This is a genomic window from Klebsiella sp. 141240, from assembly GCF_050600805.1.
GTDB lineage: Bacteria > Pseudomonadota > Gammaproteobacteria > Enterobacterales > Enterobacteriaceae > Klebsiella > Klebsiella aerogenes.
Map to the genome: position 1 here is coordinate 115,344 of NZ_JAQIRK010000006.1, position 56,346 is coordinate 171,689.

A 56,346-nucleotide genomic window follows, 5' to 3' on the forward strand; every position below is an offset into this window, starting at 1 on the left:
GCGCGCAGCGATAACGTCATCTTCTCCGCCACCGGGATTACCAAAGGCGATCTACTGGACGGCATTACCCGCAAGGGCAATATGGCGACCACCGAAACGCTGCTGATCCGCGGTAAATCGCGGACTATCCGCCGTATTCAGTCGATTCATTACCTCGACCGAAAAGACCCGGACGTCCAGCAACACATCCTGTAAAACATTTGATCAATCGAGCTTTCCAGCCTTTTCGGGCTGGAAATCTTCTCCCGTCGCGGTGAAGATAGACTGACGAGATTGAAAGGAGAGACGCAATGGCAAACTGGGTTACAGGTAAAGTTGTAAAAGTGCAAAACTGGACCGATGCACTGTTTAGCCTCACCATTCACGCGCCCGTTGAGCCGTTCACCGCAGGGCAGTTTGCTAAATTGGGCCTGGATGTTGACGGCGAGCGCGTGCAGCGCGCCTACTCCTATGTCAACGCCCCCAGCAATCCCGATCTCGAGTTCTACCTGGTCACCGTTCCGGAGGGTAAACTCAGCCCGCGACTGGCCGCGCTGAAACCCGGCGACGACGTTCAGATTGTCAGCGAAGCCGCCGGTTTCTTCGTGCTGGAAGAGGTGCCAGACTGCGACACGTTGTGGATGCTCGCCACCGGCACAGCCATCGGCCCCTATCTGTCGATTCTGGAAGAAGGAAAAGACCTGGATCGCTTCAAGAACCTGGTGCTGGTGCATGCGGCGCGCTACGCCGCCGACCTCAGCTATTTACCGCAAATGCGCGAACTGGAGCAGCGCTACGCCGGCAAATTACGTATCCAGACCGTGGTTAGCCGCGAGACAGCGGAAGGTTCGCTGACGGGCCGGGTGCCGTTTCTGATTGAAACCGGCGCGCTGGAAGAGGCGGTCGGCCTGGCTATGACCGCCGATACCAGCCACGTGATGCTGTGCGGTAACCCGCAGATGGTGCGTGATACCCAGCAGTTGCTGAAAGAGACCCGGCAGATGACCAAACATCTGCGTCGCCGACCGGGCCATATGACGGCAGAGCACTACTGGTAATCAGGCGTCCGCTTTCCAGCGGACATCCTGCGTCTCTTTGCCAAACTTATTTTCGCCCTGGGTGCCGACGAACGCGCCCAGGTCGATCAACATCATGACGATAATCAGCGTCGGTACAAAGCGCCCAACGCCCCACTGCCAGACCTGCGGCAACATCGCCCAGTTGCCCGCCAGCAGCATCCACGCCAGAATCATCAGCAGCGCCCAGAGGCCGGATCTCCCGCGATCGTGCAGACGCTTCACCACGACTGCCGCCGTCGGCCAGAGCAGGCAGACGAGAATAAACGCCGCGGTCTGTAAACTCAGCAAATTGCTGCCCGCGAGGGTAAACAGCGCGCTCATGGTCAACACCCAGATAACGATCCAAATCCAGAAATCCCGGCGGCCAATACGGCCTTTAATTGAGAATAACCACTGCTGTAGGGTCATGTTTTATTCCTTATCATCATCATTCGCGTAGTTTACCCTGAAGGCGTCACTTTTTGACAAGCGTGACGGTTCCCGTTTTAATCGTCGGCAGGCAAAAAAAGGAAAGATGGGCATGAAGAAGTGGGCAATCTTAAGTTTAATTGGGCTGACAGCGTTATCTGTCGGCCCGATGGCGTTGTCCGCAGAAACGGAATCCGCCGCCACCGCCCCTTATTTGCTACCCAGCGCGCCGATTTTTGATGTCAGCATCAGCGAGTTCCGCGAGAAATTTAATGCCGATAATCCGAAATTGCCGCTAAACGAGTTCCGTTCTATCGCCTCCAGCCGCGATAAAGCCAACCTGACCCGCGCCGCCACCAAGATTAACGAGAATCTGTATGCCTCTACCGCGCTGGAGCGCGGCACGCTGAAGATTAAATCAATGCAGATAACCTGGCTGCCGATTCAGGGGCCGGAACAAAAGGCGGCGAAAGCGAAAGCGCAGGAGTATATGAGCGCCATTCTTCGCGCCTTTGTGCCGACCCTAAGCCCACTGCAGAGCCAGCAAAAGCTGCAAAAACTGCTGACCGCCGGCAAAGGCAAACGCTACTACACCGAAACCGAAGGCGCGGTGCGCTATGTGGTGGCAGATCACGGGGAAAAGGGGCTAACTTTCGCCATTGAACCGATTAAGCTGGCGCTATCTGAAACGCTGGAAGACAACAATAAATGACAAAAAGCAAAGCCTTTCCAGTGACGAGTCTCTATACTGTTTCACAGACCATGCTGCCCTCTGGGGCGGCTATATTCCTTAATTCGCTTAGTAGCGTGGAGAATTAAAATGCGACATCCTTTAGTGATGGGTAACTGGAAACTGAACGGCAGCCGCCACATGGTAAACGAACTGGTTGCTAACCTGCGTACTGAACTGGCCGGCGTAAGCGGCTGTGCAGTGGCAATCGCGCCGCCGGAAATGTATCTCGACCTGGCTAAGCGTGCGGCAGAAGGCAGCCACATCCACCTGGGCGCGCAGAACGTTGACGTGAACCTGTCCGGCGCATTCACCGGTGAAACCTCCGCTGAAATGCTGAAAGATATCGGCGCGCAGTACATCATCATCGGCCACTCCGAACGCCGTACCTACCACAAAGAATCCGACGAGCTGATCGCGAAGAAATTCGCTGTACTGAAAGAGCAGGGTCTGACGCCGGTTCTGTGCATCGGTGAAACCGAAGCTGAAAACGAAGCGGGCAAAACTGAAGAAGTTTGCGCGCGTCAGATCGACGCCGTGCTGAAAACTCAGGGCGCAGCCGCTTTTGAAGGCGTGGTTATCGCTTACGAACCCGTATGGGCCATCGGTACCGGTAAATCCGCTACCCCAGCGCAGGCTCAGGCGGTGCACAAATTTATCCGTGACCACATTGCTAAAGCTGACGCTAAAATCGCTGAGCAGGTCATCATCCAGTACGGCGGTTCCGTTAACGCCGGCAACGCCGCAGAGCTGTTCACCCAGCCGGACATCGACGGCGCGCTGGTTGGCGGCGCATCCCTGAAAGCAGACGCTTTCGCGGTGATCGTTAAAGCTGCAGAAGCGGCGAAAAAAGCGTAATTCGCTTTCCCGGTGGTGAAACGCCGCCGGGGTTGCTGACAAATTCGCACGAGTAATAACCCGGCTTAGCGCAGCGCGAGCCGGGTTTTATATTATCGCTACAATTTCCCCAATAGCTGATACCACGCGTAATCCAACGGCAGCAAAATCAAATAGCTCACCGCCGCCAGCGCCAGACATAGCAACATCCCCGCTCTCGCCGGGACTTTACCTAATCCCATCGCCACCACGATCGGCGACGCCTGGTACGGCAGCAGCGGCGTGGAATAACCCAGCACCTGAATCATAATCACGCTCAGCAGCGGAAAGCCGGTCGCGTCGGCAAAGCTCTGCGCAAAAGTCGTATACAGCGCCGGGACGCCGTTAGCGGTCATAATAAAGTTCAGCGCGCTGGTAATTCCGGTCAGCGCCAGGAAGCTGGTGAACGGATTATCTTTATCCAGCGGCATCACCTGCAGCAGCGCGTTACCCACCGCGCCGCCAATCCCGGTTTGGGTCACGGTAATCGCCAGTCCCAAAATGCCGGCAACATAAATGCAGGTGCGCATATTCACCCCGCTGGCGAACTCCTCGCCGCTGATAAATCCCACTCGTGGCAGCAGCGTGACCACCGCTGCCGCCAGGCCGGTCCACGCCGGGCCGACGCCGTGCCAGCTCTCTGTCACCCATAACGTCAGTACCACCACCAGCAGCCACGCCAGACGCTTTTCATCGCGGCTCATTGGCGCCAGCGACGCCAGCTCGCGCGGCGGATGCGGCTTGCCGGGAAACAGCCAGCAGATCAACGCCACCAGCACCGCCCCTTTCAGCCAGCCAAGCACCGGCGTATGCAGCAGTAAATAGGGAACGTAATTCAGATGGATCCTGTAAGAGCCTTCCGCCGCCCCGCTCATCACCAGATTCGGCACGTTAGCGGGCAAAATGGTCGCAGAAAGCTGGAAGGTGCCAAAGCCCACCGCCAGCGCCAGGCCGTACCAGCCGCGCGTGCCGTCGGCGATCCCCGCGCGCCGGGCCATCGCCGCCACGATCGGCATCAACAGCGCGATGCGCCCCATGTTTGACGGCATCACGAACGCCAACGCATAACTCAGTAATACGACGCTGCCGACCATCCGCGGCCAGGAGTCGGTGAGCCGCGCCGATAGCGCCTGCGCCGCTCTATCCGCCAGTCCGGTCTTACGGATGGCGATCCCCAACACAAAGCCGCTGAACACTAGCCAGAACGCCGAGGAAGCAAAACCGCCGAAGATCACCTCCGGCGGAGCGATTTTGGTCATCATCGCCGCCGCGAAGAACAGCAGCGCGGTGATAAATTCCGGTAACAGCGAAGTCGCCCAGAGCACAATGGTGATGCCGACGATCAGCGAAGGGAGGAACAGCGGGTGGGTTAGCCAGAGCGACATGCCTGTCTCCTGTCGTTTTTTTCAGCAAGAATACGACGACAGGAAAGACAGGTAAACGCCAGAACTAGTGGTTTGCGTTAAGAATTGCGCAGCTATGATCCTGAATTTCTTCCGCCGAAGCACGGTTGAAAGTCAGCAGGTTACGTTCTGTCGCCAACAGCACCAGCGAGCCGTCGCTTTGACGCGCCATCGCTAACGCATAACGCCCCATATGTTCGCGCGCTTCCGGTACCTCTTCCGCCAGCATCAGGAACGGGCTGCGCTGAGCCAGCTCGGTTTCCGTTACCCGACGCGCCAGATATTGATGGCCCTGCAGACCGCCCGGCAAGGGTAGCCAGCGGCTGCTAATTGTCGCCGCATCATTATCTAACTGCGCGCGGACATCGGGACGCAGGCAGGAGATATGAATATGGAAGTGGTTTTGCGTGCGCCCGCTGCGCGAGTTAATCGCCAGCGATACCGCGTTATCATCAATTGGCGCGCCGCGGCGCTGGCTCATAATTTCGCGCCCCTGCCACGCCTGCCAGAAGAAATTCGGCGTCAGCGGATCCAACAGCAGCGGACTTTCGGTACCGTTAATACGGTAGGTCGGCATCAGCAGATATTGCAGCGGGCCGTTGCGATCTTTAAACAACACGTAGCCGCCTTTCAGGTTCACTTCCGCGCACGGCGACGGATTTTGATGTTGCTGCTGATTGGGTACGCACTGCTGCAGGACAATATGACGTAACGCGTTCGGGTTGCCGGAATGCAGCCAATAGTAGCCGCCAGCCAGCGCCGCCAGAATAACCACCAGCAGCGCCCATAAAAGGTATCTTACTCTTCTCATTATTGTTCCCTGTTAAGCCTGAACCGGAAGAGTAACGTAATTTGATGACTAAATAAAAACAGATGGCGGGCGGGGAGTTACCCCGGGTGGCGGCTGTCGCCTTACCCGGGATACCAAATGGCGCAGAACTGTATCCCTGCTAAGCGTAGCGCCAGCAGGGACAAGAGGATTAACGCTGGCTAATCTGGTCGAAGGTACCACCGTTGGAGAAGTGCTCCTTCTGCGCTTTCGTCCAGCCGCCGAACTCCTGATCGATGGTAAACAGCTTCAATTTCGGGAACTCGTTGGCATATTTCTTCGCCACATCAGGATCGCGCGGACGATAGAAGTTCTTCGCCGCAATCTCCTGGCCTTCCGGCGAGTAGAGATACTTCAGGTACGCTTCCGCCACCTGACGAGTGCCTTTCTTATCCACCACTTTATCGACGACGGAAACCGTCGGCTCGGCCAGAATAGACTCGCTCGGCGTCACGATTTCAAACTTGTCCTTGCCCAGCTCTTTCGTCGCCAGCAGCGCTTCGTTCTCCCAGGCAATCAGCACGTCGCCGATCCCGCGTTCGACGAAGGTGTTGGTAGAACCGCGCGCGCCGGAATCCAGCACTTCCACGTTTTTATACAGCGCCTTCACGAACTCCTGCGCTTTAGCTTGATCGCCGTGATTCTGATGCAGGGCGTAGCCCCATGCCGCCAGGTAGTTCCAGCGGGCGCCGCCGGAGCTTTTCGGGTTCGGGGTGATGACCGACACGCCAGGTTTAATCAGGTCGTTCCAGTCATGGATCTGTTTTGGGTTGCCCTTACGGACGAGGAACACGATGGTTGAGGTATACGGCGCGGAGTTATCCGGCAGGCGCTTCAGCCAGTTTTTATCGATACGGCCACGTTCAGCAATGGCGTCTACGTCGTAGGCCAGCGCCAGAGTGACGACATCCGCTTCAATCCCGTTGATAACTGACGTCGCCTGTTTGCCGGAGCCGCCGTGCGACTGACGAATCACCACGTTATCGCCGGTTTCCTGCTTCCAGTGCGCGCTAAACGCTTTATTGTACTGTTCGTACAGCTCGCGCGTCGGATCGTACGATACGTTTAACAGCTGATAATCTTTTGCCAGCACGCTGGCGGATGCCAGCAACAGAGTTAACCCTACGCCCCACTTATTCATCGCACCGCTCTCTTTATGTCGTGTTGTGATGAACTAAGCGTGCCAGAAAGCGAATCAATGATTAAAGAATAAAAAAAGATTGGCTATAACCTGGAGATATAAAGCGGGGGATAGAGAAAACCCCTTCCCGGGCGGGAAGGGGCGGGAAGCGATTAGACTTCTTCCATGCGGCCCAGCAGCGCCTGCAGACGATCCTGCCAGCCTTGCTGTTGTTCTCTCAGCTGGCTATTTTCACGCTCCAGCTCTTCACGGCCGTGCTGCGCGCTCTGCACTTCCTGCGCCAGCGTGGTGTTCTTTTCTTTCAGCTCTTCGATTTCCATCTGCAACAGAGTGATGGTATCAATCGCCTGCTGAACTTTAGATTCTAATTTCTCAAACACTTCTAATGACATCGTCATACCTCTCCTGATCTTGCAAGGCGTTGATAGAAACTCGTGTTTCGTATACGCGGTCCCGCCTTAACGAATTAGCGCACAATAGCGGTGTTGTCGTCGATTGTATGAATCCCCGCCTCACCTGTCCAGCGACAACCCGCGCAGATTGCGGTTTGCAACACTTTTCAGTCTTTACCTGGTGCGTTCGCGGCAATTGCCCCGAACTTCTCTGGCGATTGTTAATCAATGAGATAACAAAATACGCAGAAAAAGGTGGGTAAATGTGCCGCAACACGCGTTTATGGCGCGAAAACGCTCATTTTCTTGACGAGGGACACAAATTTAAATTTCGATATTTCTCGTTTATGCTCGTTAACGATAAATTAACACTATGCCTACAAGGCACCGTGGTCGTCCACGACCAACATACTTACAATAATCACTTCGCTTCAGGATCCGATTATGAGCCAGACATCAACATTAAAAGGCCAGTGCATCGCAGAGTTTCTCGGTACCGGGTTGTTGATCTTTTTCGGCGTTGGGTGCGTAGCTGCGCTCAAAGTCGCAGGAGCCAGCTTCGGTCAGTGGGAAATCAGCATCATCTGGGGTCTGGGGGTGGCTATGGCTATCTACCTGACCGCGGGCGTATCCGGTGCGCACCTTAATCCGGCGGTCACCATCGCCTTATGGTTATTCGCCTGCTTTGATGGGCGCAAAGTTGTTCCTTTTATTATTTCGCAATTCGCTGGCGCCTTTTGCGCTGCGGCATTAGTTTACGGGCTTTATTACAATCTTTTCTTCGATTTCGAACACACCCACAATATGGTACGCGGCAGCGTGGAAAGCCTTGAGCTCGCCGGTATCTTCTCGACCTACCCTAACCCGCATATCAATTTTGTGCAGGCCTTCGCGGTAGAAATGGTGATTACCGCTATCCTGATGGGCGTGATTTTAGCGCTGACCGACGACGGCAACGGCGTGCCGCGCGGCCCGCTGGCGCCGCTGCTGATTGGCCTGCTGATTGCCGTTATCGGCGCCTCCATGGGCCCGCTGACCGGCTTCGCGATGAACCCGGCGCGTGATATCGGACCGAAAGCCTTCGCCTGGCTGGCAGGCTGGGGCAACGTCGCCTTCACCGGCGGCAAAGATATTCCTTATTTCCTGGTACCGCTGTGCGCACCGGTGGTCGGCGCGGCGCTGGGCGCATTCAGCTACCGCAAATTCATTGGCCGCCATCTGCCTTGCGACACCTGCGTCGAGGAAGAAAAAGAATCCGCTTCTTCCGCGTCGCAACAAAAAGCTTCGCTGTAATCTGACTACGGGACACCAATTATGACCGAGAAAAAATATATCGTTGCGCTCGACCAGGGCACTACCAGCTCCCGCGCCGTCGTGATGGATCACGACGCCAATATCGTCAGCGTGTCACAGCGTGAATTCGAACAAATTTATCCGAAGCCAGGCTGGGTTGAGCACGACCCGATGGAGATTTGGGCCTCGCAGAGCTCTACGCTGGTCGAAGTGTTGGCAAAAGCCGATATCAACTCCGACGAAATTGCCGCCATCGGCATCACCAACCAGCGTGAAACCGCCATCGTATGGGAGCGTGAGACCGGCAAGCCTATTTACAACGCTATCGTCTGGCAGTGCCGCCGCACCGCGGATATTTGCGAGCAGCTCAAGCGCGACGGCATGGAAGAGTACATCCGCAAAGCCACCGGCCTGGTGGTGGACCCGTACTTCTCCGGTACCAAAGTGAAGTGGATCCTTGACCATGTCGAAGGCGCCCGCGAGCGCGCCAAGCGCGGCGAGCTGCTGTTCGGTACCGTTGATACCTGGCTTATCTGGAAAATGACCCAGGGGCGCGTGCACGTCACCGACTACACCAACGCCTCGCGTACCATGTTGTTCAACATCCATGAACTGGACTGGGACGACAAAATGCTCGACGCGCTGGATATCCCGCGCGCCATGCTACCGGAAGTACGTAAGTCTTCTGAAGTGTACGGCCAGACCAACATCGGCGGTAAAGGCGGTACCCGTATTCCTATCTCCGGCATCGCCGGCGACCAGCAGGCGGCGCTGTTTGGCCAGCTGTGTGTGAAAGAAGGGATGGCGAAAAACACCTACGGTACCGGCTGCTTCATGTTGATGAACACCGGTGAAAAGGCGGTGACCTCAACCCACGGCCTGCTGACCACCATCGCCTGCGGCCCGACCGGCGAAGTGAACTACGCGCTGGAAGGCGCGGTGTTTATGGCCGGAGCGTCGATTCAGTGGCTGCGTGATGAAATGAAACTCATCAACGATGCCTTCGATTCTGAATACTTCGCCACTAAGGTGAAAGACACCAACGGCGTGTATGTGGTGCCGGCCTTTACCGGTCTTGGCGCGCCGTACTGGGATCCGTATGCGCGCGGCGCGATTTTCGGCCTGACCCGCGGGGTGAACGCCAACCATATTATCCGCGCCACGCTGGAATCTATCGCCTATCAGACGCGTGACGTTCTGGAAGCGATGCAGGCCGACTCCGGTATCCGTCTGCACGCCCTGCGCGTGGACGGCGGCGCGGTCGCCAACAACTTCCTGATGCAGTTCCAGTCCGATATTCTCGGCACCCGCGTGGAACGCCCGGAAGTGCGTGAAGTCACGGCGCTAGGCGCCGCCTATCTGGCAGGTCTGGCGGTCGGCTTCTGGCAAAACCTCGACGAGCTGCAGGAGAAAGCGGTGATTGAACGTGAGTTCCGCCCGGGTATTGAAACCACCGAGCGTAATTTCCGCTACAGCGGCTGGAAGAAAGCGGTGAAACGCGCGTTAGCGTGGGAAGAGCACGACGAGTAAACCTCGGTATCGCGCCGGATGACGATGCCAGGGCGTTGCCCGTAGGCCTGATAAGCGCAGCGCCATCAGGCAAAAAAATGCCGGAGATTAACTCCGGCATTTTTGTATCAGCCAAATATCGGCAACAGCAGGTACAGCTTAATCACCAGCGCGTTGACGATGTCGATAAAGAACGCCCCCACCATCGGCACCACCAGGAAAGCCATATGCGATGGGCCAAAACGGTCGGTAATCGCCTGCATATTGGCAATCGCCGTCGGCGTCGCGCCAAGCCCGAACCCGCAATGACCGGCTGCCAGCACGGCGGCATCATAGTTCTTGCCCATCATCCGGTAAGTCACAAACACCGCATACAGCGCCATCGCCACCGCCTGTACCGCCAGAATAATAATCATCGGCAGCGCCAGCGACGCCAGTTCCCACAGCTTGAGGCTCATCAGCGCCATCGCGAGGAACAGCGACAGACTGACGTTGCCGAGTACCGATACCGCGCGATCAAACACGCGATACAGCCCTGCCAGCGCCAGGCCGTTGCTGAGGATCACGCCGATAAACAGCACGCAGACGAAGGTCGGCAATTCAAACACGGTGCCTGCCAGCAGTTGCGCAACCACCTTACCTACGGTCAGGCAGATAGCGATTAACGCAATGCTTTCAATCAGCACCAGCGAGGTGATCATGCGGCCCATATCCGGCTTCTCAAACGCCGTCGGCGCCAGTTGGTCGTCCGGCGTACCGTCCGGCGAGGAAGAGTGCTTCACCAGATAACGCGCCACCGGCCCGCCGATTAGGCCGCCGAGCACCAGGCCGAAGGTTGCGCAAGCCATGGCGACCTCGGTGGCATTCGCAAAACCGTAGCGCTCAACGAACAATTTACTCCACGCCGCCCCGGTGCCGTGACCGCCGGAAAGTGTGATAGAACCGGCCAGCAGACCCATCAGCGGATCCAGCCCCAGCAGCTTCGCCATGCCGATACCGAGAGCGTTCTGCAGCAGCAGCAGGCCCACCACCACAATCAGGAAAGTGCCAAGCACTTTGCCGCCCGCCCGCAGGCTGGCAAGGTTAGCGTTAAGGCCGATAGTGGCGAAGAATGCCAGCATCAGCGGGTCCTTCAGGCTCATATCGAAATCAATTTCGATATCCATGCTTTTTTTCAAAACCAGCAGCGCCAGCGCCACCAGCAGGCCGCCGGCGACGGGTTCAGGAATGGTATATTTTTTGAGGAATGGGACGTTCTGAACGAGCTTTCGCCCTAAAAGCAACACCATGGTTGCGGCAACGAGCGTCGATAAGGTATCGAGATGCAACATAAAAAAGAGCTCCTTATGGGCGCATGATTCATTCACACGCGACGGTATTCCCGGTGTCGATTACTTCTCATCTTGAGGAGTTGGAGAGCGATTTTAAGCAGAAGCGCGCAAAAAATGACAGAAAAAGATATTTTGTATTAGCGTTGATGCGATCAAGCATACAAAATGTTAATTAATTTGTTACATCTATTCAGTGAGGATATTTTTTGCGCCAAATCGTGGCAAACGTTTGCTTTTGGTCTACAGTCCGATAAAATTCCCGCTTTGCCACCTTGGGATTGTTTGTGATGTCCGTTACGACCGCAGAGTCAGAAAATGCGCAACCGGTTGCGCATAAACCAGCCAGCGAATTAATCTATCGCCTCGAAGACCGTCCGCCGCTTCCGCAAACGCTGTTTGCCGCATTCCAGCACCTGCTGGCGATGTTTGTCGCGGTCATCACCCCGGCGCTGCTCATCTGTCAGGCGCTCGGCCTCCCGGCCGAAGATACGCAACACATCATCAGCATGTCGCTGTTCGCCTCCGGCGTGGCATCCATTATCCAGATTAAAGCCTGGGGACCAGTTGGCTCCGGCCTGCTCTCCATCCAGGGCACCAGCTTCAACTTCGTCGCCCCGTTGATTATGGGCGGCACCGCGCTGAAAACCGGCGGCGCCGACGTGCCGACGATGATGGCCGCGCTGTTCGGCACCCTGATGCTGGCGAGCTGCACCGAAATGGTCCTCTCGCGGGTTCTGCATCTGGCGCGCCGCATTATTACGCCGCTGGTCTCCGGCGTGGTGGTGATGATTATCGGCCTGTCGCTGATTCAGGTTGGCCTGACTTCTATCGGCGGCGGCTATGCGGCGATGGCCGACCATACCTTCGGCGCGCCGAAAAACCTGCTGTTGGCGGGCATCGTGCTGGCGCTGATTATTATCCTCAACCGCCAGCGCAACCCGTACCTGCGCATCGCCTCGCTGGTGATCGCGATGGCTGCCGGTTATCTGGCGGCGTGGTTCCTCGATATGCTGCCGGCTAACACCGCGCCCACCAACAGCAGCCTGATCACTATCCCTACGCCGCTCTATTACGGCCTGGGCATCGACTGGAGCCTGCTGCTGCCGCTGATGCTGGTCTTTATGATTACCTCGCTGGAAACGATCGGCGATATCACCGCCACCTCCGACGTTTCTGAGCAACCGGTCTCCGGCCCGCTGTATATGAAACGTCTGAAAGGCGGCGTACTGGCGAACGGCCTGAACTCATTTGTTTCCGCAGTTTTCAATACCTTCCCGAACTCCTGCTTCGGCCAGAACAACGGCGTGATCCAGCTGACCGGCGTCGCCAGCCGCTATGTGGGCTTTGTGGTGGCGCTGATGCTGATTGTGCTCGGCCTGTTCCCGGCGGTAAGCGGCTTTGTGCAGCATATTCCTGAGCCGGTACTTGGCGGCGCGACGCTGGTGATGTTCGGCACCATTGCCGCATCCGGCGTGCGCATCGTCTCCCGCGAGCCGCTGAATCGCCGCGCCATTCTGATTATCGCCCTCTCTCTGGCGGTGGGTCTCGGCGTATCGCAGCAGCCGCTGATCCTGCAGTTCGCGCCGGACTGGCTGAAAAACCTGCTCTCTTCCGGTATTGCCGCTGGCGGTATCACGGCGATTGTTCTGAATTTAATCTTCCCGCCTGAGAAGAACTAAAGCATTGAAGTTGCGCTCCCCGGTATCGCCACGGCGACCAGGGAGCGCGCCGGCTGTAACATCTCTTCACCTCACTTCATCTCATTTCACTATTCCCGCCTTGAGGATTGCGCATAAATCGTGCATAACACGGTGATGTGTACTTATCAGGATGGAAGATCATGAAATTTCTTGGAAAGCTGGTTCTCTGGCTGCTGATCGCCCTGCTGGTCGTTATCGTCGCCGCTTACTTTGCGCTGCAGACCCGCTGGGGGGCGCGCCAGGCGAGCAGTTGGTTAAGCGAAAGCACCGGCTGGAAAATCGCCTTCGATAAGATGGCGCATGACTTCTCTTCTCCGCTACATCTGCAGTTGCAAAATGTCACCTTTGGCCGCGACGGCAAGCCGCCGACGCTGGTTGCCAGAACGGTGGATATCGGTTTTAGTACCCGCCAGTTCAGCGACCCGCTGCACGCTGATGAAATCGTCCTCAGCGACGGCACGCTGAATCTCTCTCCGGCTTCCGCGGCAATGCCATTTGCCGCCGACCGCCTGCAGCTACGCGATATGGCCTTTAACAGCCCGGACAGCGAGTGGAACCTGAGCGCCCAGCGGGTGACCGGCGGCGTGATGCCGTGGCAGCCGGAAGCGGGCGATGTGCTGGGCAGGAAAGCGCAAATTCAGATGAGCGCGGGCTCGATGAATCTTAACGGCGTCGAAGCCAGCAACGTCCTGATCCAGGGTGCGATTGATAACGGCGAGGTGACCCTGAGCACCCTTGGCGCCGATATCGCGCGCGGCACGCTGACCGGCAACGCCAAACGCCGCGCTGACGGTAGCTGGCTGGTTGATAACCTGCGCCTGAATGAAATTCGTCTGCAGAGCGCCAAACCGCTGAATGAGTTCCTTGCGCCGCTCACCTCGGTGCCGTCGCTGCAGATTGGCCGGCTGGATGTGACCGATGCTCGTTTGCAGGGGCCAGGCTGGGCGGTGACCGACCTCGACCTCAACTTGCGCAATCTGACCTTGAGCCATAACGGCTGGCAGAGCGACGACGGGACGCTATCGATGAACGCCAGCGAGTTTATCTACGGTTCGTTGAACTTCCTCGATCCCATCGTTAATGCCGAATTCTCGCCGCAGGGCATTGCGCTGCGCCAGTTCAGCTCCCGCTGGGAGGGCGGCATGGTGCGTACCTCCGGCAACTGGCTGCGCGCCGGTAATGCGCTGGTGCTCGACGATGCCGTCTTCGCCGGGCTGGAATATACGCTGCCGTCCAACTGGAAACAGCTGTGGATGGAGCCAATGCCGGGCTGGCTGCAAAGCCTGACGCTGAAGAAGTTCAGCGCCAGCCGAAATCTGATTATCGATATCGACCCAGCCTTCCCATGGCAGATCACCGCGCTGGACGGTTACGGCGGCGAATTACAGCTGGTGAAAGATGGCCAGTGGGGCGTGTGGAACGGCAGCGCCACCCTCAATGCCGCCGCCGCGACCTTCAACCGCATCGACGTGCGCCGCCCGTCGCTGAAGCTGAGCGCGAACGCTTCTACGGTCAACATCAGCGAGCTGAGCGCCTTTACCGAGCGCGGTATTCTGCAGGCGACCGCCGCGGTGTCACAATTGCCGCAGCGCCAGGTCAATCTGAGCTTGAACGGCCGCGGCGTGCCGCTGAATATTCTGCAGGCCTGGGGCTGGCCTGCGCTGCCGATTAGCGGCGACGGCAATTTCCAGCTAACCGCGAACGGTAGCGTGCAGGCCAATGCGCCGCTGAAACCGAGCGTCAACGGCCAGCTCAGCGCCACCAATATGGACAAGCAGCAGGCGGCGCAGGTGATGCGCAACGGCGAGGTTAGCAACGCGCCCGCCGCGCCGCAGTAAAGTCCCCCTCTCCCTGCCCTCTCCCCGCAAAACTCAGCTCTGACCGCTCCCTCTCCCTAAAAGGGAGAGGGTTGGGGTGCGGGTCCTGAAACCTGTGCGCAATTAGCGGCTATTTGTACCTATTTCCCGCAACAGGTTCCTTTCAAATATCAGAATTGCTATAACCAAAATACTGGAAGTTGATAAAAATAATGATCCCCTGTACCTACAAAAATAAAAGGAACAACCATGTCTGTAATACGTCAACGTATTCTGGAGAATATGCAAAAATTCTCCAGAGCCATGATCGGCGCAGTATTGTTCTTGCCGGTCATTGGATTAATTCTGGCTCTCAGTTCCGTCTTAACTAATCCGACTCTTATTGCTGAAACCAGTTTCCTTCATCAATTAGGGCAACTGCTTGGCGATACCTTCTGGCCATTATTCGGCAACCTTGGATTATTGTTTTGCGTGGGAATAAGTTACGGCCTGGCAAAAGATAAAAAAACAGAAGTCGCGCTTGTCTCGGTGATGTGTTTTATCATGTTTCTCGGCGCCAACCATTCATGGCTGGAACATACTCATGCGGTGGCGGAAAAAATTAACGGCGAATATTACGGTACCGGGCAAACGCAGCTATTAGGCTTTGTGGTCGTCGATATGGGAGTATTCCTCGGAATCATTCTTGGCTGCACCATTGCCTGGGTACATAATAAAGTCTCCAATATTGAGCTGCCCGGCGCGCTATCGATGTACGGCGGGGCGAAGCTGACGCTGGTCGCCATGACGCCGGTCATTATCTGCTACGCCATTGCTTTTACCTGGATTTGGCCGTTTATGACCCACGGCATTAGCGCCCTGACCGGGTTTATGAAGAATGCCGGCGTTGCGGGAGTGTTTGTCTACGGCTTCTTTGAAAAATTCCTTATTCCCACCGGCTTACACCATTTCGTGTGGTCGCCTTTCCAGCTCACACAAATCGGCGGCACGCTGAATGTCGATGGCCAGGTCGTCTCCGGCACCCAGGCGATTTTCCTCGCCTATATGCGCCATCCCGATCTGACGCCGGTGATGAACGACGCATTACGTTTCTCGCAACAGGGGATGACCACCATCTTTGGCCTGGCGGGCGCATCGCTGGCGTTTTATCACACCGCGAAGCCGGAGAAGAAAGCGATGGCGAAGGCGATTCTACTGCCGGCGATTATCACCTCGATGCTGACCGGCATCACCGAACCCATTGAGTTCACCTTCTTATTTGTCTCGCCGCTGCTATGGGTGATCCATGCGACGTTAACCGCTGCTTCACAGGCAATTTGCGACATCTTCACCGTGCGGCCGTGGGGCGCCTCCGGCCTGATTGAGTTTCTGATCTACAACCTACCGCTGCCGGTGTCGTTAACCCGCTGGCCGGGGTACGTGCTGATCGGTATTGGTCAATTTATCGTTTATTACGCGATATTCCGCACGCTGGTCGTGAAGTTAAATCTGAAAACGCCGGGCCGCGAGGATGACGATAACGTCAAGTTATACAGTAAGGCGGACTACCGTAAAAAAGTCAGCGGCCCGCAGTCGATGACGGATGAAATTATTAATGGCTTAGGCGGTAAAGCCAATATTATCTCCGTTGATAACTGTTTCACACGCCTGCGGGTGGCCGTCCATAATATGGCATTAGTTGATGATGAAATATTAAAAAGCACTGGCGCAAATGGCGTAGTACGCAATCGTAATGAAGTTCAGGTTATTTATGGCGTCAAAGTCGGGCAAGTCCGTTCCCGGGTTGATAGCTGGCTAGCAGAAAATTAATTGGGAGTGATGTATGAAATTAACCGTATTAGGCGGGGGCGGTGTACGCTCTGCATTTCTGGCGAAGTCGCTGGCTTATAACGCGCACCGCATTGGTTTAACGGAAGTGGTATTTCAGGATAGCTCAGCGGAGAATTTATCGCTATTTGGTGAAATCGCCCGCTATGTATTTAATACCATTCGCCCGGATATTCATTTTACTACCACCAGCGATCCGGTTGCCGCGCTGCAGGGTACCCATTATGTGATTACCACGCTGCGCGTCGGCGGCGATGAGAGCCGCATCCGCGACGAGCGGATTGCGCTGGAGCATAACACGCTGGGCCAGGAGACCACCGGCGCGGGCGGTTTTGCCATGGCGATGCGCTCGATCCCGGCGATCCTGCGCTACTGTCGGCTGATCGAGGAACATGCCGACAAAGACGCGATCCTGTTTAACTTTACCAATCCGTCCGGGCTGGTCACCGAGGCGATTATCAAATCCGGTTTCAAACGCCGGGTATACGGGATTTGCGATGCGCCGTCGGAGCTGATTCGCGAACTGCCGGAGATCCTCGGCTGCGACCCGCACGACCTGAGCGTGGAATGCTACGGCTTAAACCACTTTTCCTGGTTTACGCACTTCACCGTGCGCGGGGAAGATGTTACCGCGCAGCTGGTCGCCAACCCGGATTTGTACCGTAAAACGGCGATGCAGTACTTCTCGCCGGAGCTGGTGAAACTGTGCGATAACCAGTTGCTCAACGAGTATCTCTATTACTACTACTATCGCGAACTGGCGCTACGGGCGATTCAACAGGCGCCGGAGACCCGCGGCGAGCAGATTGCCCGTATCAACCACGATATGCGTCAGGAGCTCAGCGGCGTGGATGTTAAAGCGGATCCGCAGGCGGCCTTTACCATCTGGATGAAACACTACCTGCGCCGCGAAAACAGCTATATGCAGAACGAGTCGCAGCAGGAAAAATTCCATACCCGCGAGCCGTTAACGTTGCGGCAGTTTATCGAAGAGCCGGATACCGGCGGCTACGCCGGGGTAGCGCTGGATATTCTGGAGGCGGTCAACAGCACCACCACCAAACGCATCGTGGTGTCGATACAGAATAACGGCACGCTCGATTTTTTACGCCCCGACGATGTGATTGAAATCAGCTGCGATCTGAGCAAAGAGGGTCTTAAGCCGGTGACACCGATAAACGTGCCGACGGCGCAGAAAAATATGATTGCCAGCGTGAAGGAGTATGAGCGGCTGGCGGTGGCAGCAATTCTGCAGCAGGACAAATCGCTGGCGGTAAGCGCGTTAATGGCTCATCCGCTGGTCGGTTCATATTCGCTGGCGAAGAAGCTGGTTGAGGCCTATCTCGACGATGAACAGTTCGCCGGGTGGCGGTAACGAGTCGCCCCCGCTCGATTGAGTAGCCCGGATAAGGCGCCAGCCGCTATCCGGGAACTATCCCCCGCTCGCGCTACGCTTAGCGGGGCTACAGCCCGCTCGATTGAGTAGCCCGGATAAGGCGCCAGCCGCTATCCGGGAACTCCCCCCGCTCGCGCTACGCTTAGCGGGGCTACCTATTGCTATGTACGCTGGTAAACCACATTTTTAACAGCCGCTCAAAGCCCAATATGCAGTAGCCAAAAAACGGGTTGCTCCAGTAAATATCATCGTCGAACTTCTGCGGGTCATGAATAATAAACGCCGTATTCGCGGCCTGCGCCAGCGGGCTTTGATAATCGCCGGTAAAGCAAACCAGGTTTATCTCCTTGCCTTCCAGCGCCTTAACCCAATTTAACGCCGAACTGCTGCGTCCGGATTTAGAAATGATCCAGATAGAATCAAAGCGGGCAGCGTTTTTTTGCTCAAGGATTTCGTAATCGGGCCACAGCGCCAGGCTGGCGTTCACGCCGGTAACGAGAAACTTATTATAAATATACTGGGCGATTAGCTGCGAAAAACCGCTGCCGTGGATCAAAATACGCTGCTGCTCAAGGCCTGCCAGCAGCGGCGTCAGCGCTTCTGCCGGCTGAATGCTCATATAATCGATATCGTTGGTGACATCGAGCTTTGGCATGGTGATATTGAACTTGATGAAATAGACCAGCTCCAGCCAGCCGCTGAACTTAAGCTTCTTCGCCAGCCGCACCAGCGAAGAAGGATTACTGTAGCAGCGCTCCGCGACGGTGCGGATCCCTTCGCGGATACACAGCTGCGGGTCATTCTGAATAAAACGCAGCACGGTCATTTCGGTTTTACTCAACTTCACGTCACGAAAGATATTTTCTAAGTCCATTACGGGCTCCTCTCAGCGGCAGATTACGCTACCACCGGAGGGCAAATCGGTCTGTGGGATGAGTCACCAGAATGAAATGAACGTTACGAATTGTGCAATAAATGGAATAAAAAAACCCTCTCCGCTGGCGGAGAGGGGGGTATTAACTTACAACGTAATCGTCAGCGCATTACCCTCGGCGCTCACTACCACGCCCCGTTCGCTGCCGGCCTGAGTCCCACCCTGCACGCCCGCTATCCGCGGGATATTGCGCAGACACAGCGTCCAGCCGCGGGCTTCGCCTTCGCCGCTCATGGTGATGGTGTTCCCCTGGCGCTTCGCCTTCAGGGTGAAAATCACGGAACCGTCGGCCGCCGGAACCTGGCACAGCGCTTCGCGGCCATCGTCGAGCTGGAACAGCTGGAAGGCGGTGCCTTCATGCCAGGCATAATCGGGTTTCTGGTCATTGTTGCCCAGCGCCAGAAGGGTGTTGTCGCGAACGTAGACCGGCAGGCTCAGTGCATCGTGATGCTGCTTATGCCAGCGGCTACCCGGCAATTCATCGTTATGCCACAGATGCGTCCAGCGCCCTTCCGGCAGATAAAACTGCACCTCGCCCGCCTCAGAGAACACCGGCGCCACCAGGACCGAATCGCCGAGCATATACTGACGGTCGAGATAGTCGCAGGCCGGATCGTCGGGGAACTCGAGCATCATCGAGCGCAGCATCGGAGTGCCGAACTCGTGGGCCAGCGCCGCCTGGCGATAGAGATACGGCATCATGCGGCATTTCAGCTGCGTAAAATGACGCACCACGTCACAGGACTCATCGTCGTAGGCCCACGGCACACGGTAGGATTTACTGCCGTGCAGGCGGCTGTGGCTGGAGAGCAGGCCAAAGGCGCACCAGCGTTTATAAACGTGGGCCGGCGCGGTGTTTTCGAAACCGCCGATATCGTGGCTCCAGAAACCGAAGCCGGACATGCCGATCGACAGCCCGCCGCGCAGGCTTTCCGCCATCGATTCGTAGTTGGCATAGCAGTCGCCGCCCCAGTGCACCGGGAACTGCTGCGCACCCACCGAGGCGGAGCGGGCGAACAGCACCGCCTCCTGCTCGCCGACGGTCTCTTTCAGCACCTTCCACACCAGCTCGTTATAGATGAATGCGTAGTGGTTGTGCATTTTCTGCGGGTCGGAACCGTCAAACCACTGCACGTCGGTCGGGATACGCTCGCCGAAGTCGGTCTTAAAGCAATCGACCCCCATCGCCACCAGACCTTTTAACTTGTCGGCGTACCACTGGCAGGCTTCCGGGTTGGTGAAGTCATAAATCGCCAGCCCCGGCTGCCACTTATCCCACTGCCACAGCGAACCGTCCGGACGCTTCAGCAGGTAGCCCTTCTCTTTGAGCTCCTTGAACACCGGCGAGCGCTGGCCGATGTACGGGTTGATCCACACGCAGACCTTCAGCCCTTTCGCCTTCAGGCGCTTAATCATCCCTTCCGGGTCCGGGAAAGTTAGCGGATCCCATTCAAAATCGCACCACTGGAAGGCCTTCATCCAGAAGCAGTCGAAGTGGAAGACGTGCAGCGGCAGATTACGCTCGGCCATGCCGTCGATAAAGCTATTCACCGTCGCTTCGTCATAGTTGGTGGTGAACGAGGTCGTCAGCCACAGACCGAACGACCATGCCGGCGGCAGCGCCGGGCGGCCGGTGAACTGGGTATAGCGGTTAAGCACCGCTTTCGGCGTCGGGCCGTCGATCACGAAGTACTCGAGGTATTCGCCCTCAACGCTGAACTGGACTTTAGAGACTTTCTCCGAGCCCACCTCGAAAGAGACGCGCTGCGGGTGATTCACCAGCACGCCATAGCCGCGGTTGGTCAGGTAGAACGGGATGTTTTTGTAGGATTGCTCGGTGCTGGTGCCGCCGTCTTCGTTCCAGGTTTCTACCGTCTGGCCGTTGCGCACCAGCGCGGTAAAGCGCTCGCCGAGGCCGTAGACGGTTTCGCCGACGCCGAGGTCGAGGCGCTCAAACATGTAGTTGCGCTGGGTCTTGTTATCCTGCACGTAGCCGTTGTTTTTGAGTTGACTACCGGTGATACGCACGCCGTCGCGCAGAAAATCCAGCGCCCAGAATTCACCTTTAGTCACCCGCACGCTGAGGCTACCGCTTTTCAGCTCGGCGAACTCGGCCGTATTTTCTATTTCGACATGGACGTCTTTCTGCACGTTCAGCGGATAGTGCGGACCGTTATCCAGCGCGCCCTGGAAGTGCTCCATGCGCACGCCGATTATCCCTTCCTGAGGCGAGAAAAAGCGCAGGGTGAACAATGGCGTATCCAGCTGCCAGGCGCGTTCGCGGACATCGCGCGGCGCGGCATAGACCACCATTTCATTCCCCTGCTGCTCCACCTCGTAAACCTGTACGGGTTGGATCAGGTTGAGCCCTGGTTGAATGAGCCAGTTTCCATCACTGATTTTCATTAAAACGTCCTCTTAGTTTTGCCATTCTTTGTCGATCGGGGCTGCCGTGAATTCTTGTTCGTTGCGACGCGCGCCCTCGGCCAGCTCGGCCATCATTTTTTTCAGGAACGGCGTTTTTAGCGTGTAGTAGCGTTTGGCGATTACCGCGCTCAGCAGGTAGCACACCGCCGGAACGAGGGTGAACAAGGCGATAATGATGGTGAGGGTGGCGCTGTTCTGGGTTTTAGCGGCGGCGTCATAGCCGCCGCCGGCCAGCATCCAGCCGATCAGCGCGCCGCCCAGCGCCAGCCCCAACTTGAGCACAAACAGGGTGCCGGCGAAGCTGATGCCGGTCAGGCGTTTGCCGTTGCACCATTCGCCGTAGTCGACGGTGTCGGACATCATCACCCACTGGATTGGCGTCACCAGCTGGTGCAGTACGCCAATGATGAAGATAAAGACGAACATGGTGATTTCGGCGTCCATCGGTACGAAGAACATCACCACGCTGAGCGCCGCCAGGAGGGCGTTGGTCCACCAGAAGACGCTGACTTTGCATTTCCAGTCGGTCAGCGGCTTCGCCAGCGCCGAGCCAATCAGGTTGCCGACGCAGTAGGTGGTGAGGAAGACGGTGAACAACGCCGCCGAGCCCATGATCCAGGTGGTGTAGTACATCATCGCGCCGCCGCGAACGCAGACCGCGAGGATATTGAGGATGGTGAGCACGCCGACCACCCGCCACTGGTCATTACGCCAGATATCGCGCAGGTCTTCACGCATCGAGGTACTGCTCGGCGGCGCTTCGACACGCTCTTTGGTGGTGAAAAAACAGAAGGCCAGCATCAGGAAGGCGACCACCGAGAGCACAGCAATGCCGCCCTGGAAGCCGAGCGCTTTATCTTCGCCGCCGATAAAGTTGACCAGCGGCATCATCAGCACAGTGGAGAGCATGCCCCCCGCCGTCGCCAGCACGAAGCGCCAGGACTGCAGCGAGATGCGCTGCGTCGGGTTGTCGGTGATCACACCACCGAGCGCGCAGTAGGGGATATTCACCACGGTGTAGAGCAGGGTCAGCAGCGTGTAGGTCACGGCGGCGTAGATCAGCTTGCCGTTGTGGCTTAAATCCGGCGAGCTGTAAGCCAGCACGCAGACGAGGCCGAACGGGATAGAGCCGAAGAGGATCCACGGGCGGAACTTACCCCAGCGGCTACGGGTACGGTCGGCAAGCAGGCCCATGCACGGGTCGGAAATCGCATCCAGCGCCCGCGCCAGCAGGAACATGGTGCCGACAAAGCCGGCGGGGATACCGAAAATATCGGTGTAGAAAAACATCATGTATAACATGACGTTATCAAAAATGATGTGGCTGGCGGCGTCACCCATACCGTAGCCAATTTTCTCTTTGACGGACAGAATATGATCTTTCATTTGCGCACTATTCCCTTAGCGGCACCGCGGATTGGTACCGGTTACGGTTTTTTTAAACCTTTGGCGCAGTAAGATGAATTGCGATATCTCGTTATCAAATTACGTTTCTTGTTTTCTGTGATCGCGGTAGCCCGAAAGAGTGTGAAAAAGTGTAACCCATGGATTTTGAACGGATTTGTCTCAGACTGTTCTGCAAAGTCCAGTTTTAACAGTAAAAAAGTGCGTTTAGGTATGTGGTAAATGCCTGAAAGTAGCTATAATGCGCCCGCCTCCATGTAGCAATCGAGGCGCGGAAGATCGTCATCTCCGGTGAGGTGGCTGGACTTCAAATCCAGTTGGGGCCGCCAGCGGTCCCGGGCAGGTTCAACTCCTGTGATCTTCCGCCAAAGTTTCTCATCCTCTATCGGCCATTCGGCATATATTAAGTATTCTGCTGTTAGCCTACCCTATTAAATCCTTCGTTAATCTAACTTTATATCTTATAAAATTATGGATTCTAAAATGAGTTTAGTGCTATCGATCACAACGGTGATAGTGACTTTAATCAGCCCAGTCATTGCCGTTCAAGTTCAGAAATTTATTGAAAGATACACTGATAAAAAGACACTTAAAATAGATATTTTTAAACAATTGATGGCCACCAGATCGCAGAACGCTAGGTTATCAAATGAACATGTCAGAGCGCTCAATATGATCGATATTGCTTTCTATGGTCGGGTGAGAAAAGGACAAGCTAAAAGAAGTAAAACTGAAAATCAGGTCATATCTTCCTGGAAGTTGTATTTCTCACATCTAAATACAACATATCCAAACAACGATAACGCCAGCGGCATTATCTGGAATCAAACCAGCAATAATTTATTTGTTGACCTTCTTTCAGCCATTGCCAAAGACATTGGTTATGATTTTGAGCGCGTTCAGTTACAAACTGCTATCTACTCGCCAATAGCACACGGTGAAATTGAAAACGATCAATTAAAGATAAGAAAAGGTCTGGCATCAATATTCACTGACGAAGGGGCTATAAAAATGGAGATCGTTGGTATTCCTAGTCGAACAGAAAGTTAAATCGATCGTTAAAGTTTACTTATCAACAGTCTCAATGCTTAGCCTCTCCAGCTCCTTTCTTCCCAGGGTCTTGAGCCAGTTTCCCAAACTCATCCCTGCGTCTGCTGCAGCGGCCTCAAACTGCGCTTTCAGCTCCGGCGTTATCCGCATCTGAAAAGTGGGAGCTTTGCCGCATTTTGACTGATTGGTATCACGTTTGGCTGTTGACATATACGTACCTAAAAGAGCAATGTATAACCATACAGGTACGTACCTAACCAGATTCCGTCCTGATCTTTAATCGCCCTCATCAGGTACTCGCAATACCTGATGAGAGCTAACCTCACCAACTATCAAGGAGTTGATTATGGCTGATTTGCATTCTACCCCAGATTTCACCGTTAACGGAACCGAGCGTCAGCTGCTGGTTGGCTATCGGCCCAATGGCCGGGATACCAGTACACCAAGTCTTACCCTTTCCGGCAAGTGGCTACGCGAAGCGGGATTCGATACCGGGAAGCCGGTCACGGTTAAGGTGATGGATGGCTGCATTGTGCTGTTACCGCTCAGCGATAAAGAAGAGAAATTAACAGCCGAATTACGGCATATTCAACAATCGCTGAAAAGCGTCAACAGCACGCTGCAACGTGCCAGATAGCGCGAGCAAGAAAGATCCCCGGGTGGCGGCTAACGCCTTACCCGGGCTACCGGACGGCGCAGAACGGTAGCCCTGCTGAGCGCAGCGCGAGCAGGGAAATTCCTCGGATTACGGCTGCCTTAACACCCGCAAACGCGCCAGATTAATCGTTCGTCTAATGAAATTTATGCCCCGCTTCTGACATACTCTACCGTTGTGAACAGGTTGACCCGGAGACCATATGGCAAAGGAAACTATAACGTCGTCCCCAGCAGGTGAATTCATTATGTTTGCCAGCGATGACGGGGAAGTACGCGTTGAATGCCGCTTTGAGCAAGAAACACTATGGCTCCCTCAAGCAACTATCGCCAGCCTTTATCAAGTCACCCCACAAGCCGTTACACAGCATATTAAAGCTATATATGAGGAAGGTGAGCTTGAACAAAACGCAACCTGTAAGTCTTACTTACAAGTTCAACAGGAGGGCAGCCGTCAGGTAAGCCGCAACCGGCTTCACTACAGCCTGCCTGTCATACTCGCTGTTGGCTATCGCGTTCGCTCCTCTCGCGGCACGCAGTTCCGCCAGTGGGCGACCCAGACGCTCCAGGAATACCTGATCAAAGGTTTTGTGATGGACGATGAGCGGCTGAAGAATCCGCCTGTGGGTTCATCGGCTGTACCCGACTATTTCGATGAGATGCTGGAGCGTATTCGCGATATTCGCGCCAGCGAACGCCGCGTTTATTTGCGGGTGCGAGAAATTTTTGCCTTAGCGGCTGACTATCAACCGTCGTTAAAAGAAACCACGCAGTTTTTTCAAACTATCCAGAACAAGTTACATTTTGCCTGTACCGGACATACCGCCGCTGAGCTCATTCATCAACGTGCTGACACCAGTCTGCCGCATATGGGGCTGACCAGCTATAGAGGCGAAGAGGTGCATAAGGGCGACGTGACGGTAGCAAAAAATTATCTCACTCAGGATGAAGTCAATGAGCTTAACCGCGTAGTTAACATGTGGCTGGATTTTGCCGAGGATCAGGCCCGTCGTCGTCAGCAGGTCTTTTTACGCGACTGGCACGATAAGCTGGATCAGTTCCTGCAATTTAACGACCGTGAGGTTTTGCAAGGCGCAGGTAAAGTCAGTAAGAAAATGGCCGATGAAAAAGCGCAGGCGGAATATAGTCAGTTTGCTGAACAACAGCGGCGCTTAAAGGAAGCCGAAGGTGAAAAGGATATCGCCGGTTTGCTACAGTGGAAAACAGAGCCTAAAAAGTAGCTCAGGATGCCTGATAGCGCGAGCTAGCCCCTCGGGTGGCAGCTAACGCCTCATCCGGACTACGCCCGGCATGTGATCTGTAGGCCCGCGCAAGCGTAGCGCCGCCGGGCAATAACCGCGAGTAAAGAGCCGCTTTTGCGCCGGATGGCGGCTGCGCCTTATCCGGCCTACGGTCTGATAGCTCGAGCAAGCCCCCGGGTGGCGGCTAGCGCCTTGCCCGGGCTACCAGACGGCGCAGAACGGTAGCCCTGCTGAGCGCAGCGCGAGCAGGGAAATCCCGCCTCAGAAGTAATAACCAATATTAACGTTAGTGCGGAAGTACCATTTGCCGCTGCCCTCGGACTGGGTGCTGGTCCAGCCGGTGGCGTTCAGCGCGCCGCCCCACGGATTAACGTTCTTCGCCCAGCTGAGATCGACCCAGAACATCACCGGCAGCGCAAAGACCTGTACGCCAAGGGTGTTCATCTGCGAATCGCTCCAGCCGCTTTTATCTTTCCACAGCACGCTGTAGTCGTTGTAAAAACGCAGCTTCGACACGCCGCCCCACTTCACATCAACATCGCGGGCGACGTTCAGCGACGCGGTCGTCGCTTTCGCCGGGATCAGGTAGGCCGGCGTCAGGCCGTTGCCGCCCATCAGTATCGTATCGTCGCTGACGCCCGCCGGGTTCTTCGGATCGTATTGGTAGCGAATCAGCTGCGAAGTCAGCTGCCACGGCCCGTTATGTAACATGCCGTGCACGCCTGCCGCCCAGAAGGTGCCGTCGTCGTCGGTCTCGCGGTTGTGCAACCGCGCCAGCGCCAGCGAGCCGCCCAGCTCGTTATTCCAGCCGCCGCCGTGAAAATCCCGCGCAATACGCACATTCACCTGGTCGCGCTTTTCATTATGCTGCTGATGCTGAGTCGGATAGATAGTGTTTTTCAGCCGATCGTAATCGCCAACGTCCGGCGCATAGCGCAAATTCTCCGGCTCCATCCACGGGAAATAGGCCACATCCAGCGACCAGTTATTATCGTGATATTGATAGTTCACGCCGCTACCGGCGCTCACGCCAAAGCCTAAATAAAACGGAATACCATAGGACCAGCCAAATTGCGGATAAGGTTCAAGGCCAAATGGTTTGCCGGGGATCCCCAGCTGGATATTATTATTATTGTCGAAGCGATACCCTACGTAAGCGCGGTCGATGGCGTATTTACGGTGATCCTGGAACCAGAACCCGGCATCAAAGAAATAATTATCATAGAAGCCGCTGCTGTCGATACGGAAGGTATCAAAACGCAGATGTGGCGGGTTGCGATAATTACTGCCTTTCCAGTCTTCATAGCGATAGTTCGCCCGCAGCGCGCCGCCGAAATCCAGCCCGGCGAGATTATCCGCGCTGCGCCAGCCGATATGCGGGAACGGCTTGCCGTCATCCGCCAGCGCCGTCCCGCTGGTCGCGGCAGCCAGCAGCAGCGAAAGGAGTATTTTACGCATAGCACATTCCTCACTTTATTTTTATAAGCGATAAAAGACCGTCGATTAATATCGACTTATTATTTTGTCTCAGCGGTGAAACTCTTAATTAAATAACACAATGATTTTATTTTTGTTCCAAATATGAAACTCTGTTTATTATTTGATAGAAGAAAAATCGCACGCAGGATGTCGGGCGTCAAGGTATAAACCTTGAGCCATAACGCAATATTATTATTCTGCCGGAGTGATATTAATATTTGCGACATGGAAAGGAAAAGGGTCTCAAATATGAAACCATAATACTTCCGGGTGATGACCATCGCTATATGGCGTACTGGTAATTGGCTAACTCTTTTACCGTCATCGGCAAGCCCTGCTTTAGCAGCATCTCCAGGAACTCATCGACGGTCATTGGAGGATGCTTGAGAGACTGCCGCTGCCTTCTCACCGCCTCCAACGCCAGAGCATGATTAAGGTCAAACAGGTCCGATATGAATACATCAGGATGAAGTGTTTCAATTTCAAATGGAAGCAATGATTCTGCTGGAAAGTCTTTATGATTTAACGTAACGATAATTTCAGCCTTCGCTCTGATTGCCGCAGCAAGGACATGCCGATCGTCAGGGTCGGGTAAAACTAGTCCGTTAATTAATCCTGCAAAACCTGTTACATTAGCATCCGGTAAAGCAGCATTCATGAGATCAACGGTACGACGCAGCGCTTCAGGGGCTATATCAGACCGATTTATAAGAAGATTCCTGCACCATTCATCGTGAATGAAGCGGCTCCATTTTGGTTGATAAAGTCCAGCGATCCCTAAGTGCATTAATAAATCCCTGAGCCGTGCTGGATATAATACACAAGCATCTAAAATCACCGGATAAGGTGAATGTCGCATTAATACATCCCTAAGTCCTGCGCCTGATCCGCCAGCGCTTGCATCGCGTCCAGGCTTTCCTGTTCCCTACGTTTTTTATACTCCATCAGATCGGCAAACAGAACCCGGCGATGGCGTCCAGTTTTATGAAATGGAAGCTTCCTCGCTTCCAGCAGTTTAACCATATGCGGACGAGAAACATTGAGGATATTCGCTGCTTCCTGGGTGGTGAGTTCAGCATGAACAGGAACAATCTGCACCGCGTTGCCACAAGCCAATTCCCCAAGGATCTCCATCAGCATAGTCAGAGCGCTGGTTGGCAACTCAATGGTATGAGTTTTGTCATCTTCACCCACAATCGCAATACGCTGCGTTTCAAGATGAGTAGAAAGGTATGCCGCCAGCTCACGCTGCCCGCGCTGGGCAAGTTCACTCTCCAGCGGGTCCGGAAGGTTCAGTTTAGTCATGCGCTTGTCTCCAATGGCCATGTACAAATTATAATCGCAATATTCGAAACTCACAATATTCGAAATAAACGAAACTCGCCAATGTCGCATTCGCCGATTTTCACTTTTTTTATATAACTGTTATCGCCGCCGGGCCGTTTTTCCCGACGCTAGACCGGTCTATCCTCGACGCATTCGCACCATGAATCCTCTTTGTAGACCGGAGAACCTATGAAAGCCATTGCCATTACCCAGGCCGCCGCCGACGGCAACAACATTCCCTTTTTACGCGATATCGATCTGCCGGATCCGCAGGCGCAGGGGCACGATCTGCTGGTCGAGGTCAAAGCCATTTCGGTGAACCCGGTCGACACCAAAGTGCGCGCCGGGTTTAACGCCGATACCCCGCGGGTACTGGGCTGGGATGCGGTTGGCGTGGTGAAAGCCGTTGGCGATGCGGTAACGCTATTCACGCCGGGCGATGAAGTGTGGTACGCCGGCGCGCTGGGCCGCCCCGGCAGCAACAGCGAACTGCAGCTGGTTGATGAACGCATCGTGGCGCTGAAGCCGCGCTCGCTGGAGAATGCCGCCGCCGCCGCGCTGCCTCTGACCGCTATCACCGCCTGGGAATTGCTGTTCCACCGCCTTGGCGTGCAGGAAGGCGGTAACGCCGGCGATACGCTGCTGATTGTCGGCGCGGCGGGCGGCGTTGGCTCTATCCTCACCCAGTTGGCCAGCAAACTCACCAATATGACGGTAATTGGCACCGCATCGCGCCCGGAAAGCCAGAAGTGGGTACGCGAGGCCGGGGCGCATCACGTCATCGACCACAGCAAACCGCTCGGTGAAGAACTGGCGAAAATCGGCATTCATGCCGTGACCCACGTCGCCAGCCTGACCAATACCGATCAGCATTTTAACGAACTGATCGCCGCGCTCGCCCCGCAGGGTAAGCTGGCGCTGATTGATGACCCGGAGAGCCTGGACGTGGTGCCGCTGAAAGCGAAAAGCATTTCGCTGCACTGGGAATTTATGTTCACCCGCTCAATGTTTGAGACGCATGACATGATCGCCCAACATCAGCTACTGACCCGCGTCGCCGCGTTGATTGACGATAACACGCTGCGCACTACCCTTGGCGAACACTACGGAACTATCAACGCCGCCAATCTGCAAAAAGCCCACGCTAAGCTGGAAACCGGGCGCTCGGTCGGCAAAATCGTGCTGGAGGGTTTTTAAATGCGCGATGAGGCCATTATGCCGATCGCGCCTTGATATCACGAGCGCCTCACCTCGGTGAGGCGCCTTCTTTAACCCTTCGAGCTGCGCTTTTCTCATCCTGCCCTAACCAGGCTAAGCTTACCCTTGCCGCGCAAAAAACACTCACCCCCTTCCGCTTGATTTATCACGCTATTGCACAAGAGGTAATGCTATGCAGATCAACGCTATAGGTACGTACTCCGCCAGCCAGCCGCTCGAATCGATGTCTATCACCCGCCGCGAACCCGGCCCACAAGATGTGCAGATCGCCATTGCATACTGCGGCGTCTGCCATTCCGATCTCCATCAGGCGCGAGCGGAATGGGCCGGGACGCTGTATCCCTGCGTGCCGGGGCATGAAATCGTTGGCCGGGTGACGGCGGTCGGCGATGCCGTCTCAGGTTACGCCGTTGGCGATCTGGTGGGCGTCGGCTGTATGGTGGATAGCTGTAAGAAGTGCGAGGAGTGCGCTGAGGGACTGGAGAACTACTGCGACCATATGGTGCTGACCTATAACGGGCCGACCCAGGACGCGCCAGGGCATACGCTGGGCGGTTATTCACAGCAGATCGTGGTCAATGAACGCTACGTATTGCGGATAAATCATCCCGAAGCCCAGCTCGCCGCCGTCGCGCCGCTCTTGTGCGCCGGGATCACGACCTATTCTCCGCTGCGCCACTGGCACGCCGGGCCGGGCAAAAAAGTCGGCGTCGTCGGCATCGGCGGGTTGGGGCATATGGGGATCAAGTTGGCCCACGCCATGGGGGCCCACGTGGTGGCCTTTACCACCTCGGAATCCAAGCGTGACGCGGCCAGAGCGTTGGGCGCGGATGAGGTAGTGGTGTCGCGCAACGAAGACGAAATGGCGGCCCACGTCAAAAGCTTCGATTTCATCCTCAACACCGTGGCGGCGCCGCACAATCTCGATGCCTTCACCACGTTGCTGAAACGTGATGGCACCATGACGTTGGTTGGCGCCCCGGCCACGCCGCATCCATCGCCGGAAGTGTTCAATCTGATCTTCCGCCGCCGCTCGATTGCCGGCTCGATGATCGGCGGTATCCCGGAAACCCAGGAGATGCTCGACTTCTGCGCCGAACACGGCATCGTCGCCGATATCGAGCTGATTCGCGCCGATCAGATCAACGAAGCATGGGAAAGAATGGTCAAGGGCGACGTGAAATATCGCTTCGTGATCGACAGTTCGACTCTCGCCGGCTAAACGCCGCGGCGGAAAGTCCGCCGCCACTCCGTCGGGCTAACGCCAAAACGCGCTTTAAAGTGCTGGCGCCAGGTCACGGCGGAAAGATAGCCCACCGCTTCCGCCACCTGCTCGACCGGCAAATCCCCCGCTTCGAGCAGGCTCTGGCTGCGGCGCAGACGTTCAGCGGTCAACCAGTCGGCAATGCTCATCCCGGTCGCCCGGGCGAAGTGGCGGGTCAGGGTACGGCGGCTCATCGCCACCACCTCGGCCAGCGAATCAAGATTATGCGGCTCGGCAATATGCTGCTGCAGATAATCCAGCAAGCAGTTAATCCGCGCATCGCGGGTGTTGCACGGCACCGGCTGGGCGATAAACTGCGCCTGGCCGCCCTCGCGGTGCGGCGGCACGATCATCCGCCGGGCGATCTGGTTGGCGGCGAGGCTGCCAAAACGCTGGCGAATGATATACAGGCAGCAATCTAGCGCCGCCGCGGTACCCGCCGAGGTAATTACCTTCTGGTCATCGACGTACAGGGCGTTGATATCGAGCTGCACCTGCGGAAACAGGCGCTGGAAATCCTGCTCGAACTCCCAGTGGGTCGCCGCCCGCTTACCGTCGAGCAGCCCGGCGTAGCCAAGGACAAACGCGCCGAGGCACAGGCCGACGATTTCCGCGCCGTTATCGCGCGCCCGAATCAGGCTCGCGATCAACGCCTGCGGCGGGCACTGATTGACCTCGCCCCAGTAGGGCACCACCACGATATCCGCCTGTTCCATCGCGGTAAAATCACCGCTGGCGTACAGCGCAAAGCCGTCGCGGGCGCTGAGTAATCCCGGCTGTTCGGCGCAAATCTGCAGATTAAAACGTTTGGTTTCCGAGACCGTATCGCCAAACAGCATACAGGGGACGGCATAATGAAACGGGCTAAAGCCCTCTACGGCGACAATCGCCACGTCGGTTAATTTCATCATCCCTTCCCTTTGAGCAGATTAATAAACAACGGTTTCCCCATCCTGCGGAATACTGACTACCCCGGCAATCTGATTATCCGCGACGTACTGGCGCATCTCTTCGCGGCTCACCAGACAATGGTTGACTGCCTCCAGGTGGATGGCCATGATTTTCGCTTCCGGCAGGGCGAAATGCGCCTTCAACAGGTCCTCTTTGCCCATGATGATCGGGCCAAAGCCGATAACGTGAGCGTAGCCGGCGTTCAACACCACCACATCCGGGCGCAGCTTCAGCATGTCGGCTTCGATCTCATCGCGCCAGATGGTATCGCCAACCAGCCACAGCGTCTTCTCCTGCGGATGACGGAACACCACGCCGCAGGCCTCGCCCAGACGTTCAGCCATCGCCGGTACCGCGTAGGTACGGTCGCTGCCATGTTGCCCGGAAGTGGTTTTCTGCAGACTAACGCCGGCAAATTCGCTATCTGCCGACAGCAGGCGGATATCCTGAAATCCCTGGCTGCGCAGCAGCGCGGCGTCGGCTTCATGCTGGACGAATACCGGTAGGGTTTTTGGGATCGCCGCGATCGCCGCTTCGTCCCAATGATCGTCATGGGTATGGGTGACGATTACCGCATCGACGTCGATAATTTTTTCACGAGAAAACGGCAGCGCCACCAGCGGATTGCGCAGCTCGCTGCGCGCGGTTCCAGGGAATCCCGGCCAGGCGCCTTTGTCCGCCAGCATCGGGTCGATCAGGAATTTTTTACCTGCGTATTCAATAACCTGTGTAGCATTTCGGATATGGGTGATGTTCATGTTAGCGTTCCTCTGTGGGGTAATCTGCGAACATCGTACTGAGTACCAGCCTGGCGCAATATGGGCGTTTGGGCAATGATCGATGGAATCGGGCCAACCTGCGACGGTTGCCAATCACAGCCGGCTATGTTGTTCTGAGGGTTAAACTTTCTACAGGAATGGCAGGATGAAAAAGAAACTAACCGCCGCCGATATGCATAATCCGCAGGTCATCGCCGAGACGCCGTGGTTCAGCATGCGCAAGGTAGGTATTGATGTCGCCCCCGGCGAGCGGCGCGACTTTTATTCCATCCACTACCCACGCCCGGCGGTCGGGATTGTGGCGCTCCAGGACGACAAAGTGCTGCTGATTCGCCACTACCGTTATCTGATCGATAAGGTGGTATGGGCCATTCCCTCTGGCGGCGTCGATGAATGGGAAGAGCCCGCCGTCGCCGCGCTGCGCGAACTGCGCGAAGAGACCGGCTGGCAGGCGCAACACGCAGAGGAAATCATCCGCTACAACCCGTCATACGGCAGCAGCGACCAGCTGTTTATCACCTGGCTCGCCACCGATTTAAGCTGGGTTGGCATGGACGCAGATCAGGATGAAGTGATGGAAACCGGCTGGTTTACCTTCGAGGAGATAAACCAGCTGATCGCCCGCGGCGAAATGCCGGACGGGCTGTCTCTGGTGCCGCTGCTGCACCTGATGGCGCAGCGTAGATGATTACCAGCCCGGTACCGCGCCGCCGTTGAAGATGGTTTCTGCCGCCTTCGCCACTTCCGGCGACTGGTACGACTGCATAAACTCTTTCACGTTTTCGGCATCTTTATTCTCTTCACGCGCCACAATGATGTTCACGTACGGCGAGTTTTTGTCTTCAATAAAGATGCCGTCGCGCACCGGCGATAACCCGGTTTGCTGCAGGTAGGTGGTACTGATAATAGCGACATCGACCTTCGGATCGTCCAGCACCCGCGGCAGTTGCGCCCCTTCCAGCTCCATAATTTTCAGATTACGCGGATTACTGGTGATATCCACCGCCGTCGGCAGCAGGCCGGTACCCGCTTTGAGGGTAATCAGCTGCTCTTTTTGCAATAACAATAGCGCGCGGCCGAGGTTGGTCGGGTCGTTGGGAATGGCGATAGTCGCGCCATCTTTAATATCGGCAACGGATTTAATCTTGCGCGAATAGCCGGCCATGGGAAAGACGAAAGTATTGCCGATGGCCACCAGGTGGTAGCCGTGCGCTTTGTTGTCTTGTTCCAGATAGGGACGATGCTGGAAGACGTTGGCATCCAGCTCCCCGGCGTTGGTGGCATCGTTCGGCAGCAGCGAACCGCTAAAGCCCACCAGCTCGACGTCGAGGCCATACTTTTCTTTCGCCACCTTCTTCGCCACTTCCGCCACATCCTGTTCCGCGCCGTTAATCACGCCGACTTTTATGTGTTTGGCATTGTCATTCTTCTGGTCACAGCCCGCTAACAGCAGGCCAGCCAGCATCACTGCCGCCGCCGTGCGTAAACGCCATTTCATCGTTAGTACCCCGTCAGTCCATGGAAAGTCATTATTATTTTTCGAGCAAAACTATAACGATTTTGTGCTCGATTTTTAAACACGAAAAGGTATCAATAAGATGAAAATCGTCTAAGCGCCTTCCCCGGTAGCGCTTACGCTTACCGGGGCTACTAACCGAATACCCAACCGTGGCCGGGGAAATACGCTTAACTCAGGTCAACGTTTTTACTGGCGAACAGCCAGGTGAGCACAAAACCGCATAGATACGAAACCGCCAGACCGCCGGCGTACACCGCCATCCCCGCATAAATTCCGCTACCGGAGGTCATCAGCGGCAGCGCCACCAGCCCCGAGGGGCCGAACACCGTGTTCAGGCCGACCGGCAGCCCCAGCCAGGCGATCAGGCCCACGAAGAAACCGCCGCAGGCGCCGCCGATACAGGCGGTGATAAATGGTTTCATACGCGGCAGGGTCACGCCGTAAATCAGCGGTTCGCCAATGCCGAGGAAGCCCGGAATAATCGCCCCTTTGATCTGGGTTCGCAGCAGCGAATCGCGCTTTGCGCGCCAGAACAGCGCCAGCGCCGCGCCCACCTGCCCGGCCCCGGCCATCGCCAGGATCGGGAACAGCGAGTTAAAGCCCTGCGCATCCACCAGCGCAAAATAGACCGGTACAAACCCCTGATGCACGCCGAACATCACCGCCAGCAGGAACAGCCCTGCCAGCACCGCCGAGCCAAACGGATTACCGTTAAGATGCAGGAACAGCCACGACATACCGGTAAACAGCCAGCCGCCAATCGGCATAATCACCGTAAAGGTCACTGCGCCCATAATCAGCAGCGTCACCGCCGAGGTAAGGATCATATCGAGGTTAGCAGGCATTATCCGACGCACCTGACGTTCTACCCACGCGCCAAGAATCGAGGCGATTAGCACGCCGATAATATTGCCGCGCGGGTCGATACCGTGGCCGAAGAAGGTCGAAATTCCGGCGTAGAATCCGCTGGTCGCTTCCGGGTTGTAGCCCAGCACGAACAGCGAGGCGATAATCGCGCCGTTCACGCCAGAACCGCCGAAGGCTTTCTGAGCGTTATAGCCAATCAGGATACTCAGGAAGGTAAACATCCCTTTGCTGAATACCTTCATGTAGCCAATCAGCGCCACCAGGCTGGCGTTAGGGTGCGCGTTCTCCAGCACGAAGATTTGTTCCGCCAGCGTAGCAAAGCCCAGCAGCAGCCCGACGGCGATGAAGCCGGGGATCAACGGCGTAAAGATAGTGGCGAACTTCGCGAGAAATTTCTGTACCCCGCTGGTCTGCTTGCTCTTCAGCGCCTGCTTTTTCTCCGCTGCCACATCCGCCAGCGAGGCGGCTGCCTGCGGCGCCGCGTCCATCAGGCCGTTCATCATTTCCGCGGCGGTCTGCGCCTTGCCGGGGCCTAATACCACCTGGAACTGTTCATCGCTGACGATAACCCCCATCACGCCATCAATCTGGCGAATGGCGGCGCTATCGGCCAGGCTATCATCGCGCAGGGTCAAGCGCAGGCGCGTCATGCAGTTACCCGCCTGCGCCACGTTTGCGGCCCCGCCGACGTGGGCCAGGATCCGCGCTATCATCTCTTTAGTTATTTTTGCCATTGCCTGTTACCTGTCTGTCGGCGCTCAGGTGTTGCTTAGCGCCTTGCGGATATAACCGTTGTTTTTCGCCAGCAGCGACTGCGCTTCTGCGGCGCTTAAGTCAGCCAACACCATCACAATCGCCGTCTTACAGTGGCGGCCACAGGCATCCAGCGCATTCTGCGCGGTGGCGCGATCGCAGTCGGTCGCTTCCATCACGATAGACACCTGGCGCTCAATCAGCTTGGCATTGGTCGCTTCGACATCCACCATCAGGTTGCTGTAGACCTTACCGATGCGGATCATCGCCCCGGTGGAGATCATATTCAGCACCAGTTTCTGCGCGGTGCCGGCTTTCAGGCGGGTCGATCCGGTAACCACTTCCGGGCCGACCACCGGGGTAATCGCCACGTCCGCCAGCTGCGCCATTTCACCGTGCGGGTTACAGCTGACGATAGCGACAAACGCATTCTGGCTATGGGCGTATTCCATCGCGCCAATGACGTACGGCGTACGCCCGCTGGCCGCCAGCCCCACCAGTACATCACGGTTGCTGAAGTTAAGGTTCTGCAGATCCATCGCCCCTTGCGCTTTATTGTCTTCCACGTTTTCCACGGCGCTCAGAATCGCTTTATGTCCGCCGGCGATAATCCCCACCACCTGCTCCGGACGGGTGCCAAAGGTCGGCGGGCATTCGCTGGCGTCCAGAATACCCAAACGCCCCGACGTGCCGGCGCCGATGTAAATCAGCCGTCCCCCAGCCCGCAGCGCCGCCGCCACTTTATCCACGACTTCCGCTATCTGCGGCAAATAAGGCGTTATCGCCTGCGCCACTTGCTGATCTTCCTGGTTTATCACCGTCAGCATGTCGACGGTGGAGAGGGTGTCAATGTTGGCGCTGTTGGCGTTGCGTCGCTCGGTCATCAGTTTGCTCAGGTCGATACTCATAAAAACCTCGTTATTCTCAGTTGCGCGCAGTATAAGGAATTTTTTATTCCATTCATGTGAAGAGTATCACGATTAATACGCTTGGGATAATAGGAGAATTGTAGGTATAGCCAGAGATATTGCGGTAATAAAGGTGGAATATTTTATTACCGCAATCTGGAGTTAACGCACGTGTCAGTGGGGATTAAGGTGCTATAACGCCTTCGAAGAGGAACATTAATTGGCGCCGCCGCCCAGCGATTGCCAGAGCGTAATGCGGTTATTGAGGTCGGTCTGCTGCAGCGACAGCAGCGTCGCCTTCGCCGACCACAGCGTCCGCTGGGCGGTCAGCACCGACAGATAATCGCCAACCCCGGCCTGGTAACTCTTCATCGCGATATCCAGCGACTTCTGCTCGGCGGCAACATACTGCTGCTGGGCATCGAGCTGTTCACTCAGCGTTTCCCGGCGCGCCAGCGCATCGGCAACGTCCTTAAAGGCGCTCTGAATGGATTTCTCGTAGGTGGCAATCAGCCCCTTTTTCTCCGCTTGCGCATAGCGTAGCTGGGCCAGATTACTGCCGCCGGTGAACAGCGGCAGGCTGATAGAGGGCGCAAACGACCACACCTGCATGCCATGGCTGAACAGCGACGATAGCGAATCGCTGCCGACCCCGGCGCTGGCGGTCAGAGAAATGGACGGGAAAAAGTTCGCTCGCGCCGCGCCGATATCGGCATTAGCGCTCTTGAGATTATGTTCCGCCTCCTGAATATCCGGCCGGCGCAACAGTACCGATGATGATACCCCCGCCGGCACCAGCGCGATGCTGTTATCCCCCAGACTCTCCAGCGTACCGGGCAGCAGGCTCTCCGGCACGGTTTCCCCCGCCAGTAGGTTAATGGCGTTTTTATCCTGCGCCACCAGCGTACGATAGCTGGCGACGCTGGCTCGCGCCTGCTGATAGACGCTTTCCGCCGAACTTAAATCACCGGCGGAGGCGGTGCCCACCGCCATCTGGCGAGCGACGATTTTGCGCGAGTTCTCCGCGCTATCCATCGTCTGCTGCGCCAGCGCCAGATTGCTATTATCCGTCGCCAGCGTCACCCAGGCGGTGGTCAAATCGGCAATCATCGTCAGTCGGGTATTTTGCGCGGTGAATTCGCTGGCAAGCCAGCTTTCTCGCGCCGCGCGCGACAGGCTCTGGTTCTTGCCGAACAAGTCCAGTTCGAAGCTCGAGACCGCGCCGTCAGCCTGCGAGGTAGAACTTAGGCCGCTGGCGATCGTTTTGCTGCGGGTATGGCTCAGCTCGGCATCGACGGTGGGAAACAACGATGCGCGCGTTTCGCCATACTGGGCGCGAGCGGCTTCAATATCGGCCAATGCCTTTTGCACATCACGGTTGCTATTAAGCGCGATGCTGACCACTTTTTTTAGCCGCGCATCATTGACCACTTTTTGCCAGTCGCCGACCACCGCCGTCGATTCGCCGTGCGCGCCGGGAAGGGTCGCCGGCACCGGCGCGGCCGGGCGCTCGTAGTGCGGGTCAAGAGAAACGCAGCCCGCGGTCAGGAGCGCGATAAACATTAAACTCAAACGAAACATAACTTACTCCTGAGAAGGACGTGGGCGGGTAAAGAGACGCTTCACCAGCACAAAGAACAGTGGGACGAAGAACACCGCCAGCAGCGTCGCCGTCAGGGTGCCGCCGATAATCCCGGTACCGATCGCCACGCGGCTGTTGGCCCCGGCGCCGGTAGCAATGGCCAGCGGCAGTACTCCGGCGATAAATGCCAGCGAGGTCATGACAATCGGGCGCAGACGGGTCTGCGCGGCGCGGATCGCCGCCCGCGAGAGCGAATAGCCCTCATCCACCGCGGATTCAGCGAATTCAACGATAAGAATGGCGTTCTTCGACGACAGGCCAATGGTCGTCAACAGCGCCACCTGGAAATAGACGTCGTTACTTAAGCCGCGCAGCGTGGCCGCCAGCGCCGCGCCAAGCAGGCCTAACGGGATGACCATGATCACCGAGAACGGCACCGACCAGCTTTCATACAGCGCCGCCAGGCACAGGAACACCACCAGAATCGAAATGGCGTACAGGCTCATCGCCTGGCCGCTGGCCAGTTTTTCCTGCAGCGAAATACCGCTCCATGCCCAGGTGGAACCCGCCGGCAGGCTATCGGCCAGTTTTTCCATTTTGTCCATTGCCGCCCCTGAGCTGAAGCCCGCGGCGTTTTCCCCCTGGATCTCAAAGGCGGCTGAGCCGTTGTAGCGTACCAGGCTTTCCGGGCCGTATTCCCAATGGGTGGTGGCGAACGCGGTGAACGGCGTCATGCTGTTATCGCTGCCGCGGACAAACCATTTACCAAGATCGGACGGCACGGCGCGCGCGTCGCTCTCGCCCTGGATATAGACTTTTTTCACCCGGCCGCGATCGATAAAATCGTTGACGTACGTGCCGCCCCAGGCGCTGGAGAGCGTATCGGTCACGTCGCTGAGCGACAGCCCCAGCGAGACGGCTTTGTTGTTATCGATATCCACCTGCAGCTGTGGCATTTGTGGCAGATCGTTGGCGCGAACCGATTGCAGTTCGCCGCTCTGATTGGCTGCGGCCAGCAGTTGGCTGCGCAGCTTCATCAGGCTATCGCGATCGGTACCCCCGCTGGCCATCAGCTCGAAAGTGAAGCCGTTACTTTGCCCAAGGCCGTCCACCGATGGCGGCGTCATGGCGAACAGGGTGGCGTCGCGGATCGCGCCCAGCTCTTTGTTGGCGCGCAGCGCAATGGCCTGCGCGATATTTTCGTCGCCTTTGCGCTGCGACCAGTTTTTCAATGAGACGAAGGCCATACCGGCGTTCTGACCGCTGCCGCTGAAACTGAAGCCGTCGACGGTGAAGATAACCTCGGTATTGGCTTTCTCTTTGGTGAGGAACCAGTCGGTCACCTGACGGCGCACCTCGGCGGTACGCACCGCCGTCGCCCCGGCAGGCAAGGTGTACTGGACCATGATTTCGCCCTGATCCTCCACCGGCAGGAAGCTGCCCGGCAGTTTCCACATCGCCAGCGCCATCGCCCCGCAAATCAAGGCGTAAGCGCCCATCATCACCGCGCCGCGGCGTAGGCCGCCGAGTACGCGACGCTGGTAGCCCTCTTCTGTACGCCCCCACAGGCGATTAAAGGCGCCGAAGAAGCCTTTGTCATGAGGTTTGGAGTGGCTTAGCAGCGCGCCGCACAGCGCCGGAGTGAGGGTTAACGCTACGACCACCGACAGCATCATCGCCGAGATGATCGTCACCGAGAACTGGCGATAGATTACCCCGGTCGAGCCGCCGAAAAAGGCCATTGGCAAGAATACCGCCGACAGCACCAGGGCGATCGCCACCAGCGCGCCGGAAATTTCGCCCATCGATTTTTCGGTGGCTTCGCGGGCGGGCAGCCCTTCGTCGCGCATAATCCGTTCGACGTTTTCCACTACCACAATGGCATCATCCACCAGCAGGCCGATCGCCAGCACCATGGCGAACAGTGTCAGGGTATTAATGGAGTAGCCGAACAGCGCCAGTACCCCGAAGGTGCCAAGTAACACGACCGGTACCGCTACCGCCGGAATGAGCGTCGCGCGGAAGTTCTGCAGGAACAGATACATTACGCAGACCACGAGAATAATCGCTTCAAACAGCGTCTGGATCACGTCCTCGACCGAGATTTTGATGAACTCGGTGCTGTCTTTCGGGTAGGCGATATCGTAGCCCTGAGGCATCTGACGCTGGAATTCAGCGATTTTGCTTTTCACCAGCGTCGCGGTATCCAGCGCGTTGGCGCCGGGCGCCATCATTACCGCAATCCCGGCGGCGGGGTGGCCGTTCAGATTAGCGGTAGCGGTGTAATCCTCGCTGCCCATTTCCACCCGCGCGACATCGCTCAGGCGCACCACTGAACCGTCTGACTGGCTCTTTACAATGATCGCTTTGAACTGGTCAGGTGTTTGCAGCCGCGACTGCGCGCGCACGGTAGCGGTCAATTGCTGGGCATTGGACGACGGTAGCGCGCCGATTTTACCCGCGGAGACCTGCACGTTCTGCGCCTCAATCGCCGACTGTACGTCGGAAGGCATCAACGAGTAAGAGGCGAGTTTGGTCGGGTCCATCCAGATGCGCATCGCGTATTCGGCGCCGAATACCTGCAGGCTGCCGACGCCCTCCACGCGCGCCAGCGGGTCCTGCATATTGCTGACCAGCCAATCGGAGATATCAGAACTGGTGGCGCGGTTGGTTTTGTCATACACCGCGAGGATTAACAGGAAACTGCTTTGCGATTTTTCTACCGTTACGCCAGATTGCTGTACTTCACTCGGCAGACGCGATTCCGCCTGCTGCACTTTGTTTTGTACCTGTACCTGAGCGGTATCCGGATCGGTTCCCTGCTCAAAGGTGACGGTAATACTCACCGTACCATCCGAACTGCTGGTGGAGGTGAAATAAAGTAAGTTATCCAGTCCGGTGAGCTGCTGCTCGATAACCTGGGTGACGCTGTTTTCCAGGGTTTCTGCGGAAGCTCCGGTATAGGTAGCGGATATTTTGACCGCCGGCGGGGCGACGTCCGGATATTGCCCCACCGGCAGCGTGCGGATCGCCAGCGCCCCGGCAAGCATGATAAGGATAGCGATCACCCAGGCAAAGACCGGGCGCCGTACGAAGAAACGGGAGAACATCAGGCATTGCCTCCGTTATTTTTGACGGCAACGGCCTTCACCGCTTGTCCGGGGGATACTTTACCGGTGCCTTCGACAATCAGCTTGTCGCCCGCTTTCAGACCGCTCAGCACCAGCCATTTATCGCCGTAGGTATCGCCGGTTTGCACGGTACGCTGCTCAACGTTGTTGTCGGCATCGACAACCAGCGCCGTGGCGTCGCCTTTGGCATCGCGGGTGATACCCTGCTGCGGCGCGAGGATCGCGTCGTTCATGATGCCTTCATCGATACGCGCGCGGACAAACATTCCCGGCAGCAGGACGTGCTGCGGGTTGGGGAAGATGGCGCGCAGGGTCACCGAGCCAGTGGATTCATCGACGGCGACTTCGGTGAGCGCCAAATGCCCTTTTTCGGGATAGGTACTGCCATCTTCAAGGGTTAACGTCACGCTGAGGGTATCGCTGTTGCTGGCCAGGCTCTGCCTGCGTAAACGCAGGAGATCGACACTGGATCGCGTCAGATCGACATACATGGTGTCGAGGCCGCGGATCGTCGCCAGCGCGGTATCCTGGTCTGCAGAGACCAGCGCTCCCGGCGTGACCGAGGAGATGCCGATGCGCCCGGCAATCGGCGCGGTGACGGTGGTCCAGTTCAGGTTGATGCGCGCGCTCTCGAGCGCCGCTTTTTTCGACTCCACACTGGCCTTGTCCTGGGCGCAGGCGGAGGCAGCGTCGTCGGCATCCTGGCGAGAGACGCCGTTATCTCTGACCAACGACGCGTAGCGCTGGGCTTTCTGGCAATCAGAGACCACCAGCGCCTGCGCCTGCTTCAACGCGGCCGCCGCTTCGTTCCAGGTGGCGCGATAACTGGAGGGATCGATCTGGTAAAGGGCCTGCCCGGCCTTCACCATATCGCCTTCGGTAAACAGGCGCTTCTGAATGATACCGCCGACCTGCGGGCGCACTTCGGCGCTGAGCGAGGCGGTAGTGCGGCCAGTCAGTTGGCTGACCACCGGCACCGGCTGGGCTTGCAGCGTAACAATTCCCACCTCCGGCGTGGGTTGTTGCGGCGCAGTTGTCTGCGCATTATCGCATCCGCTCAGGAGAAATAATGCTGTCGCGATGGGGGCTATGATGTGTTTCATTTTATTTTCTCAAGATGTAAGACGTCCCCCCGTGAATTAAATCGCGAGGAAAAGAGGGGCGCGGTGACATTTCGTCTCAATGGAAATATCGCAATAGAGCTCAGATGTTCCTTAACACTATTATTATTGTGGGGATTCTCAGCCCGCCCTTTCGAAAGTCATGGAAAGGTTATTTCGCTTACTTTGAAGGTCAAAATTAAGACAAAAAATAATGGAGAAAATAAGAATATTTTGTGAAAGTCAGGAGAGGAAAATATAACGATAGCCTGTGCAACTGGAGAAACTTAATGGCTCTAATAATTACAAAAAGCATTAATCCCGACGATCAACAAGAATTGCTGGCAGGCCTGCGTGAATACAATTCACGCTACCTCGACCCGACGCAGTTTGGCGATCTGGGCATTTACTCCCGCGATGAGCAAGCGGTGATGCGTGGCGGGCTTATCGCCAAACGCAAAGGCAACTGGCTGTGTATCGAATACCTGTGGGTGAGCGAAGAGATGCGCGGCAACGGCCTGGGCCGCGAGCTTATGCAGGAGGCAGAACAGCAGGCGCAGGCGTTGGGCTGCAGTCATTTGCTGGTCGATACCTTTAGCTTCCAGGCGCTGCCGTTTTATCAGAAATTAGGCTATCAGTTGCAGATGTCGCTGCCCGATTTCCCGCACGCGGGTATGCAACGCCACTATTTATCGAAGACGCTGTAACGATAACCCCGGATTGCGCTGCGCTTATCCGGGCTACCCGACTGTGCGATTTGGTAGCCCGGACAAGGCGCAACGCGCCGCCTCCGGGAAAATCCCTGTGCCAGGAGAGCCATAAGGCAGAAGCAGTATCAGCATCTGAATTAACACAACATCACGCCTTAACCGCCGACCCCGTGGCCCATTAACGCCAGCGCGTGGCTAACAATGGTCTGCCGGGTTACCGCCTGTAAACGCGGGTCGCTATGGATGCGCGAGAACGGCACCAGCACCAGGCTAATCACCGTGGTAAACAGCAGTTCCGGCGCCAGCGCCGGGTTAATTTTCCCCTCCTGCTGCCAGCGACGAACCGTCTCCAGCATCACCTGAAAACGCTCCTCGCCGAAGCGCGCATCCATGTGCTGGCGCAGCATCGGCATCTCGCCGATGATCTCCTGCATCCACAGCGGCGCGAACCAGGCATTTTGCTCCGCCATGTCCGCCAGCGTCTCAACCATCATCGTCAACGCCGTCACCGGATCCTGCGGATGGTCGACAAAAATGCGGCTGATATCGTTACGCAGCGGCATAAAGCGCTCTTCCAGCAAATTCTCAATCAGCGCTTCCCGCGACGTAAAATAGTAATTCAGCATCGCCGGCGTCACCCCGGCCTCTTTGGCAATGGCATTTAGCGACACGCGGGCCGCGCCGTGGCGAGCAAACAGCGCCAGGGCGATATCTATCAACTGCTCGCGGTTAGCGGTTCCCGGCTTTTTACCGCGTGGCCGACCGGGGCGGCGCGGCGCTTCATTAGCTTTTAGTGCTGGCATATGCTGGCGATCTCTTGACCCGATTCATCATTTCCCTAAATATTAATTATGCATTTAATTAATTTCAAGCGAGTGATGCAATGACATCTGAAGTCGCAAACCAACCGGCGCCCTCAATCCGCCTGCTGTTCAGCGCCCTGCTGCTGGTGATGCTACTGTCGGCGCTGGACCAGACCATTGTCTCCACCGCCTTGCCTACTATCGTTGGCGAGCTCGGCGGGCTGGATAAACTTTCGTGGGTGGTCACCGCCTATATCCTCAGCTCGACCATCGTGGTGCCGCTGTACGGTAAATTCGGCGATCTTTTCGGGCGCAAAATCGTGCTGCAGGTGGCGATCGTGCTGTTTCTTGCCGGTTCCGCGCTCTGCGGGCTGGCGCAAAACATGACGCAATTAGTACTGATGCGCGCGCTGCAGGGGCTCGGCGGCGGCGGCCTGATGGTGATCAGCATGGCGGCGGTCGCCGACGTTATCCCACCCGCCAACCGTGGGCGCTATCAGGGGTTGTTCGGCGGCGTCTTCGGCCTGGCGACGGTTATCGGCCCGCTGATCGGCGGTTTCCTGGTACAGCACGCCTCGTGGCGCTGGATTTTCTATATCAACCTGCCGCTGGGTCTGTTCGCGCTGCTGGTTATCGGCGCGGTATTCCACAGCAGCAACAAACGCAGCCAGCATCAGATTGACTGGCTGGGGGCGATTTACCTCAGCATGGCGCTGTTATGCATCATCCTGTTTACCTCGGAAGGCGGCAGCGTCCATGCGTGGAATGACCCGCAGCTGTGGTGCATTCTGGCCTTCGGCATCGTGGGGATCATCGGTTTTATCTACGAAGAACGGATTGCCGCCGAGCCGATTATTCCGCTGTCGCTGTTCCGCAACCGTAGCTTCCTGCTGTGCAGCCTGATTGGCTTTGTTATCGGCATGTCGCTGTTCGGTTCGGTCACTTTCCTGCCGCTCTATCTGCAGGTGGTGAAAGAGGCGACGCCAACCGAGGCCGGGTTACAGTTAATCCCGCTGATGGGCGGCCTGCTGCTGACCTCCATTATCAGCGGCCGGGTGATTAGCCACACCGGGAAATACCGGATTTTCCCGATTATCGGTACCCTGCTCGGCGTGACCGGCATGGTGCTGCTGACCCGCATCACCATTCATTCGCCGATGTGGCAGTTATACCTGTTTACCGGCGTGCTCGGCGCGGGTCTGGGGCTGGTGATGCAGGTACTGGTGCTGGCGGTACAGAACGCGATGCCGGCGCAGATGTACGGTGTTGCCACTTCCGGCGTGACCCTGTTCCGCTCGATTGGCGGCTCCATCGGCGTGGCATTGTTCGGCGCGGTCTTTACCCATGTGCTGCAAAATAACCTGCAGAAACTGCTGCCTGAGGGCGCGGTGCTGCCGCCAGCCATGAATCCGGTGGCGGTACAGCATCTGCCAGCGGCGATCCGTCTCGATTATCTCGACGCCTTCGGCGCGGCGATCCATGCGGCATTCCTGATGGCGGCCTGCATTATGGCCGTCGCGTTTGTCCTTTCCTGGCTATTGAAGGAGGCGCCGCTGAAAAGCGCGGCGCATTAAGCGGCCCCGGCAATGCGTAGCAAGGACTGGCGCAGCGCCGGCGCGGCAAAATCGATAAATTTCCGCAGCTTAAGCGGAGCCAGCTCCCGCGCGGTATATAACAAATGAACCGGCGCGGGCTCCGGCTCGACGCTTTCCAGCAGCAGACGCAGTTCCCCGCAGCGCAGGCCATCCAGCGCCTGATAGTGCAGCAAGCGGGCCACCCCAACGCCCAGTCGGGCGGCATCGGCGGCGCTCTCCGGCGTGGTGACGGCCAACACCGGCGGCAGATTAATCAGCTGATCTTCCCGTTCAACGGCGCGAAAGCGCCAGCCGCGATAGGGCATCGGCGATTCAATACGGATGATCGGCAACGCCGCCAGATCGCGCGGACGCTGCGGTTCGCCGTATTTCGCCAACAGCGCGGGATGGGCGCAGGCGACAATGCGCATCGCGCCGAGCCGGGTCGCCACCATGCTGCTATCAGCCAGTTCGCCAATCCGTACCGCCAAATCGATATGGTCGCCGACCAGATCGGCATTACTATCGCTAAGTAACAAACGTACGCGAATTTGCGGATAACGGGCGATAAATTCACTAATGACTGGCAGAACGTGCTGGCGACCAAACATCGTCGGCGCGGAGATCACCAGCTCGCCCTTCGGCTCCTGGTATTCACCCGTTGCCCGGCGTTCGGCGTTTTCCACCTCTTCGAGGATCCGCCGCGCGGCGGCAACATAATCGACGCCGGCATCGGTGAGGGTGAGTTTACGGGTAGTGCGCGTCAATAAACGGACTCCCAGCGCGCTCTCCAGCTCGCCGATATTACGGCTCACGGTAGTCAACGGCGTATTCAGCGCCCGCGCCGCCGCCGACATACTGCCCAGTTCAGTGACTTTCACCAGCAGCGCCATAGCGCTTAATCGGTCCATTATTCTCCCGTTATCCGGAAAGATGATTACCAGATAAGCAGTATTATCATTTTTCACAGCACAGTCCATGATAGCCCCCTACCTTCAGGAGGCGTTATGGCAGCAACCTTTCTCGATATCGCTATCACCCCGGATGTCATGGATGTGCAACATGAAATGGGCAGCGACCAGCTGTGGCAAACGCCGCACAGCCGCCGTCAGGCGGATCGCTTCGGCGCCAGCGAAGAAGGGATGATCGCTACCCGCGACAGTTTTTATCTGGCGACGGTGTCGCAAAGCGGCTGGCCCTACATTCAGCATCGCGGCGGCCCGCCGGGTTTTCTGCGCCTGCTGGATGACACCACGCTGGCCATGGCCGATTTCGGCGGTAATCGCCAGTACATTACCACCGGCAACCTGCGCGGCAGCGACCGGGCCTGCCTGTTTTTGATGGATTACCCGCGCCGTGCCAGGCTGAAGATCTACGCTACCGTCGAGGTGCTGGCGGCGGAAGAGCAGCCTGAGCTGCTGGCGTTAGTGACGCCGGCAAACTATCGCGCTCGCATCGAACGCCTGTTTCGTTTTCATCTGCAGGCTTTTGACTGGAACTGCCCGCAGCACATTACGCCGCGCTACAGCGCACAGCAGGTCGCGGAATACAGCCAGAGCCTGCAAGAGCGTATTCATGAACTGGAGCAGGAGAATCAGCGCCTGCAGCATCAATTATCCCCAAAAGGAGAGTCCTGATGAGCGAACAACGTCCCCCGTTACCGCCGTTCACCCGCGACAGCGCAGTGCAGAAGGTGCGCGCCGCAGAAGATGGCTGGAACAGCCGCGATGCGCAAAAAGTCGCGCTGGCTTATACCGTGGATAGCGAATGGCGCAACCGCAGCGAATTTGTCCACGGACGGGGGCAAATCGTGGAGTTTCTGCAGCGAAAATGGCGTAAAGAGCTGCAATACCGGCTGATTAAGGAGCTATGGGCGTGGCAGGAGAATCGCATCGCCGTACGCTTCGCCTATGAGTGGTGCGACGACAGCGGCAACTGGTTTCGTTCGTACGGCAATGAAAACTGGCAGTTTGATGAGCACGGCCTAATGTCCACACGCTACGCCTGCATTAACGATTTGCCGATCGCGGAAAGCGAGCGCCTGTTCCACTGGCCCCAGGGTCGCCGCCCTGACGATCATCCGGGGCTAAGCGAACTGGGACTGTAAACAGGCGCGCGACGACGGGTTAATCGGCTTTCGGGAAGTCCACTACCGTGTCGTTAACCCGGTTCACCATGTTGGTGAACAGGATAGCGCTGACGGCGCTGATGATCTCAATCACCTGCTGGTCGCTAAAACCGGCGTGACGCAGCGCGGCGACGTCCGCTTCCGGCAGCGTACCGGTGGTGGTCACCAGCGTTTGGGCGAATTTCACCAGCGCGTCCAGGTGCGCATCTTCCGTATACTCGCCGCGGCGCAGGGCGTGGATTTGCTCGCCGCTGAAGCCCGCTTTTTTGGCCATCAGGGTATGGGCGGCCAGGCAGTAATCACAGCCGGTCGCTTCGCTGACCGATAAATTAATCGCCTCCAGCTCCTGCGCGCTAAGGCTGCTTTTATGCAGCATCGCGTTGTGCGCCAGCGCCTGCTGCAGCGCCGCCGGCGAGTGGCCGCCGATGGTCAGATAGGCATTCGGCACTTTACCCATCGCTTTTTTAATTCCGGCGAAAATATCGGCGGCTTTCCCGGTGGCATCTTGTTCACGGATATCGGCTAAGCGGCTCATGGTGTACTCCTGTTATTGGTGGGTAGTTGTGGCAATGGAGACATCTTAGTGGTCGGCGGCGTGCTAGACTGGCGCTCTTCGTCTCATTTTTTTGTCTTATCGTCTCAGGAGTCGCATGGATAGTTTGAGCCATCTGTTGACGCTGCTGGCCCCGCGTTGCGAAGTGAATCTGCATTGCCGTTTCGGCGGCCGCTGGCAGGCCGGACACGATCAAATGCGCGCGGGCGTGGTGCCGTGGCACTTTGTGTTGCGCGGCGAAGGGCGTCTAACCGTTGGTCATCAAACCCGCCACATGCGCGCCGGCGACGTGATCCTGCTGCCGCACGGTTCGCCGCATCTGATGGAGAGCCTGGTGGAGTGGGGTCAGGTACTGCCCGTCGCCCATCGCTTTAACGGCACGCTAACGGAAGTGCGTACCGCCGTGGAAAGCGACGCGCTGGAGATGCTGTGCGGCGAGTTTTACTTCGGCCCGCACGTCAACTGGCTGTTCGCCGAAGAGTCGGCGCTGATCCATTTACATACCGATGAGCGCGAAGATTGCCCGGAACTGGATATTTTGCTTAACGTGCTGGTGCGCGAAAGCCTGGCGGAACATCCCGGCGGCAGCGCTATCGTGCGCAGCCTTGGCGATACGCTGCTGGTATTGCTGTTACGTACCCTGCTCGGCGCACAGGAGCCGCCGGGCGGCCTGCTGCGCCTGATGAGCGATGCGCGGCTGATGCCGGCCGTTCTCGCGGTGCTGGCCGCGCCGGAACAGCCGTGGACTATCGAGAGCATGGCGGCGCGGGCGTTTTTATCGCGCGCCACCTTCGCCCGCCATTTTGCCCGCGTCTATCATCTGACGCCGCAGGCGTGGCTGTCGCAGCTGCGGATGGCGATGGCCGCTCGCCTGCTACATCTTGATCGCCAGACGCGGCTGGAAGTGATTGCCGAACGCTGCGGTTTTCAATCACAGGCTTCATTTGCGAAAACCTTTAAAAAACACTACGGCATGACGCCGGGCGAGTGGCGTCAGCAGTAAAACACGCGCCGCGTCGCCGCCGTGCTATGATTCCTGCTTTGCGCTATTTCACGCGAGGGAAAAATGGGTTCCAGCAAAAGAGGGATGTTGAACGTATTGATCGCCGCCGTCCTGTGGGGCAGTTCCGGGGTCTGCGCGCAGTACATTATGCAGCAAAGTCAGATGTCATCGCCTTATCTGACCATGATCCGCCTGCTGTTCGCCGGGCTGATTTTGCTGATGCTCGCCTTCGTTCACGGCGACAAAATTTTCCGCGTCATGCAAAACCGCAAAGATGCCCTTAGCCTGCTGTTTTTCTCGCTGGTCGGCGCGTTAACCGTGCAGTACACCTTCCTGATGACCATCGAGAAGTCGAACGCCGCCACCGCCACGGTGCTACAGTTTTTATCGCCGACGATTATCGTCGCCTGGTTCGCGCTGGCGCGTAAGGCCCGGCCCAGTCCCTTTGTGCTGCTGGCGATTGGCACCTCGCTTGCCGGCACCTTCCTGCTGGTCACCCACGGCAACCCGACCTCGCTCTCCATCTCGCCGGCGGCGCTGTTCTGGGGGATCGCCTCAGCCTTCGCGGCGGCGTTTTATACCACCTATCCCTCAACGCTTATCGCCCGCTACGGCACGCTGCCGATCGTCGGCTGGAGCATGCTGATTGGCGGGGCGATGCTGTTGCCGTTTTATGGCAGCCAAAGCGCGAACTTTGTGGTGAACGGCCGTCTGCTGCTGGCGTTTTTCTATCTCGTGGTGATCGGTACCTCGCTGACCTTCAGCCTGTATCTCAACGGCGCCCAGCAGATTGGCGGCGCGAAAGCCGGGATCCTCAGCTGCGCCGAGCCGCTGAGCAGCGCCCTGCTCTCTCTCTTGCTGTTGGGTATTACCTTTACCCTGCCGGACTGGCTTGGGACGCTGTTGATTCTCTCTTCGGTCATTCTTATCGCGGTGGATTCCCGGCGGCGGGTACGCGCGGCGTAATAGCAATCGTCTGATTTTAAACAACAAAAAATGTCTAACATTTGCGCAATTCACCTGCTGCGCATATAGTTGACTGAAGCGAAAAGTGAAGGAGAAGCGCCATGAAAGCGTGTTGGATGTTGTGTCTGGTTACTGCCCTTAGCGCCAGCGCGGCGTGGGCCGAATCGCCGCTGCAAAGCCTGCAGTTTGAGCAGCAAAAACAGCAGGTGTTGAAAGCGGTGAAGGAAAAATGCGCCCCGGCGAGCACCCTCAGCGATAACGATTTCGCCAATAAAATCCTCGCCTCGAAAGACAACCAGAGTTACGTTCGCGAAGCGACGCTGGCGAAAGAGCGCAATAATCAAAAAGGCTATCTGGCCGCCATTGATAAAATTCGCTGCCCGGAGAAGTAACGGGCTGAATTATCAGGAAAACCGTTGCCACTCCAAATTATCCTGACCTGAGTTCGGTACTTCGCCGGACTCAGGCTTTACGTCCCATGAGGGCGTTACCCTCACCGTATCTCCTAAATAATATGTTTTATCGCGATGAGCTATCAGAGGCCGCCAGGTAGCGATCGTGTCAGTATAAGTGTAAGCTCCACATATCTGCTCACTGGAGATCTCATCATGACTGTAAAACGTAAAACGCAAAACGTGACCGTCACTCTCGAACGGGATTTACTCAATCGTGCGCGCGAAGCCGGTGTAAATATGAGCGCTACATTAGCCGCAGCGCTTGATGCTGAGCTGAAAAAACATGCTGCCCTGCGTTGGCGAGAAGCTAATGCTGAAGCAATAGCTGCAATGAATGCTTTAGGGGAAGAGACCGGATGCTTTTCTGATGAATATCGGAGTTTTTGACAGTGCAATATTATGTCTACAGAAGTACCAGTAAAAACCCGGCCTTCCCACTTTTAATTGATGTTACCAGTGACATTATTGGCGACATTAATCGCCGCTTAGTGATCCCGTTAATGCCCGTTGAGCGACTCGGTGTTAATCCCGCTCCGGAGCGTTTAAACCCGATACTGGCTTTGGTTGACGGGAAAAAATACGTTTTGATGACACACGAAGCGGCAACCATTCCTGTTAAAGCCTTAGGAGTCGAGTTTTGCGATGCGAGCGGATACCGCAACGCTATTAAAGGAGCGCTCGATTTCATGCTTGATGGCATTTAGACACGCATATTTAGAATATCTCCGCACCTCTAGGGAATAATTAAGTCGCCGCGCAGCAGGCTGCCGCCGGGCTGCGGGCTTTTCCCGATCAGCCAGTTGACGATCCGCGAAGCCATCGCATCCATCGAATACTCAATCGCCGGGATGGTTGGAATACCCGGCATCTGCAGCGAACCCGCGAGACTGAAGACCATCACTTTTTCCGGCACCGCGCGGTTAAACGCCTGCAGCTGCGGCACTACCCGCTGCGCCTGCAGTTCATCGCTCACCAACAGCGCATTAAAGTTCAGGGTAGTGGCGTTATTCATCAACTCCTGCACCGCCACCGACGACGAGGCGCAGTCCAGGAAGACCAGGTTGCGATTAAACGGCAGGAAGTTCTTCTCCAGCGCATGCTTATAGCCCAGCAGCACCTGGTCGGCAAAGCCGCTCCCCTGCGGATGGATCAGCGCAATCTGCCGCCGCCCCTGATTAATCAGATAATGACAGGCGGTTTCCGCGGCGAAGGCGTGATCAAACTGAATACTGTTCTCGCCATCGCTTTCCAGACAATCAATCAGCACCACATCGGGGCGTTCGATCTGCAGCGGAAAGCGCGCGCCGATGATCAGCACGTCATCGCACAGGCCACAGGTGAGTTCATCCAGCGCGCTTAATACGTCGCCGCGGTTATTGGCGAAGCGCAGCAGTAGATGCTTCTGATGCTGGCTGAGCTGTTTTTCCAGGGCGTAGAGATAGCTGGTGGTCTGATTGATGTTGTCCTGCGCGCAAATCACGCCGATACAGCCCGTCGACTGGCTCAGTAAGGATTGGGCAATCATATTGGGCCGGTAGTTCAGCGTTTCCGCCGCCTGAAGCACCGCCTGGCGGCTGGCCTCTTTTACCCCGCGCGAACCGCTCAGCACGCGCGAAACCGTGGCTTTCGATACCCCGGCTAACCGTGATACATCATTGATTGTCGACATCTTTTTTCCCCTGGCAGGTGCGGCTTAGCCCCTGTAACGCTGTGTCCTGAATCGCTTCAATTATAACCAGCGGCAGTATAGCCGTTTCCTTTTTTATTTGGAAACCGATTTTCCATTTCGGCAAAAAACCACGCCAAATCGACATTATTTTGTGAGCGAAATCTAATTAGTAAGGCCGCTAACGGTGAGTTATTGACCGCGCTCACAGTTCTGTTTTTTATAAATGGAAACCGGTTTCCGTCTGATATCAAATCATCCTCGCAATAACTTTTTACATATGAGGAAAGCCGTCGATGTACAAGATTATGCTGTGTTGCTCCGCCGGGATGTCCACCAGCCTGCTGGTGAGGAAAATGGTGGATGCCGCAAAGGAACGCGACCTGCCGGTGCAGATTGACGCCTATGGCGTTGCCGAATTTGATATGCAGTTTCCGCAATACCAGGTGGTGCTGCTTGGCCCCCAGGTCAAATACATGCTGAAAATGCTTAGCGAGAAAGCCGCTCCCCTGAATATTCCCGTCCAGCCTATCGATACGATGGATTACGGAATGCAGCGGGGAGATAACGTTCTGAATTATGCCCTGTCGCTGATCGCCGCGGCGCACTAAGAGGTGTTCAAATGAGTTCTCTGTATCAGTCGATGATTGCCGTGATCGAGCAGTCTATTACTCCGCTGGCAGGACGCCTTGGGCAACAGAAATATGTTATCGCCATCCGCGATGGCTTTACCGCCGCATTGCCGTTCATGATCATCGGCTCTTTCATGCTGGTATTTATCTTTCCGCCTTTCTCGCCGGAGACCACTAACGGTTTTGCCCGCGGCTGGCTGGATTTTTCCCAGCAGTACCGTGAACAGCTGATGCTGCCGTTTAACCTCAGCATGGGCGTGATGACCTTTTTTATCTCAGTCGGCATCGGCGCCAGCCTCGGACGCCAGTTCCAGCTCGATCCGGTCATGTCAGGCCTGCTGGCGTTTATGGCCTTCCTGCTGGTCGCCGCGCCCTATGCCGATGGCAAAATTTCTACTCAGTATTTATCCGGCCAGGGCATTTTCACCGCGCTGATCACTGCCATTTACTCCACCCGCGTTTACGCCTGGCTTAAGCAAAACAATGTGACCATCCGCCTGCCTAAAGAGGTGCCGACTGGCGTCGCCCGTTCGTTTGAGATCCTCATTCCGGTACTGGTGGTCATCGGTACTCTGCATCCGCTCAACCTGTTCATTGAAGCGCAAACCGGCATGATCCTGCCGCAGGCGATTATGCATCTGCTGGAACCGCTGGTCTCCGCCTCCGATTCGCTGCCGGCGATTCTGCTGTCGGTGCTGATGTGCCAGATTTTCTGGTTCGCCGGTATTCACGGCTCGCTTATCGTCACCGGGATTATGAACCCGTTCTGGATGGCCAACCTGTCGGCAAACCAGGCGGCGCTGGCGGCCGGCGCGGCGCTGCCGCACGTCTACCTGCAGGGCTTCTGGGATCACTATTTGCTGATTGGCGGCGTCGGTTCGACCCTGCCGCTGGCCTTCCTGCTGCTGCGTAGCCGGGTCACGCATCTGCGGACTATCGGCAAAATGGGCATCGTGCCGAGCTTCTTTAATATCAACGAACCGATTCTGTTCGGCGCGCCGATCATCATGAACCCAATGATGTTTATTCCCTTCGTCTGCGTGCCGATGGTCAACGCGGTGCTGGCTTACGGCGCAACCCGCCTTGGCTGGCTGAGTCAGGTAGTGTCGCTGACGCCGTGGACGACGCCCGCGCCGATTGGCGCCTCGTGGGCGGCTAACTGGACCTTAAGCCCGGTGGTGATGTGCGTTATCTGCATGGTGATGTCGGCGGTGATTTATCTGCCATTCCTGCGCGCCTATGAGCGTTCATTAATAAAGAATGAAGTCGAAAAGGCGAAAAGCGTGGCACCAGTCGCCGGAGCCGTTAGCCAGTAATTATTGTCTTACCTGAAATATGAATTTATGCGGAAAAGGGATTTTCGCCAACTGACCTGATTATAAACTCAATAACCTCAGGAAATATTATGATTTATTTTCTAATAAATTAAGCCATCTGTATTAGTCGTTAATTTTCGCCACTGAGAATAAGATATTTATTCTCCGGCGTAGCTGTACCCTGAAAAAAATCAGCTTATTTTGGTTATTTTTATTTTAACCAGAATGGGGCGGTTATTGTCTGCATATATTAATTATTAAAGTGAGATAACCATGAATACAGTTAAAAAGCTGCCATTGGCCATGGCGGTTATCGCCGCGCTGTGCCCAATTTCCGTACTGGCGCAGGAGTTTACCCAGGAGCAGATCGACGCCATCGTCGCGAAAGCCGTCGATAAAGCGCTGGCCGACCGCCAGGCGAAAATCGACGCCGCGGCCAATAAAAAGGTCGATGTTATTACCAACCCGCAAACCACCGCCGCTTCGCCGGATCTGGCGATCCCTTTCGGCCTGAAATTTAGCGGTTACGCCCGCTATGGCGCCCACTTCCAGACCGGCGACCAGAAATATGTCGGCGTCGATGGCTCCTATAACGGCGCCTCGGCGATCGGTCGTCTCGGTAACGAAAGCAACGGCGGCGAATTTCAGATCAGCAAAGCGTTTAAAAGCGCCAGAGGCGCTATCTGGGATATTAACGTCATGTTTGACCACTGGAGCGACGAGGTTAACCTGAAAAAAGCCTACGTCGGCGTCACCAACGTCCTTGAATCCAACCCCAACGCCTATATCTGGGCCGGCCGCGACTTCCACCAGCGCCCGCAACAGGGGATCAACGACTACTTCTGGATGAACCACGACGGCCAGGGCGCCGGGGTGAAGAATTTCGATATCGGCGGCGTGCAGTTCGACGTGGCGACGGTGTCGCAGGTGAAATCCTGTAGCCCGGAAGTGATGGCCGACGAGACCAACCCGTCGCGCATCACCTGTACCGGCAGCTCCGATACCGGCGACAACGGCCACTACGCGTTGACCACCAAAACCCACAACATCAAGGCCGGGCCGATTGACGTCGAGGTGTACGCCAACTACGGCTTTGACTCAAAAGCGGTGGACAGCGACGCGCGCCTCGATGCCTGGCAGGGCGGGCTGGTGCTGAGCCATACCAACGACAGCGGGGTGAACAAAGTTATTCTGCGCTACTCCGATAACTCGGATAACAGCGTCTACAACAAAACTGACGACCTGACCACGGTTTACGCCAGCTTCGAGGGCAGCCATAAATTCACCCAGCAGGCGCAGATCGAATATCTGCTGGCCTTCCACGACTACGACAACGGCAAGGACAATACCGACAACCGTAAAAACTACGGTGCGATCGTCCGGCCGATGTACTTCTGGAACGATGTGCACTCGACCTGGCTGGAAGCGGGCTACCAGCGCGTTGACTACGACCAGGGCGGGGATAACCACGGCTGGAAGCTGACGCTGTCGCAGAACATCGCCATCGGCATGGGGCCGGAGTTCCGCCCGATGCTGCGCTTCTATGTTACCGGCGGCCAGGTGAATAACGAGCACACCGCGAAAGTAGACGGCACCAGCGACGAGCGGCTGGATTCGCTGAACATCGGCGGTATGTTTGAGGCATGGTTCTGAGGCAATCCGATTCCCGGCTGGCGCTACGCTGAGCCGGGCTACAACTCCGGATACAGCCTATCTCTGGCCTAATCGGCGGGCGATGCGCTCAAGCTTCATCATCAACAGCAGCGTGACGCCCACCAACACAATGGTCAGCGCCGAGCCATCAGCGATATTGCCGCGATCGGTGAGGCTGAAAATGGTCACCGGCAGCGTCGTCCAACCCGGCGGATAAATCATCACCGTCGCCCCTAACTCTCCCATCGACAGCGATAAACTCAGCGCCAGCGCTGAAATCATCCACGGCGTCATCAGCGGCAGCGTCACATGGCGCAGGCGATACCACGGCGAAGCACCCAGGCTTGAGGCGACGTTTTCAATATCGGCGGAAATCCGCGCCAGCCCGGTCGTTACGTTGCTGAAGGTAAAGGCGGAGATCAGCACAAAGTGCGCCGCCAGGACGATAAAGAAGGTGCCGTTCATCTGCAGCGGTCCCTGGCTGAACGCCACCAGAATGCCCAGTCCGACGGAAACCGAGGGGATAGCGCTGGGCAGATAAAACGCCAGGCCAAGATATTTCTGTAGCG

General features: G+C 56.7%; 54 protein-coding genes and 1 tRNA gene (2 of these 55 running past the window's edge). 29 read left to right on the forward strand and 26 right to left on the reverse strand.

All coding sequences use genetic code 11. The annotated features are described in order from the left end of the window. On the forward strand, positions 1-195 hold the 3' end of the coding sequence (gene glpX / locus PGQ95_RS13365) for a class II fructose-bisphosphatase (protein ID WP_430918374.1). It extends 816 nt beyond the left edge of the window; only the last 195 of its 1,011 coding nucleotides appear in the window; the start codon falls outside the window, past its left edge; its stop codon occupies positions 193-195. 95 nt (positions 196-290) lie between these two features. Continuing rightward, positions 291-1,037 carry a ferredoxin--NADP(+) reductase gene (fpr, locus tag PGQ95_RS13370; RefSeq protein ID WP_015369139.1) on the forward strand — a complete coding sequence of 249 codons (747 nt, stop codon included), beginning with the start codon at positions 291-293 and terminating at the stop codon, positions 1,035-1,037. Here fpr and PGQ95_RS13375 read toward each other — a convergent pair whose 3' ends face one another. Further along, positions 1,038-1,466: a DUF805 domain-containing protein gene (locus PGQ95_RS13375; protein ID WP_015369138.1), complete on the reverse strand. Its 429-nt coding sequence runs from the start codon at positions 1,464-1,466 to the stop codon at positions 1,038-1,040. A gap of 112 nt (positions 1,467-1,578) precedes the next feature. Between PGQ95_RS13375 and PGQ95_RS13380 the strand changes: the two genes are divergently transcribed. Together PGQ95_RS13380 and tpiA are read left to right on the forward strand one after the other, a co-directional pair. Then, positions 1,579-2,178: a DUF1454 family protein gene (locus PGQ95_RS13380; RefSeq protein WP_015369137.1), complete on the forward strand. Its 600-nt coding sequence runs from the start codon at positions 1,579-1,581 to the stop codon at positions 2,176-2,178. Between the two features lie 108 nt (positions 2,179-2,286). Further along, positions 2,287-3,054, forward strand: coding sequence for a triose-phosphate isomerase (gene tpiA / locus PGQ95_RS13385; protein WP_002922909.1), 768 nt, complete (start codon positions 2,287-2,289; stop codon positions 3,052-3,054). A gap of 98 nt (positions 3,055-3,152) precedes the next feature. On the opposite strand, the gene PGQ95_RS13390 is transcribed toward tpiA, so the two are convergent. From PGQ95_RS13390 to zapB, 4 genes are all read right to left on the reverse strand, one after another. Next, a complete protein-coding gene (locus tag PGQ95_RS13390; RefSeq protein WP_430918377.1) occupies positions 3,153-4,457 on the reverse strand; it encodes an SLC13 family permease in 1,305 nt (434 codons plus the stop codon). Between the two features lie 64 nt (positions 4,458-4,521). Beyond that, positions 4,522-5,286, reverse strand: a complete 765-nt coding sequence (locus PGQ95_RS13395) for a CDP-diacylglycerol diphosphatase (RefSeq protein WP_087858922.1) — start codon at positions 5,284-5,286, stop codon at positions 4,522-4,524. A gap of 169 nt (positions 5,287-5,455) precedes the next feature. Then, positions 5,456-6,445, reverse strand: a complete 990-nt coding sequence (locus PGQ95_RS13400; protein ID WP_015369134.1) for a sulfate ABC transporter substrate-binding protein — start codon at positions 6,443-6,445, stop codon at positions 5,456-5,458. Between the two features lie 152 nt (positions 6,446-6,597). Then, positions 6,598-6,843, reverse strand: coding sequence for a septal ring assembly protein ZapB (zapB, locus tag PGQ95_RS13405; RefSeq protein ID WP_020077673.1), 246 nt, complete (start codon positions 6,841-6,843; stop codon positions 6,598-6,600). A 438-nt stretch (positions 6,844-7,281) separates the two neighbouring features. On the opposite strand from zapB, the gene PGQ95_RS13410 reads away from it, so the two are divergent. Together PGQ95_RS13410 and glpK are read left to right on the forward strand one after the other, a co-directional pair. Further along, on the forward strand, positions 7,282-8,130 hold the full coding sequence (locus tag PGQ95_RS13410; protein ID WP_015369132.1) for an MIP/aquaporin family protein: 849 nt from the start codon (positions 7,282-7,284) through the stop codon (positions 8,128-8,130). Positions 8,131-8,151: 21 nt separating this feature from the next. Continuing rightward, positions 8,152-9,660, forward strand: coding sequence for a glycerol kinase GlpK (glpK, locus tag PGQ95_RS13415; protein WP_047040291.1), 1,509 nt, complete (start codon positions 8,152-8,154; stop codon positions 9,658-9,660). Positions 9,661-9,767: 107 nt separating this feature from the next. On the opposite strand, the gene gltS is transcribed toward glpK, so the two are convergent. Beyond that, positions 9,768-10,970, reverse strand: coding sequence for a sodium/glutamate symporter (gltS, locus tag PGQ95_RS13420; protein WP_015703819.1), 1,203 nt, complete (start codon positions 10,968-10,970; stop codon positions 9,768-9,770). A 287-nt stretch (positions 10,971-11,257) separates the two neighbouring features. On the opposite strand from gltS, the gene PGQ95_RS13425 reads away from it, so the two are divergent. The 4 genes from PGQ95_RS13425 to PGQ95_RS13440 all read left to right on the forward strand — a co-directional run bounded on the left by PGQ95_RS13425 (position 11,258) and on the right by PGQ95_RS13440 (position 17,689). After that, a complete protein-coding gene (locus PGQ95_RS13425) occupies positions 11,258-12,649 on the forward strand; it encodes a nucleobase:cation symporter-2 family protein (RefSeq protein WP_015369129.1) in 1,392 nt (463 codons plus the stop codon). Positions 12,650-12,810: 161 nt separating this feature from the next. Then, positions 12,811-14,508, forward strand: a complete 1,698-nt coding sequence (locus PGQ95_RS13430) for an AsmA family protein (RefSeq protein WP_430918379.1) — start codon at positions 12,811-12,813, stop codon at positions 14,506-14,508. 228 nt (positions 14,509-14,736) lie between these two features. After that, positions 14,737-16,296: a PTS transporter subunit EIIC gene (locus PGQ95_RS13435; protein WP_045390562.1), complete on the forward strand. Its 1,560-nt coding sequence runs from the start codon at positions 14,737-14,739 to the stop codon at positions 16,294-16,296. Positions 16,297-16,309: 13 nt separating this feature from the next. Then, on the forward strand, positions 16,310-17,689 hold the full coding sequence (locus tag PGQ95_RS13440; RefSeq protein WP_430918381.1) for a glycoside hydrolase: 1,380 nt from the start codon (positions 16,310-16,312) through the stop codon (positions 17,687-17,689). Positions 17,690-17,861: 172 nt separating this feature from the next. Here PGQ95_RS13440 and PGQ95_RS13445 read toward each other — a convergent pair whose 3' ends face one another. The 3 genes from PGQ95_RS13445 to PGQ95_RS13455 all read right to left on the reverse strand — a co-directional run bounded on the left by PGQ95_RS13445 (position 17,862) and on the right by PGQ95_RS13455 (position 22,457). Beyond that, complete coding sequence (locus tag PGQ95_RS13445) at positions 17,862-18,584, reverse strand: MurR/RpiR family transcriptional regulator (RefSeq protein ID WP_045375248.1); 723 nt, start codon at positions 18,582-18,584, stop codon at positions 17,862-17,864. 147 nt (positions 18,585-18,731) lie between these two features. Further along, a complete protein-coding gene (yicI, locus tag PGQ95_RS13450) occupies positions 18,732-21,050 on the reverse strand; it encodes an alpha-xylosidase (protein ID WP_430918384.1) in 2,319 nt (772 codons plus the stop codon). 12 nt (positions 21,051-21,062) lie between these two features. Next, positions 21,063-22,457, reverse strand: a complete 1,395-nt coding sequence (locus PGQ95_RS13455; RefSeq protein WP_430918387.1) for a glycoside-pentoside-hexuronide family transporter — start codon at positions 22,455-22,457, stop codon at positions 21,063-21,065. 291 nt (positions 22,458-22,748) lie between these two features. On the opposite strand from PGQ95_RS13455, the gene PGQ95_RS13460 reads away from it, so the two are divergent. Together PGQ95_RS13460 and PGQ95_RS13465 are read left to right on the forward strand one after the other, a co-directional pair. Continuing rightward, a tRNA-Sec gene (locus PGQ95_RS13460) sits at positions 22,749-22,843 on the forward strand. 115 nt (positions 22,844-22,958) lie between these two features. After that, entirely contained in the window at positions 22,959-23,525 is a 567-nt protein-coding gene (locus PGQ95_RS13465) for a DUF6680 family protein (protein WP_032713049.1), read from the forward strand. A 15-nt stretch (positions 23,526-23,540) separates the two neighbouring features. Here PGQ95_RS13465 and PGQ95_RS13470 read toward each other — a convergent pair whose 3' ends face one another. Beyond that, on the reverse strand, positions 23,541-23,735 hold the full coding sequence (locus tag PGQ95_RS13470) for a hypothetical protein (RefSeq protein WP_032713048.1): 195 nt from the start codon (positions 23,733-23,735) through the stop codon (positions 23,541-23,543). Between the two features lie 136 nt (positions 23,736-23,871). Here PGQ95_RS13470 and PGQ95_RS13475 point away from each other — a divergent pair, with 136 nt between their 5' ends. Continuing rightward, positions 23,872-24,162: a SymE family type I addiction module toxin gene (locus PGQ95_RS13475; protein WP_032713047.1), complete on the forward strand. Its 291-nt coding sequence runs from the start codon at positions 23,872-23,874 to the stop codon at positions 24,160-24,162. Positions 24,163-24,382: 220 nt separating this feature from the next. After that, on the forward strand, positions 24,383-25,420 hold the full coding sequence (locus PGQ95_RS13480; protein WP_430918390.1) for a virulence RhuM family protein: 1,038 nt from the start codon (positions 24,383-24,385) through the stop codon (positions 25,418-25,420). Positions 25,421-25,702: 282 nt separating this feature from the next. Here the strand turns inward: PGQ95_RS13480 and PGQ95_RS13485 are convergent, their stop codons facing one another. The 3 genes from PGQ95_RS13485 to PGQ95_RS13495 form a co-directional block, all read right to left on the reverse strand. Next, positions 25,703-26,899 carry a hypothetical protein gene (locus tag PGQ95_RS13485; RefSeq protein WP_020077662.1) on the reverse strand — a complete coding sequence of 399 codons (1,197 nt, stop codon included), beginning with the start codon at positions 26,897-26,899 and terminating at the stop codon, positions 25,703-25,705. 304 nt (positions 26,900-27,203) lie between these two features. Then, entirely contained in the window at positions 27,204-27,779 is a 576-nt protein-coding gene (locus PGQ95_RS13490) for a PIN domain-containing protein (protein WP_087858911.1), read from the reverse strand. Then, a complete protein-coding gene (locus PGQ95_RS13495) occupies positions 27,779-28,225 on the reverse strand; it encodes a helix-turn-helix domain-containing protein (RefSeq protein ID WP_015369110.1) in 447 nt (148 codons plus the stop codon). Before PGQ95_RS13495 ends, PGQ95_RS13490 begins: the two co-directional genes overlap by 1 nt. A 210-nt stretch (positions 28,226-28,435) precedes the next feature. Here PGQ95_RS13495 and PGQ95_RS13500 point away from each other — a divergent pair, with 210 nt between their 5' ends. Together PGQ95_RS13500 and PGQ95_RS13505 are read left to right on the forward strand one after the other, a co-directional pair. Continuing rightward, complete coding sequence (locus tag PGQ95_RS13500; RefSeq protein ID WP_032709437.1) at positions 28,436-29,443, forward strand: zinc-binding alcohol dehydrogenase family protein; 1,008 nt, start codon at positions 28,436-28,438, stop codon at positions 29,441-29,443. A 193-nt stretch (positions 29,444-29,636) separates the two neighbouring features. Then, complete coding sequence (locus PGQ95_RS13505) at positions 29,637-30,686, forward strand: NAD(P)-dependent alcohol dehydrogenase (protein ID WP_271032697.1); 1,050 nt, start codon at positions 29,637-29,639, stop codon at positions 30,684-30,686. Here PGQ95_RS13505 and PGQ95_RS13510 read toward each other — a convergent pair. After that, complete coding sequence (locus PGQ95_RS13510; RefSeq protein ID WP_271032730.1) at positions 30,683-31,636, reverse strand: GlxA family transcriptional regulator; 954 nt, start codon at positions 31,634-31,636, stop codon at positions 30,683-30,685. The two genes, PGQ95_RS13505 and PGQ95_RS13510, sit on opposite strands and share 4 nt — an antisense overlap. A 21-nt stretch (positions 31,637-31,657) precedes the next feature. Then, positions 31,658-32,437 (reverse strand): MBL fold metallo-hydrolase, encoded by a 780-nt coding sequence (locus PGQ95_RS13515; RefSeq protein ID WP_045375223.1) that lies wholly within the window; start codon positions 32,435-32,437, stop codon positions 31,658-31,660. Positions 32,438-32,603: 166 nt separating this feature from the next. On the opposite strand from PGQ95_RS13515, the gene PGQ95_RS13520 reads away from it, so the two are divergent. Further along, positions 32,604-33,146 (forward strand): NUDIX domain-containing protein, encoded by a 543-nt coding sequence (locus PGQ95_RS13520; protein ID WP_430918394.1) that lies wholly within the window; start codon positions 32,604-32,606, stop codon positions 33,144-33,146. Here the strand turns inward: PGQ95_RS13520 and nlpA are convergent, their stop codons facing one another. From nlpA to eefA, 6 genes are all read right to left on the reverse strand, one after another. Next, the gene (gene nlpA, locus PGQ95_RS13525; RefSeq protein WP_430918396.1) at positions 33,147-33,956 is read right to left on the reverse strand and encodes a lipoprotein NlpA; all 810 of its coding nucleotides are present in this window, start codon (positions 33,954-33,956) and stop codon (positions 33,147-33,149) included. 188 nt (positions 33,957-34,144) lie between these two features. Beyond that, on the reverse strand, positions 34,145-35,578 hold the full coding sequence (gene murP / locus PGQ95_RS13530) for a PTS N-acetylmuramic acid transporter subunit IIBC (RefSeq protein ID WP_087858909.1): 1,434 nt from the start codon (positions 35,576-35,578) through the stop codon (positions 34,145-34,147). 24 nt (positions 35,579-35,602) lie between these two features. Next, a complete protein-coding gene (murQ, locus tag PGQ95_RS13535) occupies positions 35,603-36,505 on the reverse strand; it encodes an N-acetylmuramic acid 6-phosphate etherase (protein ID WP_430918398.1) in 903 nt (300 codons plus the stop codon). Positions 36,506-36,721: 216 nt separating this feature from the next. Next, the gene (eefC, locus tag PGQ95_RS13540; protein ID WP_411325297.1) at positions 36,722-38,086 is read right to left on the reverse strand and encodes a multidrug efflux RND transporter outer membrane subunit EefC; all 1,365 of its coding nucleotides are present in this window, start codon (positions 38,084-38,086) and stop codon (positions 36,722-36,724) included. A gap of 3 nt (positions 38,087-38,089) precedes the next feature. Continuing rightward, positions 38,090-41,197, reverse strand: a complete 3,108-nt coding sequence (gene eefB, locus PGQ95_RS13545; protein ID WP_430918401.1) for a multidrug efflux RND transporter permease subunit EefB — start codon at positions 41,195-41,197, stop codon at positions 38,090-38,092. After that, on the reverse strand, positions 41,197-42,321 hold the full coding sequence (gene eefA / locus PGQ95_RS13550; protein WP_430918403.1) for a multidrug efflux RND transporter periplasmic adaptor subunit EefA: 1,125 nt from the start codon (positions 42,319-42,321) through the stop codon (positions 41,197-41,199). The genes eefB and eefA overlap by 1 nt, the downstream gene beginning before the upstream one ends. A gap of 287 nt (positions 42,322-42,608) precedes the next feature. Here eefA and PGQ95_RS13555 point away from each other — a divergent pair, with 287 nt between their 5' ends. After that, on the forward strand, positions 42,609-43,025 hold the full coding sequence (locus PGQ95_RS13555; protein ID WP_113374075.1) for a GNAT family N-acetyltransferase: 417 nt from the start codon (positions 42,609-42,611) through the stop codon (positions 43,023-43,025). 158 nt (positions 43,026-43,183) lie between these two features. Here the strand turns inward: PGQ95_RS13555 and PGQ95_RS13560 are convergent, their stop codons facing one another. After that, positions 43,184-43,831 (reverse strand): TetR/AcrR family transcriptional regulator, encoded by a 648-nt coding sequence (locus tag PGQ95_RS13560; protein ID WP_045390522.1) that lies wholly within the window; start codon positions 43,829-43,831, stop codon positions 43,184-43,186. 80 nt (positions 43,832-43,911) lie between these two features. Between PGQ95_RS13560 and PGQ95_RS13565 the strand changes: the two genes are divergently transcribed. Next, positions 43,912-45,405: an MDR family MFS transporter gene (locus PGQ95_RS13565; RefSeq protein WP_221695112.1), complete on the forward strand. Its 1,494-nt coding sequence runs from the start codon at positions 43,912-43,914 to the stop codon at positions 45,403-45,405. On the opposite strand, the gene PGQ95_RS13570 is transcribed toward PGQ95_RS13565, so the two are convergent. Then, positions 45,402-46,373, reverse strand: coding sequence for a LysR substrate-binding domain-containing protein (locus PGQ95_RS13570; RefSeq protein ID WP_162183996.1), 972 nt, complete (start codon positions 46,371-46,373; stop codon positions 45,402-45,404). The genes PGQ95_RS13565 and PGQ95_RS13570 overlap by 4 nt on opposite strands. Before the next feature lie 39 nt (positions 46,374-46,412). Here PGQ95_RS13570 and PGQ95_RS13575 point away from each other — a divergent pair, with 39 nt between their 5' ends. Both PGQ95_RS13575 and PGQ95_RS13580 read left to right on the forward strand, forming a co-directional pair. Beyond that, entirely contained in the window at positions 46,413-47,042 is a 630-nt protein-coding gene (locus tag PGQ95_RS13575) for a pyridoxamine 5'-phosphate oxidase family protein (protein ID WP_430914943.1), read from the forward strand. Further along, positions 47,042-47,512, forward strand: coding sequence for a DUF1348 family protein (locus tag PGQ95_RS13580; RefSeq protein ID WP_087858902.1), 471 nt, complete (start codon positions 47,042-47,044; stop codon positions 47,510-47,512). The genes PGQ95_RS13575 and PGQ95_RS13580 overlap by 1 nt, the downstream gene beginning before the upstream one ends. Positions 47,513-47,531: 19 nt before the next feature. On the opposite strand, the gene PGQ95_RS13585 is transcribed toward PGQ95_RS13580, so the two are convergent. Continuing rightward, on the reverse strand, positions 47,532-48,068 hold the full coding sequence (locus tag PGQ95_RS13585) for a carboxymuconolactone decarboxylase family protein (protein WP_045362948.1): 537 nt from the start codon (positions 48,066-48,068) through the stop codon (positions 47,532-47,534). A gap of 115 nt (positions 48,069-48,183) precedes the next feature. Between PGQ95_RS13585 and PGQ95_RS13590 the strand changes: the two genes are divergently transcribed. The 5 genes from PGQ95_RS13590 to PGQ95_RS13610 all read left to right on the forward strand — a co-directional run bounded on the left by PGQ95_RS13590 (position 48,184) and on the right by PGQ95_RS13610 (position 51,214). Next, positions 48,184-49,089 (forward strand): AraC family transcriptional regulator, encoded by a 906-nt coding sequence (locus PGQ95_RS13590; protein WP_430918406.1) that lies wholly within the window; start codon positions 48,184-48,186, stop codon positions 49,087-49,089. Between the two features lie 63 nt (positions 49,090-49,152). Beyond that, complete coding sequence (locus PGQ95_RS13595) at positions 49,153-50,055, forward strand: EamA family transporter (RefSeq protein ID WP_045375196.1); 903 nt, start codon at positions 49,153-49,155, stop codon at positions 50,053-50,055. A 101-nt stretch (positions 50,056-50,156) separates the two neighbouring features. Continuing rightward, the gene (locus PGQ95_RS13600) at positions 50,157-50,447 is read left to right on the forward strand and encodes a YicS family protein (protein ID WP_047066683.1); all 291 of its coding nucleotides are present in this window, start codon (positions 50,157-50,159) and stop codon (positions 50,445-50,447) included. A gap of 216 nt (positions 50,448-50,663) precedes the next feature. Then, positions 50,664-50,897, forward strand: coding sequence for a type II toxin-antitoxin system CcdA family antitoxin (locus tag PGQ95_RS13605; protein ID WP_045390507.1), 234 nt, complete (start codon positions 50,664-50,666; stop codon positions 50,895-50,897). A 2-nt stretch (positions 50,898-50,899) separates the two neighbouring features. Continuing rightward, positions 50,900-51,214 carry a CcdB family protein gene (locus PGQ95_RS13610; RefSeq protein WP_430918409.1) on the forward strand — a complete coding sequence of 105 codons (315 nt, stop codon included), beginning with the start codon at positions 50,900-50,902 and terminating at the stop codon, positions 51,212-51,214. A 29-nt stretch (positions 51,215-51,243) separates the two neighbouring features. Here the strand turns inward: PGQ95_RS13610 and PGQ95_RS13615 are convergent, their stop codons facing one another. After that, the gene (locus PGQ95_RS13615) at positions 51,244-52,179 is read right to left on the reverse strand and encodes a LacI family DNA-binding transcriptional regulator (RefSeq protein ID WP_032709465.1); all 936 of its coding nucleotides are present in this window, start codon (positions 52,177-52,179) and stop codon (positions 51,244-51,246) included. A gap of 293 nt (positions 52,180-52,472) precedes the next feature. Between PGQ95_RS13615 and PGQ95_RS13620 the strand changes: the two genes are divergently transcribed. From PGQ95_RS13620 to PGQ95_RS13630, 3 genes are all read left to right on the forward strand, one after another. Continuing rightward, on the forward strand, positions 52,473-52,787 hold the full coding sequence (locus PGQ95_RS13620; protein WP_015369080.1) for a PTS sugar transporter subunit IIB: 315 nt from the start codon (positions 52,473-52,475) through the stop codon (positions 52,785-52,787). An 11-nt stretch (positions 52,788-52,798) separates the two neighbouring features. After that, positions 52,799-54,124 carry a PTS cellobiose transporter subunit IIC gene (locus PGQ95_RS13625; RefSeq protein WP_015703869.1) on the forward strand — a complete coding sequence of 442 codons (1,326 nt, stop codon included), beginning with the start codon at positions 52,799-52,801 and terminating at the stop codon, positions 54,122-54,124. A 273-nt stretch (positions 54,125-54,397) separates the two neighbouring features. Then, positions 54,398-55,777, forward strand: a complete 1,380-nt coding sequence (locus PGQ95_RS13630; RefSeq protein WP_395226719.1) for a carbohydrate porin — start codon at positions 54,398-54,400, stop codon at positions 55,775-55,777. 57 nt (positions 55,778-55,834) lie between these two features. On the opposite strand, the gene phnV is transcribed toward PGQ95_RS13630, so the two are convergent. Next, positions 55,835-56,346 carry the 3' portion of a 2-aminoethylphosphonate ABC transport system, membrane component PhnV gene (gene phnV / locus PGQ95_RS13635; protein WP_047065739.1) on the reverse strand. It continues 286 nt past the right edge of the window, so the window shows 512 of its 798 coding nt (coding positions 287-798); its start codon lies off the right edge, out of view; its stop codon occupies positions 55,835-55,837.

Coding starts and splice junctions, on each gene's coding strand:
- PGQ95_RS13435 (WP_045390562.1), top strand. CDS start 14,737: ATGTCTGTAATACGTCAACGTATTCTGGAGAATATGCAAAAATTCTCC.
- PGQ95_RS13630 (WP_395226719.1), top strand. CDS start 54,398: ATGAATACAGTTAAAAAGCTGCCATTGGCCATGGCGGTTATCGCCGCG.
- PGQ95_RS13380 (WP_015369137.1), top strand. CDS start 1,579: ATGAAGAAGTGGGCAATCTTAAGTTTAATTGGGCTGACAGCGTTATCT.
- PGQ95_RS13600 (WP_047066683.1), top strand. CDS start 50,157: ATGAAAGCGTGTTGGATGTTGTGTCTGGTTACTGCCCTTAGCGCCAGC.
- PGQ95_RS13495 (WP_015369110.1), bottom strand. CDS start 28,225: ATGACTAAACTGAACCTTCCGGACCCGCTGGAGAGTGAACTTGCCCAG.
- PGQ95_RS13515 (WP_045375223.1), bottom strand. CDS start 32,437: ATGAACATCACCCATATCCGAAATGCTACACAGGTTATTGAATACGCA.
- murP (WP_087858909.1), bottom strand. CDS start 35,578: ATGGCAAAAATAACTAAAGAGATGATAGCGCGGATCCTGGCCCACGTC.
- eefA (WP_430918403.1), bottom strand. CDS start 42,321: ATGAAACACATCATAGCCCCCATCGCGACAGCATTATTTCTCCTGAGC.
- PGQ95_RS13445 (WP_045375248.1), bottom strand. CDS start 18,584: ATGGACTTAGAAAATATCTTTCGTGACGTGAAGTTGAGTAAAACCGAA.
- PGQ95_RS13430 (WP_430918379.1), top strand. CDS start 12,811: ATGAAATTTCTTGGAAAGCTGGTTCTCTGGCTGCTGATCGCCCTGCTG.
- PGQ95_RS13505 (WP_271032697.1), top strand. CDS start 29,637: ATGCAGATCAACGCTATAGGTACGTACTCCGCCAGCCAGCCGCTCGAA.
- PGQ95_RS13575 (WP_430914943.1), top strand. CDS start 46,413: ATGGCAGCAACCTTTCTCGATATCGCTATCACCCCGGATGTCATGGAT.
- PGQ95_RS13375 (WP_015369138.1), bottom strand. CDS start 1,466: ATGACCCTACAGCAGTGGTTATTCTCAATTAAAGGCCGTATTGGCCGC.
- PGQ95_RS13390 (WP_430918377.1), bottom strand. CDS start 4,457: ATGTCGCTCTGGCTAACCCACCCGCTGTTCCTCCCTTCGCTGATCGTC.
- PGQ95_RS13560 (WP_045390522.1), bottom strand. CDS start 43,831: ATGCCAGCACTAAAAGCTAATGAAGCGCCGCGCCGCCCCGGTCGGCCA.
- eefC (WP_411325297.1), bottom strand. CDS start 38,086: ATGTTTCGTTTGAGTTTAATGTTTATCGCGCTCCTGACCGCGGGCTGC.
- PGQ95_RS13565 (WP_221695112.1), top strand. CDS start 43,912: ATGACATCTGAAGTCGCAAACCAACCGGCGCCCTCAATCCGCCTGCTG.
- PGQ95_RS13520 (WP_430918394.1), top strand. CDS start 32,604: ATGAAAAAGAAACTAACCGCCGCCGATATGCATAATCCGCAGGTCATC.
- PGQ95_RS13580 (WP_087858902.1), top strand. CDS start 47,042: ATGAGCGAACAACGTCCCCCGTTACCGCCGTTCACCCGCGACAGCGCA.
- PGQ95_RS13455 (WP_430918387.1), bottom strand. CDS start 22,457: ATGAAAGATCATATTCTGTCCGTCAAAGAGAAAATTGGCTACGGTATG.
- PGQ95_RS13585 (WP_045362948.1), bottom strand. CDS start 48,068: ATGAGCCGCTTAGCCGATATCCGTGAACAAGATGCCACCGGGAAAGCC.
- PGQ95_RS13590 (WP_430918406.1), top strand. CDS start 48,184: ATGGATAGTTTGAGCCATCTGTTGACGCTGCTGGCCCCGCGTTGCGAA.
- PGQ95_RS13605 (WP_045390507.1), top strand. CDS start 50,664: ATGACTGTAAAACGTAAAACGCAAAACGTGACCGTCACTCTCGAACGG.
- zapB (WP_020077673.1), bottom strand. CDS start 6,843: ATGACGATGTCATTAGAAGTGTTTGAGAAATTAGAATCTAAAGTTCAG.
- eefB (WP_430918401.1), bottom strand. CDS start 41,197: ATGTTCTCCCGTTTCTTCGTACGGCGCCCGGTCTTTGCCTGGGTGATC.
- PGQ95_RS13615 (WP_032709465.1), bottom strand. CDS start 52,179: ATGTCGACAATCAATGATGTATCACGGTTAGCCGGGGTATCGAAAGCC.
- fpr (WP_015369139.1), top strand. CDS start 291: ATGGCAAACTGGGTTACAGGTAAAGTTGTAAAAGTGCAAAACTGGACC.
- PGQ95_RS13510 (WP_271032730.1), bottom strand. CDS start 31,636: ATGAAATTAACCGACGTGGCGATTGTCGCCGTAGAGGGCTTTAGCCCG.
- yicI (WP_430918384.1), bottom strand. CDS start 21,050: ATGAAAATCAGTGATGGAAACTGGCTCATTCAACCAGGGCTCAACCTG.
- nlpA (WP_430918396.1), bottom strand. CDS start 33,956: ATGAAATGGCGTTTACGCACGGCGGCGGCAGTGATGCTGGCTGGCCTG.
- PGQ95_RS13595 (WP_045375196.1), top strand. CDS start 49,153: ATGGGTTCCAGCAAAAGAGGGATGTTGAACGTATTGATCGCCGCCGTC.
- gltS (WP_015703819.1), bottom strand. CDS start 10,970: ATGTTGCATCTCGATACCTTATCGACGCTCGTTGCCGCAACCATGGTG.
- PGQ95_RS13395 (WP_087858922.1), bottom strand. CDS start 5,286: ATGAGAAGAGTAAGATACCTTTTATGGGCGCTGCTGGTGGTTATTCTG.
- PGQ95_RS13440 (WP_430918381.1), top strand. CDS start 16,310: ATGAAATTAACCGTATTAGGCGGGGGCGGTGTACGCTCTGCATTTCTG.
- PGQ95_RS13620 (WP_015369080.1), top strand. CDS start 52,473: ATGTACAAGATTATGCTGTGTTGCTCCGCCGGGATGTCCACCAGCCTG.
- glpK (WP_047040291.1), top strand. CDS start 8,152: ATGACCGAGAAAAAATATATCGTTGCGCTCGACCAGGGCACTACCAGC.
- PGQ95_RS13555 (WP_113374075.1), top strand. CDS start 42,609: ATGGCTCTAATAATTACAAAAAGCATTAATCCCGACGATCAACAAGAA.
- PGQ95_RS13410 (WP_015369132.1), top strand. CDS start 7,282: ATGAGCCAGACATCAACATTAAAAGGCCAGTGCATCGCAGAGTTTCTC.
- PGQ95_RS13480 (WP_430918390.1), top strand. CDS start 24,383: ATGGCAAAGGAAACTATAACGTCGTCCCCAGCAGGTGAATTCATTATG.
- PGQ95_RS13425 (WP_015369129.1), top strand. CDS start 11,258: ATGTCCGTTACGACCGCAGAGTCAGAAAATGCGCAACCGGTTGCGCAT.
- PGQ95_RS13500 (WP_032709437.1), top strand. CDS start 28,436: ATGAAAGCCATTGCCATTACCCAGGCCGCCGCCGACGGCAACAACATT.
- murQ (WP_430918398.1), bottom strand. CDS start 36,505: ATGAGTATCGACCTGAGCAAACTGATGACCGAGCGACGCAACGCCAAC.
- PGQ95_RS13485 (WP_020077662.1), bottom strand. CDS start 26,899: ATGCGTAAAATACTCCTTTCGCTGCTGCTGGCTGCCGCGACCAGCGGG.
- PGQ95_RS13465 (WP_032713049.1), top strand. CDS start 22,959: ATGAGTTTAGTGCTATCGATCACAACGGTGATAGTGACTTTAATCAGC.
- PGQ95_RS13400 (WP_015369134.1), bottom strand. CDS start 6,445: ATGAATAAGTGGGGCGTAGGGTTAACTCTGTTGCTGGCATCCGCCAGC.
- PGQ95_RS13625 (WP_015703869.1), top strand. CDS start 52,799: ATGAGTTCTCTGTATCAGTCGATGATTGCCGTGATCGAGCAGTCTATT.
- PGQ95_RS13475 (WP_032713047.1), top strand. CDS start 23,872: ATGGCTGATTTGCATTCTACCCCAGATTTCACCGTTAACGGAACCGAG.
- PGQ95_RS13470 (WP_032713048.1), bottom strand. CDS start 23,735: ATGTCAACAGCCAAACGTGATACCAATCAGTCAAAATGCGGCAAAGCT.
- tpiA (WP_002922909.1), top strand. CDS start 2,287: ATGCGACATCCTTTAGTGATGGGTAACTGGAAACTGAACGGCAGCCGC.
- PGQ95_RS13490 (WP_087858911.1), bottom strand. CDS start 27,779: ATGCGACATTCACCTTATCCGGTGATTTTAGATGCTTGTGTATTATAT.